This window comes from Hymenobacter lutimineralis (genome assembly GCF_008271285.1).
Taxonomy (GTDB): Bacteria; Bacteroidota; Bacteroidia; order Cytophagales; family Hymenobacteraceae; genus Hymenobacter; species Hymenobacter lutimineralis.
Map to the genome: position 1 here is coordinate 459,428 of NZ_VTHL01000001.1, position 55,022 is coordinate 514,449.

52 protein-coding genes (1 of these 52 cut by a window edge) are annotated in these 55,022 nt (G+C 61.2%); 18 read left to right on the forward strand and 34 right to left on the reverse strand.

Features of this window, described 5'->3' with window-relative positions; genetic code table 11:
- From FY528_RS01820 to FY528_RS01845, 6 genes are all read left to right on the forward strand, one after another.
- A protein-coding gene (locus tag FY528_RS01820) for a DUF2306 domain-containing protein (protein WP_149069271.1) crosses the window boundary here: on the forward strand, positions 1–575 show its 3' portion. The gene continues 130 nt to the left of window position 1, outside the view; the window shows 575 of its 705 coding nt (coding positions 131–705); the start codon falls outside the window, past its left edge; its stop codon occupies positions 573–575.
- 90 nt (positions 576–665) lie between these two features.
- Positions 666–1,433, forward strand: a complete 768-nt coding sequence (locus FY528_RS01825) for a hypothetical protein (RefSeq protein ID WP_149069272.1) — start codon at positions 666–668, stop codon at positions 1,431–1,433.
- Positions 1,434–1,464: 31 nt separating this feature from the next.
- Positions 1,465–2,379, forward strand: a complete 915-nt coding sequence (locus tag FY528_RS01830) for a hypothetical protein (protein ID WP_149069273.1) — start codon at positions 1,465–1,467, stop codon at positions 2,377–2,379.
- Between the two features lie 123 nt (positions 2,380–2,502).
- Complete coding sequence (locus FY528_RS01835) at positions 2,503–3,318, forward strand: helix-turn-helix domain-containing protein (protein WP_149069274.1); 816 nt, start codon at positions 2,503–2,505, stop codon at positions 3,316–3,318.
- A gap of 211 nt (positions 3,319–3,529) precedes the next feature.
- The gene (locus FY528_RS01840; RefSeq protein ID WP_232066340.1) at positions 3,530–4,276 is read left to right on the forward strand and encodes a pirin family protein; all 747 of its coding nucleotides are present in this window, start codon (positions 3,530–3,532) and stop codon (positions 4,274–4,276) included.
- A gap of 73 nt (positions 4,277–4,349) precedes the next feature.
- Positions 4,350–5,069, forward strand: a complete 720-nt coding sequence (locus FY528_RS01845) for a GAF domain-containing protein (protein WP_149069276.1) — start codon at positions 4,350–4,352, stop codon at positions 5,067–5,069.
- 95 nt (positions 5,070–5,164) lie between these two features.
- Here FY528_RS01845 and FY528_RS01850 read toward each other — a convergent pair whose 3' ends face one another.
- The 12 genes from FY528_RS01850 to FY528_RS01905 all read right to left on the reverse strand — a co-directional run bounded on the left by FY528_RS01850 (position 5,165) and on the right by FY528_RS01905 (position 18,275).
- Entirely contained in the window at positions 5,165–7,015 is a 1,851-nt protein-coding gene (locus tag FY528_RS01850; protein ID WP_149069277.1) for a M2 family metallopeptidase, read from the reverse strand.
- Between the two features lie 185 nt (positions 7,016–7,200).
- On the reverse strand, positions 7,201–8,142 hold the full coding sequence (locus tag FY528_RS01855) for a M90 family metallopeptidase (protein WP_149069278.1): 942 nt from the start codon (positions 8,140–8,142) through the stop codon (positions 7,201–7,203).
- A gap of 170 nt (positions 8,143–8,312) precedes the next feature.
- A complete protein-coding gene (locus FY528_RS01860) occupies positions 8,313–10,871 on the reverse strand; it encodes a DUF5916 domain-containing protein (protein WP_149069279.1) in 2,559 nt (852 codons plus the stop codon).
- A gap of 127 nt (positions 10,872–10,998) precedes the next feature.
- Positions 10,999–11,730 (reverse strand): DUF4097 family beta strand repeat-containing protein, encoded by a 732-nt coding sequence (locus FY528_RS01865; protein WP_149069280.1) that lies wholly within the window; start codon positions 11,728–11,730, stop codon positions 10,999–11,001.
- A 53-nt stretch (positions 11,731–11,783) separates the two neighbouring features.
- A complete protein-coding gene (locus FY528_RS01870; protein WP_149069281.1) occupies positions 11,784–12,551 on the reverse strand; it encodes a DUF4097 family beta strand repeat-containing protein in 768 nt (255 codons plus the stop codon).
- Between the two features lie 140 nt (positions 12,552–12,691).
- Complete coding sequence (locus tag FY528_RS01875) at positions 12,692–13,528, reverse strand: HEAT repeat domain-containing protein (RefSeq protein WP_149069282.1); 837 nt, start codon at positions 13,526–13,528, stop codon at positions 12,692–12,694.
- A gap of 16 nt (positions 13,529–13,544) precedes the next feature.
- On the reverse strand, positions 13,545–14,093 hold the full coding sequence (locus FY528_RS01880) for an RNA polymerase sigma factor (protein WP_149069283.1): 549 nt from the start codon (positions 14,091–14,093) through the stop codon (positions 13,545–13,547).
- Between the two features lie 386 nt (positions 14,094–14,479).
- A complete protein-coding gene (locus FY528_RS01885) occupies positions 14,480–15,307 on the reverse strand; it encodes a DUF4097 family beta strand repeat-containing protein (RefSeq protein WP_149069284.1) in 828 nt (275 codons plus the stop codon).
- Positions 15,304–16,173, reverse strand: coding sequence for a DUF4097 family beta strand repeat-containing protein (locus FY528_RS01890; RefSeq protein WP_149069285.1), 870 nt, complete (start codon positions 16,171–16,173; stop codon positions 15,304–15,306). The genes FY528_RS01885 and FY528_RS01890 overlap by 4 nt, the downstream gene beginning before the upstream one ends.
- Positions 16,121–17,053, reverse strand: a complete 933-nt coding sequence (locus FY528_RS01895; RefSeq protein WP_149069286.1) for a HEAT repeat domain-containing protein — start codon at positions 17,051–17,053, stop codon at positions 16,121–16,123. Before FY528_RS01895 ends, FY528_RS01890 begins: the two co-directional genes overlap by 53 nt.
- Complete coding sequence (locus FY528_RS01900) at positions 17,028–17,600, reverse strand: RNA polymerase sigma factor (protein WP_308418666.1); 573 nt, start codon at positions 17,598–17,600, stop codon at positions 17,028–17,030. The genes FY528_RS01895 and FY528_RS01900 overlap by 26 nt, the downstream gene beginning before the upstream one ends.
- 294 nt (positions 17,601–17,894) lie before the next feature.
- Positions 17,895–18,275 carry a low molecular weight protein tyrosine phosphatase family protein gene (locus FY528_RS01905; RefSeq protein WP_149069287.1) on the reverse strand — a complete coding sequence of 127 codons (381 nt, stop codon included), beginning with the start codon at positions 18,273–18,275 and terminating at the stop codon, positions 17,895–17,897.
- 63 nt (positions 18,276–18,338) lie between these two features.
- Between FY528_RS01905 and FY528_RS01910 the strand changes: the two genes are divergently transcribed.
- The 3 genes from FY528_RS01910 to treF all read left to right on the forward strand — a co-directional run bounded on the left by FY528_RS01910 (position 18,339) and on the right by treF (position 22,971).
- A complete protein-coding gene (locus FY528_RS01910; protein ID WP_149069288.1) occupies positions 18,339–20,582 on the forward strand; it encodes a glycoside hydrolase family 3 N-terminal domain-containing protein in 2,244 nt (747 codons plus the stop codon).
- Between the two features lie 151 nt (positions 20,583–20,733).
- Complete coding sequence (locus FY528_RS01915; RefSeq protein WP_149069289.1) at positions 20,734–21,243, forward strand: hypothetical protein; 510 nt, start codon at positions 20,734–20,736, stop codon at positions 21,241–21,243.
- A 126-nt stretch (positions 21,244–21,369) separates the two neighbouring features.
- Complete coding sequence (gene treF, locus FY528_RS01920) at positions 21,370–22,971, forward strand: alpha,alpha-trehalase TreF (RefSeq protein ID WP_149069290.1); 1,602 nt, start codon at positions 21,370–21,372, stop codon at positions 22,969–22,971.
- A 55-nt stretch (positions 22,972–23,026) separates the two neighbouring features.
- Here the strand turns inward: treF and FY528_RS01925 are convergent, their stop codons facing one another.
- The 3 genes from FY528_RS01925 to FY528_RS01935 all read right to left on the reverse strand — a co-directional run bounded on the left by FY528_RS01925 (position 23,027) and on the right by FY528_RS01935 (position 27,813).
- Positions 23,027–24,925 (reverse strand): chloride channel protein, encoded by a 1,899-nt coding sequence (locus tag FY528_RS01925; protein ID WP_149069291.1) that lies wholly within the window; start codon positions 24,923–24,925, stop codon positions 23,027–23,029.
- An 88-nt stretch (positions 24,926–25,013) separates the two neighbouring features.
- Entirely contained in the window at positions 25,014–25,472 is a 459-nt protein-coding gene (locus FY528_RS01930) for a molybdopterin oxidoreductase (RefSeq protein ID WP_149069292.1), read from the reverse strand.
- Between the two features lie 46 nt (positions 25,473–25,518).
- Positions 25,519–27,813, reverse strand: coding sequence for a molybdopterin oxidoreductase family protein (locus tag FY528_RS01935; RefSeq protein WP_149069293.1), 2,295 nt, complete (start codon positions 27,811–27,813; stop codon positions 25,519–25,521).
- Between the two features lie 335 nt (positions 27,814–28,148).
- On the opposite strand from FY528_RS01935, the gene FY528_RS01940 reads away from it, so the two are divergent.
- From FY528_RS01940 to FY528_RS01955, 4 genes are read left to right on the forward strand one after another with little or no spacing between them, the layout of a single operon-like run.
- A complete protein-coding gene (locus FY528_RS01940; protein ID WP_149069294.1) occupies positions 28,149–28,604 on the forward strand; it encodes a thioredoxin family protein in 456 nt (151 codons plus the stop codon).
- A 2-nt stretch (positions 28,605–28,606) separates the two neighbouring features.
- Positions 28,607–29,677, forward strand: coding sequence for an FAD:protein FMN transferase (locus tag FY528_RS01945; protein WP_149069295.1), 1,071 nt, complete (start codon positions 28,607–28,609; stop codon positions 29,675–29,677).
- A complete protein-coding gene (locus FY528_RS01950; protein ID WP_149069296.1) occupies positions 29,674–29,907 on the forward strand; it encodes a DUF4266 domain-containing protein in 234 nt (77 codons plus the stop codon). Before FY528_RS01945 ends, FY528_RS01950 begins: the two co-directional genes overlap by 4 nt.
- A gap of 30 nt (positions 29,908–29,937) precedes the next feature.
- The gene (locus tag FY528_RS01955; protein ID WP_187631953.1) at positions 29,938–31,212 is read left to right on the forward strand and encodes a DUF3570 domain-containing protein; all 1,275 of its coding nucleotides are present in this window, start codon (positions 29,938–29,940) and stop codon (positions 31,210–31,212) included.
- A gap of 78 nt (positions 31,213–31,290) precedes the next feature.
- Here the strand turns inward: FY528_RS01955 and FY528_RS01960 are convergent, their stop codons facing one another.
- From FY528_RS01960 to FY528_RS02000, 8 genes are all read right to left on the reverse strand, one after another.
- Positions 31,291–31,593: a hypothetical protein gene (locus tag FY528_RS01960; RefSeq protein ID WP_149069298.1), complete on the reverse strand. Its 303-nt coding sequence runs from the start codon at positions 31,591–31,593 to the stop codon at positions 31,291–31,293.
- A gap of 11 nt (positions 31,594–31,604) precedes the next feature.
- A complete protein-coding gene (locus FY528_RS01965) occupies positions 31,605–31,886 on the reverse strand; it encodes a hypothetical protein (RefSeq protein WP_149069299.1) in 282 nt (93 codons plus the stop codon).
- A 1-nt stretch (position 31,887) separates the two neighbouring features.
- Positions 31,888–33,288 (reverse strand): radical SAM protein, encoded by a 1,401-nt coding sequence (locus tag FY528_RS01970; RefSeq protein WP_149069300.1) that lies wholly within the window; start codon positions 33,286–33,288, stop codon positions 31,888–31,890.
- Positions 33,289–33,304: 16 nt separating this feature from the next.
- Positions 33,305–33,862, reverse strand: coding sequence for a hypothetical protein (locus FY528_RS01975; RefSeq protein WP_149069301.1), 558 nt, complete (start codon positions 33,860–33,862; stop codon positions 33,305–33,307).
- A gap of 584 nt (positions 33,863–34,446) precedes the next feature.
- Positions 34,447–35,214 carry a prolipoprotein diacylglyceryl transferase gene (locus tag FY528_RS01985; protein ID WP_149069303.1) on the reverse strand — a complete coding sequence of 256 codons (768 nt, stop codon included), beginning with the start codon at positions 35,212–35,214 and terminating at the stop codon, positions 34,447–34,449.
- Between the two features lie 109 nt (positions 35,215–35,323).
- Positions 35,324–35,989, reverse strand: coding sequence for a hypothetical protein (locus FY528_RS01990; RefSeq protein ID WP_149069304.1), 666 nt, complete (start codon positions 35,987–35,989; stop codon positions 35,324–35,326).
- Between the two features lie 526 nt (positions 35,990–36,515).
- Entirely contained in the window at positions 36,516–37,904 is a 1,389-nt protein-coding gene (locus tag FY528_RS01995) for a DEAD/DEAH box helicase (protein WP_149069305.1), read from the reverse strand.
- A gap of 89 nt (positions 37,905–37,993) precedes the next feature.
- On the reverse strand, positions 37,994–38,932 hold the full coding sequence (locus tag FY528_RS02000; protein ID WP_187631954.1) for a YihY/virulence factor BrkB family protein: 939 nt from the start codon (positions 38,930–38,932) through the stop codon (positions 37,994–37,996).
- A gap of 97 nt (positions 38,933–39,029) precedes the next feature.
- On the opposite strand from FY528_RS02000, the gene FY528_RS02005 reads away from it, so the two are divergent.
- A complete protein-coding gene (locus tag FY528_RS02005; RefSeq protein ID WP_187631955.1) occupies positions 39,030–39,593 on the forward strand; it encodes a DUF2062 domain-containing protein in 564 nt (187 codons plus the stop codon).
- 57 nt (positions 39,594–39,650) lie between these two features.
- Here the strand turns inward: FY528_RS02005 and FY528_RS02010 are convergent, their stop codons facing one another.
- The 3 genes from FY528_RS02010 to FY528_RS02020 form a co-directional block, all read right to left on the reverse strand.
- Positions 39,651–40,625, reverse strand: a complete 975-nt coding sequence (locus FY528_RS02010) for an enhanced serine sensitivity protein SseB C-terminal domain-containing protein (RefSeq protein WP_149069307.1) — start codon at positions 40,623–40,625, stop codon at positions 39,651–39,653.
- Positions 40,626–40,709: 84 nt separating this feature from the next.
- Entirely contained in the window at positions 40,710–41,432 is a 723-nt protein-coding gene (locus FY528_RS02015; protein ID WP_149069308.1) for a LytR/AlgR family response regulator transcription factor, read from the reverse strand.
- Positions 41,429–42,457: a sensor histidine kinase gene (locus FY528_RS02020; protein ID WP_187631956.1), complete on the reverse strand. Its 1,029-nt coding sequence runs from the start codon at positions 42,455–42,457 to the stop codon at positions 41,429–41,431. Before FY528_RS02020 ends, FY528_RS02015 begins: the two co-directional genes overlap by 4 nt.
- A 241-nt stretch (positions 42,458–42,698) precedes the next feature.
- Here FY528_RS02020 and FY528_RS02025 point away from each other — a divergent pair, with 241 nt between their 5' ends.
- Positions 42,699–44,108: an alpha/beta hydrolase family protein gene (locus tag FY528_RS02025; RefSeq protein ID WP_149069310.1), complete on the forward strand. Its 1,410-nt coding sequence runs from the start codon at positions 42,699–42,701 to the stop codon at positions 44,106–44,108.
- Positions 44,109–44,175: 67 nt separating this feature from the next.
- Here the strand turns inward: FY528_RS02025 and FY528_RS02030 are convergent, their stop codons facing one another.
- The 4 genes from FY528_RS02030 to FY528_RS02045 are packed head-to-tail and all read right to left on the reverse strand — an operon-like array spanning position 44,176 to position 46,286.
- A complete protein-coding gene (locus tag FY528_RS02030) occupies positions 44,176–44,598 on the reverse strand; it encodes a c-type cytochrome (RefSeq protein ID WP_149069311.1) in 423 nt (140 codons plus the stop codon).
- Positions 44,598–45,293 carry an SCO family protein gene (locus FY528_RS02035; RefSeq protein ID WP_262383881.1) on the reverse strand — a complete coding sequence of 232 codons (696 nt, stop codon included), beginning with the start codon at positions 45,291–45,293 and terminating at the stop codon, positions 44,598–44,600. Before FY528_RS02035 ends, FY528_RS02030 begins: the two co-directional genes overlap by 1 nt.
- A complete protein-coding gene (locus tag FY528_RS02040; protein WP_149069312.1) occupies positions 45,290–45,724 on the reverse strand; it encodes a hypothetical protein in 435 nt (144 codons plus the stop codon). The genes FY528_RS02035 and FY528_RS02040 overlap by 4 nt, the downstream gene beginning before the upstream one ends.
- A 49-nt stretch (positions 45,725–45,773) precedes the next feature.
- Entirely contained in the window at positions 45,774–46,286 is a 513-nt protein-coding gene (locus FY528_RS02045) for a DUF4112 domain-containing protein (protein WP_149069313.1), read from the reverse strand.
- Positions 46,287–46,407: 121 nt separating this feature from the next.
- Here FY528_RS02045 and FY528_RS02050 point away from each other — a divergent pair, with 121 nt between their 5' ends.
- Positions 46,408–47,391: an aldo/keto reductase gene (locus FY528_RS02050; protein WP_149069314.1), complete on the forward strand. Its 984-nt coding sequence runs from the start codon at positions 46,408–46,410 to the stop codon at positions 47,389–47,391.
- 129 nt (positions 47,392–47,520) lie between these two features.
- On the opposite strand, the gene FY528_RS02055 is transcribed toward FY528_RS02050, so the two are convergent.
- Complete coding sequence (locus FY528_RS02055) at positions 47,521–48,975, reverse strand: diadenylate cyclase (protein ID WP_149069315.1); 1,455 nt, start codon at positions 48,973–48,975, stop codon at positions 47,521–47,523.
- 208 nt (positions 48,976–49,183) lie between these two features.
- On the opposite strand from FY528_RS02055, the gene FY528_RS02060 reads away from it, so the two are divergent.
- The gene (locus FY528_RS02060; RefSeq protein ID WP_149069316.1) at positions 49,184–49,441 is read left to right on the forward strand and encodes a hypothetical protein; all 258 of its coding nucleotides are present in this window, start codon (positions 49,184–49,186) and stop codon (positions 49,439–49,441) included.
- Between the two features lie 145 nt (positions 49,442–49,586).
- On the opposite strand, the gene FY528_RS02065 is transcribed toward FY528_RS02060, so the two are convergent.
- Positions 49,587–50,837, reverse strand: a complete 1,251-nt coding sequence (locus tag FY528_RS02065; RefSeq protein ID WP_222931774.1) for a BaiN/RdsA family NAD(P)/FAD-dependent oxidoreductase — start codon at positions 50,835–50,837, stop codon at positions 49,587–49,589.
- 131 nt (positions 50,838–50,968) lie between these two features.
- Here FY528_RS02065 and FY528_RS02070 point away from each other — a divergent pair, with 131 nt between their 5' ends.
- The gene (locus FY528_RS02070; protein WP_149069317.1) at positions 50,969–52,156 is read left to right on the forward strand and encodes a cation:proton antiporter domain-containing protein; all 1,188 of its coding nucleotides are present in this window, start codon (positions 50,969–50,971) and stop codon (positions 52,154–52,156) included.
- Positions 52,157–52,200: 44 nt separating this feature from the next.
- Here the strand turns inward: FY528_RS02070 and FY528_RS02075 are convergent, their stop codons facing one another.
- The gene (locus FY528_RS02075; protein ID WP_222931775.1) at positions 52,201–54,081 is read right to left on the reverse strand and encodes a chloride channel protein; all 1,881 of its coding nucleotides are present in this window, start codon (positions 54,079–54,081) and stop codon (positions 52,201–52,203) included.
- An 82-nt stretch (positions 54,082–54,163) separates the two neighbouring features.
- Positions 54,164–55,003, reverse strand: coding sequence for a mechanosensitive ion channel family protein (locus FY528_RS02080; protein ID WP_232066338.1), 840 nt, complete (start codon positions 55,001–55,003; stop codon positions 54,164–54,166).
- Between the last annotated feature and the right edge of the window lie 19 nt (positions 55,004–55,022).

A 55,022-nucleotide genomic window follows, 5' to 3' on the forward strand; every position in this document is an offset into this window, starting at 1 on the left:
CCACTAAGTCCGACGCCACCAACGAAAGCATCCTGTTTCGGGTAGGTTTTTACGTGCACATCACCAGCAGCCTGTGGGTGCTGGCGGCCGGACTGATGCAGTTCTTTCCGCAGTGGTTTCGGGGGCGGGCCGCCTGGCACCGCCGGCTGGGCAAGCTATACGTGGCATCTATTCTGGCCCTGGCGGCGCCGTCGGGATTGGTGCTGGCGGGGTTTGCCAATGGCGGGCTGGTAGCCAAAGTGGGCTTCACGCTGCAGTGCGTGGTGTGGTGGCTCAGTACCTGGCAGGCCTACCGTCTGGCCCGGCAGCGCCGCTGGGAAGCCCACACGGAGTGGATGATTCGCTCCTTCGCCGTGACCTTGGCCGCCATGAGTTTGCGCCTGGAAAGCTACGGCCTCTTTTACCTGTTTGGCACCAAGCCCATCGAAACCTACCTCACCGTTACGTGGCTTTCCTGGACGGGCAACCTGGTGCTGGCCGAAGTGCTGGTGCAGGCTGGGCTGGCCCGTCGGCTGCTGCGAAAGGCGCGGTTTACGACTCCCGTAGGCCCGCGGGCTGAGGCCGTAGCTGTGTAGCCCGTAGGCGGCTGCTTTTGGTGCATACTGGTTGCTGACCAGGGTAAAAAGCAGCGCATCAGGTTAGCATCCACTTTTTCAAGTTATACCATGAAACTGCTTCTGATGCTGGTGGCCCTGGTGGCTGCCACGGCGGCTGCCCCGCCTGCCAAATCCCCGAAAGCCGCTCCGGTCCGCACCAAAACGGCCGCCAGCTCCCAGAGTCTGTTCCGCCAATTCAACCTGGCACCCTTGTGGCACCTGCACGCGAAAAAAGCTGAGGCCCAAACAATGCTGGGCTGCATGGGCCCGCAATACCGCCGCCTGGACATCGTGTATAAACAAGTGCGCCGCGACGGCAAGAACCCAACCGTCTACCACGTAGAAGGCAAAAGCCGGGAGCGGGAGCGGATTATGCCCTTTCGCGGCACCATCACCCTCACATCCATTCGCAAAGTCAAGCCGGAGGTCAGGGCGTCGGACTTCAAAGCGCTGGCGCACTACAAGGTTACGGGCCGGTTTCGGCTAACAGAAAGCCCGGCCGAAGAAGGCGCGGGCGTATTTACTGGCACGCTGGCTATGACCTTTTCGCACACTGCGGCGGGGCTGGCGTACATGCCGGCTCGGGGCGAAGAGTTTGGCTTCATGACGCCTGGTGAGGGAGCCACGTTCACCAGCCAGTGGGCCAGTGCCGCGCACCCGCAGCCCGTAAAGATTGTGTGGGCCAGCAACTTTATGGATATTGCCCATACCGTCATGGACCGGTTTTACATTGGCGACCGGGGCATGCACATCAACCCCAAATACGCCCGGGTAGGCTGGAACCGGTACTGGGAAAACGAGGAATGGTGGGCCGAGGCCGAAGAACCCGTTTTATAATTGCTCTACGTACGTTTTATCTAATCGACTTATGCCAAAGCGCATTCTGCCTTTCGCGCTGCTGGGCCTGCTTGCCTGCCAGCAGCAACCTGCCACTACACCAGTCGCTACCGCCTTACCGGCTACCACCGAAACTGTACAGACCGCGTCAGCGGCTCTGTCAGACGTTAGTAACAGCGCCGCTTCAGGTCTATCTACCAGTGAGCTGAAGTTTTTGAAGGAGTATAACGTTGCCAGCCTGATTGCCAAGGAGCCTGATGACCATGAAATTATGAATGGTTTCTACGGCCCTGACCACTACCGCATAGAGTTTGCCATGTTAAAGGTGCGACAGGATTCAGTTAATCCAGCCCACTACTTTGTGCAGGGCAAGAACCGGTACAAAAAGGTTGTTACGCCGTTTTCGGGTGAAATTATGCTCACGCAGCTAACCAACCAGCCGAAGATGACGGTGCCCAAAGGCGAGAAGGGAAAGGGCTGGCGCAAATACGTAGATGAACAGAATCAGCTAAATGCCTACGTGGCGCTTGGGAAGTTTACTTTCACGGAGGCTGCCGGCCACAAAGGGGCTGGTACTTTCTCCGGCGACGTGATAGTTGAGTTCTTAGTATCGGAGGAAGGAGAGCTAAGTGCCTTCTGCCGAAATCGGCAATTTAATTCTCGCGGCGGCGAAATATTGTTTGACGGGAAGTGGACGAACCCCGACACCCAGCAGCAAAAAGCAGTAGTGTGGGTTAGCAACATTATGAGCTTCCGACAGGACGTCTTCGCCAAATTCACGATAGGGGAGCGGGACCCGGATTTTAACCCGAAGTATGCCAAGCTGGGCTGGAACACGTACTGGCAGAACGACGAGTGGTGGGCCGAGCCCGGCGCACTAAAAGCGGAGGCCTCAGCAGAAGCAGGTATACAGGCAACAGAACTGGCCAGCACCGACAGTCTGTAGCTGCCATAAAATTTTTAGCAAAAATTTCAGCTAATTGAATTAGTATTCGCGTAGTGTGGTTCGTATCTTCGTGAGCCGGTACTTGCTTGTCTTTGCAGCGTTTTCCCGGCTCCTTTCTGCGCAATGATTAATACCAATCTAAAATTCTGGCGGCGTGAACTGAGCCTGACCCAGGCTCAAATGGCCGAAAAACTGGGTATCAAACGCTCCCTGGTGGGCGCCTACGAAGAAGGCCGCGCCGAGCCCAAGCTCACCACCCTGGTGAACATGGCCCGGCTGTTTGGCATTTCCCTCGATCAGCTGGTCACCACCGATTTTAGCAAGCGCAAGAACGCCAAGGCCGCGCAGCAACTGCAGCAAGCCCAGGCGACTACGCTGGCCGAAACAGCGGCCTCTGGCCGGCCCAATGGCAACCTGCGCATCCTGGCCCTCACCGTTGACAAGGAGCAGAACGAGAACATTGAGCTGGTGCCTCAGAAGGCTGCTGCTGGCTACCTCAATGGCTACGCCGACCCCGAGTACCTGGAGGAGCTGCCCAAGTTCCGCCTGCCCATGCTGGGCAATACCGGTACCTACCGCGCCTTTGAAATTGCCGGCGACTCTATGTTGCCCATTGCCAGTGGTACCGTCATTGTGGGCCGCTACGTGGACGACTGGCTGAGTCTGAAGGATGGCACGCCCTGCATCGTGGTCAGCTCCAAGGAGGGTATTGTGTTTAAGCGCGTGTTCAACCGTCTTAAGGATGGCGCCATGCTTTCCCTGCACTCCGACAACCCCCTATACTCGCCCTACGAAATCGACGTGGAGGACGTGGTGGAAATCTGGGAAGCCAAGGCTTACATCAGCAGCACTTTCCCCATTGCCGACCTTTCGCTCACCCGCCTGGCCAGCATCGTGCTCGATCTGCAGCAGCAGGTAAGCACCATGAAGAAAGCCTAAGCGGCGCGGCAAGGCGTAAGGTGATGATAAAATTGCGGATGGCGCACCTCCGCTGAAATGCTAAAAAGCCCTTACCCGTTGCGCAACGGGTAAGGGCTTTCTGTTTCCATAAATTTGCTTGATACAGAACGAGCCGGCTTGCTTCATGCTGCTGCAAGGGCGGGGCATACGAGGTCATGCTTAACCTCCCGCTGCTTACCCGCGTAAGCCTATGCATCACTATCAACTCCTGACTTCGATGCTTAAGCTTATTCCCGCAACCGACCGCCACCACGCCGCGCCCGTGCACTGGCTCAGCAGCCACTTTCTGTTTAGCTTCGCCGACTACTACGACCCCCAAAATATTCACTTTGGGCCCCTGCGCGTGTTCAACGACGACGTGATTCAGGGCAAATCGGGCTTTCCGCAGCACCCACACTCCGAAATGGAGATTGTAACGCTGGTGCTGGAAGGGGAGCTTTGCCACGCCGACACGATGGGCAACAAGTCGACCATCAAAAAAGGGGAGGTGCAGCGGATGACGGCCGGCACGGGGCTGGCGCATTCTGAGCAGAACGATAAGGACGACGCAGCCCACATCTACCAGCTGTGGTTTCTGCCCAACCAGAAGGGCTTGGCGCCCAGCTACGAGCAAAAGGATGTGGACTTCCTCGACTCCAAAAACGAGCTGGTGCCGCTGGTATCGGGGCAGAAGGTACTGGAAGACGTGGTATACATGAACTCCAACAGTACGGTGTACTGGTGTAATCTGGCGGCCGAAAAGACCGTCACGTTCAAGACGTTTCCCATTCGCAACACGTTTGTCTACGTGAAAGAAGGCACCCTGTACATCAACGGAGTGGATATGGGCACCAACGACCAGATCCGATCCACCGATGAAAACGTACTGGAAATCCGCGCTTCCAAGGATGCTCAGTTCATCCTCATCGACTTGCCGGCCAGCGAAGCCAACTACTAAGCTGCATAAGCTCAACCTTTCGGCGGGCTGACAGTAAGCATTTCTACTGTTAGCCCGCCGTTTCTTTTCCCATATGCTTACTGCATTCCCCAATCAACTAGTGCCCCAAGATGAGGCAGCGCGCCTGCGCACCCTGCATCTGTACCAAATAGTAAACACCGCCCCGGAAAAGATTTTTGATGACTATGTGGCCTGGGCCGCGCAGCTGTTTAACACGCCAATTTCACTCATCTCGTTTGTGGACGACGACTACGTGTCGTTCAAGGCCGTGGCGGGGGCCGAGGGAGTGCCCGGCTTGCCCCGCACGGAAAGCATGTGCTCGGCCGCCATTCTGCCCGACGTACCCGTCGTCACGACCGACTACAAAGCCGAAAGCTGCCAACTCATTAAGCCTGACGTGGCGCAAGCTATGGGACTGAACTTCTACGCGGGCTCAGCTCTGCGTATGCCCGACGGAGCCCGCATTGGCATGATGGCCGTAATTGGCCGGGAGTTCCGCACCCTTTCCGCCGACGAAGAAAGCGTGCTGGTACGCTTGGCCGACCTAGTGAGCCGCACCGTGGAGCTGCGCTTTCAATATCTGCAGGCCCAGATGCCCGCCGAGTGGGAAGCCGCGCAAGACGAGCTGTCTGAAACCCTCGACGACAACGCCGCCCTCACACGCTACCTCAGCTCCCGCAACCACGGCATCAACCTCGATGACGACGAAGTGCTGGACCTGGTAGTGCGCCGCCTCAACGGTATGGAGAAAGTGCTGACCCGCCGCCTGCGCGACGTGCCGCAAGCGGTGTAGCAACCTCGGCTGCGCCCATTAAGCCAGTGCAGTACTACAACAAAGCCTCCCCGTAACTGGAGAGGCTTTGTTGTAGTACTGCACTGGCCGCCGGATTACATCGTGTACTTGCGGCCTTTGTTCTGCTGTTTCAGGTAGGCCATCAGGGGCTGGAAGTATTCGACCATGGCGCGGGCCGAGAGGTCTTCGCCGGTTTTCTCCTTGAGCACGGTGCGCCAGTCCTTGCTGGCGCCGGGGCGCATAATATCGGCCAGGAAAGCGCCTACTTCCTTGCTGCCGTAGTAGTTGGTGGCGTGCGGGTCCTGCTTGAGGATTTTCTTGCTGATATGGTCGTGGAGCTGGAACAGGATGACGTAGCTCAGGGCGTAGTCGTAGTACTGGGCGGGGTCGTCGTTGATGTGGGTTTTGGTGGCGGGGTCGAGGTACTGCTCGCCGCGGCCCGCCGGCGGTACAATGCCCTGGTACTGCTTGGCCAGCTCCCACCAGCGGGCGTTGAGCTTGTCGGCGGGCAGCTTGTCGGCGTAGAAGGAGTTTTCCCACTCACTCATCACGCCCGAGGCAAACGGGATGAACACGGCGTAGTTGAGGGCTTCCTTCAGCAACGTCTGGGTCTGGTCGGTTTTGGCGTTGGGGTCTACCAGACCCAGTCCGGCCAGGAAGGGCTTTTGGGTGGCCGCGAGGCCCATCAGGCTGCCCATGGCCTCGTGATAGGCGCGGTTGGCGCCGCCGCGCAGGAGCACGGGCACATCGGGGTTGGTGTAGGTGAGGTAGTAGTAGATGTGGCCCAGCTCGTGGTGAGTGGTTTCGTACCACTCGGTGTTACCCTCTACGCTCATAAGGCTGCGCACGTCGTTTTGCAGGTCCATATGCCAGGCCGAGGCGTGGTTGTTCTTCTTGTACGTGGCGCCCTTAGGCAGCGGGTACAAACTCGACTTCTCGTAGAACACCGGTGGCAGTGCCGGGAAGCCCAGGCTCTGGTAGAACCGCTCGGCCTGCTGCACCTGCCACTCAGCGCCCTTCTTCGCCAGCACGGGGTCCAGGTTTAGGCCTTTCACATCGACCATGGCACTCCAGTCCTGACCCCAGCGGTTGGGCAGCCAGGAGGCAGGCAGGTAGTCCGGCACCTGCTTTTGCTTGTATTTCTTGGCTAACTCGTAGCGGGCGTAGGTGTGCAGCTCGCGGTAAAGGGGGCGCAGCTCCTCGTTGATGCGGCGCACCAGCGTCATCATCTCCTCCCGGCTCATGCCGTAGTCGGAGGCCTGGTAGCTGAAGTAGTCGGGGTAGCCCAGGGCCTGCACGGTTTGGTTGCGCAGGTCGCGCAGGTTCAGCAGACCGCCTTTGAGGGTGGGGCCGATGGCCTTGCTGGCCTCCCAGATCTGCTGGCGTTTGAGCGGGTTATTCTCCTTGCGCAGTAGTTCGTCCAGGTCGTTGGTGGTAACGGACTTGCCCTGGTACGTATAGTCGAAGCCGTAGAGCTTTTCGGTTTGCTGGGTTTCGGCCTTGATACGCGCCTTCACCACGTCGGCAATGGTCTGGGGCGAGTTGGCAGCGTTGTAGAGGGCCGTTTGCAGCTGCTTTACCTGCAGGTCGCTCAGCTCGGCTTTGTGTTCCAGCAGCTCGCGCAGGCGCTGAATGTTCTGCACCGAGCCCGTGAAGGCAGCCATTCGCTCGTTGGCGCGGGCCGTAGCGCCGGAGTTGGCCGTATCGCCGGCCACAATGTGCGTATTGGAGCGCCACTCCGCCTCCGCCGACTGCGTGTAGAGGCGCTGGTACTCGGCCGAGTAGGCTTTCAGGAATTCATCAGCTTGCTGGCTCCAGTTGGGCGCAGCCGGAGTGGCTACGGTTTCGGCGGGTGGGGCAGGAGTGGTGGCTACCGGGGCTTTGGCCGTGGGGGCGCAGGCAGCGAGCAGCGTAGCCGTGAGGATGGGAAGGAGGTTCTTGTTCATTCAGGAATAAGAAATGAATCGTAAATCGGGTGGACCGCTAAGATACATATCCGCCAGATGTTGCCTGGTTTTGGGTTCAAGTCGCTTCGCTCACCAAGGTACTGGGGCATAGCAGTGGCCCACATCGGCAAAGAAAACCCCTGGCTCACCGAAGAACCAGGGATTTTCAAGAGAAACGAAGTTACTCAGGCAGCTTGCTGCTCTAGTAAGTGGCACTCCTTGTATTTTTTGCCGCTGCCGCAGGGGCAGGGGTCGTTGCGGCCAAACTTCTTGCGGGAGCGGAGGCGCTTGAGCCACTCGCGCGGGTCGGTGGCCCACTGGCGGAAGCGGCTGCGCGGGTTCTGGCGGAAAGCCAGCAGCAGCAAGCCGTACAGCTCAGGATGCTCCTGCTGCAGCTTCTCGGGCTTCTCGAAGAAGTATTCCGTGACCACGGCAAAGAACTCGGCCTCGTTGGTGCCCGCGTAGTCGTTGATTTCGGAGTTTCCGGCCCGGATGGCGGCAATTTCCCGCGCCATCACAGCCTCCCACTCGGGGCGCAGGGCGGCCGGAAAGGTGAGGGCCGGCACCCCGTCAATCACTCCGTCGGCCTCATCCAGCAGGTGGGCAAACTCGTGTATGCCCACGTTCTGACGGTCCAAGGAGTCTTTGAAACCCTGCTCCAAAGAGGATTTGGAGAGGTGCATGTAGTGGGAGGTTTGGAAATTGCGCACCGAGCCCAGCAGGGTGCCCGCCAGGGGGGCGTGTTCCTTGTTCGGATCCTGCTTTTCCTGCCAGGTATCGGGTACCACCAGCACCTCGCTCAGGTTGCCGTACTCCCAGTCGGGGAAGCCAAACACCGGAATAATGGCCGAAGCTGCCACCAGCACCCGCGTCACATCGTCAATTTCGGTCTGGATGCCCGTTACGCGTGTCTGAGCCAGAAACACCTGGAGGCGCTTCTCAAAACGGGGCTTGTCTACGTCGGAAAGCGAAAGATAGAAGGCTACCCGCTCCAGCAGAATCTGGCGCCAGGCGTCGGGGAAAGCTTCGGCCAGGGCAGCTTCTTTGGTGCGGGCATCCCGGGTGGCATATCGGTAAAATAGAAAAACAACCAACGCCACGAAGGCCGCGAAAACAAGGTATTGCATGGGCCGCCTTAACGTAGGGAAGGAATGAAGGTTGGTGAAAGATTTTCTACTGAATAAACACTGTCATCCTGAGCGTAGCAAAGGACCTTATCACGCCTGCTGTTCGAGCGTGATAAGGTCCTTTGCTGCGCTCAGGATGACAGGTGAAAACGCGATGATGCTGTTTTCTCTTACCGCCGCCGGCGCAGGGCCAGGTAATCGAGGTAGTAGAGCACCTTCACCGAAAGGGAGTTGTTGTGCGGGGTGTTGATGGTATTGTTGAAGTTGTCGAAGTACTGAGGCGTGGCCTGTTCGGCCAGCAGATAGGTGTTGCCGGCATTTTTCCAGACAATGTTCACCTGCGAACCAGGGGCAAACCACCACGAGTACACCGCGTCCACGTTGAAGGCATTGTAGGTGTTGTCGCGGTTGCGGCGGTAGTCGGCCAGGAATTCCTGCCCTTTTTCCTGCAGCACGGCAAAATCCTGGTAGCGTACGTTGCTGGTGTAGTGGCGCAGGCGCAGCGTAAACGACATGCGGTTGGTGAAGGTATAGGCCACCTGGGCTACGTTCGTGACGGTGGCCACATTGCGGCGGCCCAGCAGAATCTGGCTCCGGAAGGGCAGATCCAGCGGTTCGTCGGCGCTGAGCCCCCCGTTCACGTAGCCAATCTGGTTGCGCTGTAAACTCCAGTCGAGGCTGTAGCGGAAGGTGAGGTGGTCGTTGACGCGGAAGCGTGGGTAGAACCCGGCGCGGTAGCGCAGGCGGCGGGGGCGCGGACCGGGCAGACGCTCATCCTGGCTGTAGTAAGTAGCCCCGGCATTCACACCCACCGAGAGGCGCTTGCGCGTGTCGGAGTTCAGGAAGCCAATCCAGTCGGTGTTGGCCGGCACCCGCACGTAGTAGTCGCCCAGCGGGAATGTGCGCGGCTCGAAGAAGTCGTGCGACACGGGCACGTGCATAAAATCGTAGCCTACCTGCAGGAAGTTCTTTGTGAACGTGGTGTTGAAGCCGTTGTAGAAGTACATGTTCTGGTAGCGGGTGGGCCGGTAGAGCAGCTGGTGGCCTACTTCCGAGTAGAAGTTCATGTTGTTTACCTTCCAGAAGGGCTTGAAGATGCGGTAGTTGGCGTAGGCGCTCTGGGTGATGTTGTTGTTGCCGAACAGGATGCCCAGGTCGTTGGGGTTGTAGTGGTCCGACTCGATGCGGTGGTTGAAGCCCCAGGTGAAGTTGCCGCTGATTTTGCCCACGCCTACGGTATATTTAAAACCGTTCTGGTCGTCAATGGGCTTATCAGAGCCGAACTGGGTGCCGCGCCGACGCGAGTACACGAGGCTGCCATCCACGGCGTAGGAGTTCTTCTTGTTGGCGAAGCGAAACAGGCCGCCCGTCACGTTGGCGTCGTAGGTGCTGCCCCAGCGCGTCACGTTGGTGTTGATCAGCGAGACGTAGGAGTTGTTTTTGAGGCTTTGGTCCAGCACCGCAATGTTGTAGTTCGAGAACGGCTGGGTCAGCACTTCCCGCTCCTCGCCGCTTTCGGTGTTGCGCACCGTGGCGTACACGTCGTTGCTGAGGGCATTGAACAGCCCGATGCCCAGGCCCTTGCTGGTGCGCCCCGAAATCTTGGTGGCGTTCAGCAGGCGGGTTTCGGCCGGGTTGCGCACGAGCTTCTCGTTGTCGGCCAGCCCCACGCCGTAGAACCCAATGGGCGTGGCACCCACGCGGCGGGAGTAGAACAGGTTGCCTTTATTGAACAGCTCCGTGCCTTCAGTGAAGAACTGGCGGTTTTCCTGAAACTGCACCTCGAAGGGGGAGAGGTTGAGCACCTGGTTGTCGCTCTGCACTTGCCCGAAGTCCGGCACCAGCGTGGCATCCAGCGTGAAGCTTTCGTTGATACCCCACTTTACATCCGCGCCTCCATTGAAGGAAGTCGTCGTGCGGCGGGTGCCCTCGGCGTTCAGCGGGTTGTGGTTCACGTAGCCCGATATATAGGGCGTGAGCGAGAGGCGCAGCGGGGGCTTCAGGCCCTTCAGCCCGGTCAGCTCACCCCACTGGTTTACGAAACCATCCACTTCCGGCTTCACCTCACTCCAGAAAAAGCCTTGGCGCAAGGCCTGGCGCTGGCGCATAAACTGCAGGCCCCATTCCTGCACCTCGGCTGTGCTGAAGCGAATGGCCGAATACGGAATCCGCATTTCGGCTACCCAGTCGGTGCCGCGCTGGGCGGTGCGGGCGTCCCACACGGCGTTCCAGGCAAAGTCCTCCCCACTGGCCGGGGAGTAACGCGCATCGGCCTGCACCCCGCCCGCCGTCACAATAAAGCCGTAGCCGTTGAGCTTGTCGTGGTAGGTGTCGAGGAAAATTCCGAAGAAGTCGGTGTTGGGCAGGTTGTCGCGGGCCGACAGCTCCCGCTTGATGGAGTCGGGGGCCACGTCGTGCATAATGGCGCCCACGTAGATGGCCGCGTCGTCGTAGAGAATGCGCACCTCGGTGGGGTGCTGCTCGCGGGGGCCGGGTTTGGGCCGGTTCTGGATGAAGTCGGTAGCCACCGGGGCCTGTTGCCACAGGGCTTCATCGAGCACCCCATCCAGCTTAATGGCTTCGCTGATGCGCACGGCCTGCAGCTGGCGCTTGGGGGCAGCTACCGGAGCCGCAGCTGCCGGGGCCGATGGAGAGGTTTGGGCCACGGCCCGGGGTGCCCCGAGCCCCAGCAGCGCCAGGGCAAGGAGAAGAATAGTACAGGTTTTCATAGCGCAGAAAGGTTGTGGAGGCAGCGGGTATTGACGAAGAAAGAGGGCGGAGGCTGCAGGCCTTGGCAAGCCAACAAATCAGTGTGTAAGTCTGATCGGGCGTGGAAACTCTTGCTTCGGGAAATGGTTACTTGTGCCGGCGAAAATAAATGTCGCTGCTGATGGATTCGAGCTGAACGAGGGGGCCGTTGCTGCCCAGATTGCCGCGTAACTGATAGCCTACTATGGGGTTGTCTTTGCGGTTGCTGAAGGCCACATCGTGGTCGGTATACACTTCGCCGGTAATTGTTTTCAGCGCCAGCTCCGCCGAGGAAGCGGCCCAGGTGACGTCCACGAAGCCGCTGATGGACTTGGCCTCGATAGCGCCGGAGAGGCCCTGGATATCAATGTTGCCGCTGATGGTCTTCACGCACAGCGTCACGCCGGGCGGCACGGTAATGTCATATTCCACATTCAGGCACACCCGGTAGCCGGTGTTTTCGTCGGAGCCATCGGCGCCTTTCTTGCGGCCCACGTAGTTGTTGCCCCACTGCGTGCCCCCATCCGGGCAGTCTCCGGCTGGGGCGTTGCGCAGCATGGTCATGTCCAGTTCGGAGTTGAAGCGCACTTCTTCCGCCGATTGGTCCTGGGTGAGCTGCAGAGCATCGTTCAGCCGGTTTTGGTTGATATCCACGGCAGCTTTCAGGGTCATTTTGCCGGCCGCCCCCGCCCGGATGCGGATGTTGGTGGCGTGCTTGAGGTTGAGGAATACCCGCTGCCCCGCGCTAAGGGCTACGGATTTCTCAATGATTTTCTGGGCCTGTGCGGGCTGGCAGAAACCGGCAATCAGGCAAAGCAGGAGGACTAGAATCCGGTACATGGTTTTCAGGAGTTGAGGTTGATGGGTTGGGAAGCAAGCAGACAGGTAGCGTCTTATTTGGCCTTGCGCACGTAGATGTTGCCGCTCACCGACTTGAGCGAAACCGGGTTGCCGCCGCCGTTCACGGTACCGTTCACCACCTGGCCGCCCACGTGGTTCAGGTCGCCCTGGCTTTTGGGCAGCGTGATGTCGAAGTCGGTGTAGATTTCGCCCGAGATGGAGCGCAGCTGCAGGGTGGCTTTGCTGGCGGCGGGCATGGTCACATCCACGTCGCCGCTCACGGCCGAAATCGAGCTGGGCCCGGACCGCATCGTGGCGTAGCGCACCGTAATGTCACCGCTCACGCTGTTGGCTACCACCGGGCCGGCTACGTTCAGCAGCTTCACGTCCCCGGTTTTCATGTTCACTTCCAGGTCGCCGTTCACGTCCCGGATTTGCAGGTCGCCACCGTTCCAGTTGGTTTGATTGTACTCCACGGCCGTAGCGCGCGGCACCCGAATGACGTAGGTAGCTTCTTTGCGGGACGCTCGGGCAATGCGCACGGTGTTGTCTTGCTCGGTCACCGCAAGGCCGAGGTTGGTATTGTCGACGGCCGTATTGTATACGGGCTTCAGGCCCTCGGCCCGCTTGGGTGCCGGCTCGAAGCCGTTGCCGCGAATCACCAGCTCGTTGCCGTCATAGCCTTCCACGGTTACGTCGGAGCCCTGCATGTCGATGATGACCTTGCGGTCTTTGCTGAGCTTGGTTTTGTACTCCTGGGCGTGCAGGGAAATAGTGGCGGCCAGCAGGCCGCAGAAGGTGAGAATCAGGGGCTTTTTCATAAGAGCTTGTTGGAAAATGAGGGCAAGGAGCAGCCCGCCGGACTCGCACGTTCCGATAGCCAGGGGCTGCCTAAGCAGTGAGAAAAGAAGGAAAAGGAAGCAGCAAGGGAGATGTCAACTGAACCGCCCCACCTGCTTGGTCAAATCAGTTTGCCAAGGCCGGCCTGAGCCTGGTCACGCACCACCGGTAGGGCGTCCTTGCGGCGGGCCAGGCGCTGCAGCGGCGGCACAGCCCGCGGGTCGCGCAGGGCTACCATATATTCGATGAGCGTAATCTGTACATTCGGATCCGTCTGGATGGGCAGGGAGTGCACAAAGGCTTCGGCTACGCGGGGGTCGGCGCGGAGGTGGAACAGGGCCTCGCAGGCGGCCACGCGCACGTTGGGGTTGGGGTCGAAGTTGAGGGTATTGATGAGCACCTGCACAGTTGGGTCGCCGGGAGCTAAATTCTGCCCTGAAGCCGTTACCAACTGAATCCGGTCGCTGGCGGAGGCGGGCTGGGAAGCCGTGCCAGCCAGGTTGGCGGCCAGTTGCTGGGCTGGGGCCGGGCTGTCAGTAGCGGTAGCGGCTAGGTCGGCATTTTGCCCGGAGGGACCAGGCAGGAAGCGGCCTAGCAGTACTCCGCCGGCTACCAGCAACACGGCTGCGGCCACGCGCAGCCACTGGCTAGCTACTGCTGCGGCCCAAATTGGTACTACCCGGGCAGGAGTTGGGGCTGCCGCTGCCGCTGGGGTCAGCAGGGCCTTTTGTTCTTCCAGCATGGCCAGAAAGTTGGTGCGCATGGCCGTGCGGGGCACTTCGGGCAGAGCCGCGTCCAGCTCGTTGCTCAGCGTCCGGAGCTGGCGAAGGTGAAGCTGACAGGTAGGACAAGCGGTAATATGAGCGGCTACTTGCTCGGTCTCAGCGGTCGGCAGGCTACCATCAGCGTAGGCCGGCAGCAGGGCTTCGTAGTCGTCGCAGGAAGTGAAGGTATGCATGGGTGGTGGAGAGTTACTAGTCGGAGAAATACACTTTGCGCAGGGCCTGCAGGGCGCGGTGGGCTTTCACGCGGGCAGCTTCGGCGGTGCAGCCCAGGAGCTGGCCTATTTCGTCGTAGCCAAAGCCCTGGAAGCGGTTGAGCAAGAGGATTTCACGCTGGTTGGTAGGCAATTGGGCCAGGGCTTCGTGGAGGTCGTCGTGGTGGTGGTTGACGCGCATCTGGGAAAAAGCTGCGCCGCGTAGGCCGCCGTGGCGCTCCACTTCTTCCACATCGGCGGTACGCAGCTTTTCCTGGCGGTGCCAGTGGTCGGCGTAGGCGTTGCGGGCCATCTGAAACACCCAGGCTTTGAAAGGCTGGCCGGGTTGGTAGCTGGCCCGGTATTTCAGCACCCGCTCAAACACGCTTTGGGCCAGGTCTTCGCTGGTTTCCCGGTCGTTGCAGAGGCGGTAGAGGTAGTTGAACAAGGGCCCGTGGTAGCGCTCAAACAAGGGCACGAGCTGGTCGAGGTCGTCGGCCTTTACAGCAGCCATCAGGTCTTCGTCGCTCGGGCGGGCGGTAGTCACGGAGAAAGGGTGTAGGAGGGTTGTGCAAGGAGTACCGGCCGAAGTTGTATTCGTTACAGCGGTAGTGAAATATTTTTTCGATGACCAGCAAAAGCAGTGTCATGCTGAGCGAAGCCGAAGCATCTCTACCGCTTCGCCTGCATCATTCAACGAAGCGGTAGAGATGCTTCGGCTTCGCTCAGCATGACGTTCTGGAATTTTCAGACAGGCCGATGCCGCGCCGAAAACGAGAAAAGCCAGCGGCTCTCCCGGGAAGGAAAACCGCTGGCTTGTTTAGGTGCTATCATCAAGCGCCCTTCTGCTGCGCCCAGCCCGGCCGGCAGGAGTCACTCACCACAGCAAACCACCAAGGGCACGGCCGGGGCTGAGCGCAGAGAAAGACAAGGCTACTTGGCCCGGCGGATGTAGATGTCGCCGTTCAGGGTTTTCATCATGAACTCGGGGCCGCCGCTGTTGATCTTGCCGTAGGTCCAGGTGTCCTGGGCTACGCGGTAGGTGCCGTCCTTGGCCGTGCGCGTCACCTTCGAGGGGCTGCTGTCCACGCTCAGGTCGAAGTCGCTGTAGATGTCGCCGTGGTCGGATTTGAGCTTCACCGACACGTTGGCCCGCGCCGGCAGCGTCACGTCTACCTTGCCATTGATGGTGGAAAAGGCCATGGGCGCGCCCGCCGTTATCTGCTTGAAGTCGGCAATGACCTCGCCGTTCACCGTGTTCAGCACCGCCGAGCCAGCCACGTCATTCAGGCGGATGGAACCGTTCACGTTGGATATTTCCAGCTCACCCTCCACGTTATCCACCACAATGTCGCCATTCTGCACGGTAGCCAGCTTCAGGGAAAACTGACGGGGCACTTTGATGACGAAGTCCACCGGGTTTTGCCAGGACTGGGTCTTTACGTACACCTGGTTGTCGCGCTCCTGGGCCGTTACGTCAAGGCCTTGGGCCTGCGAAATGCGGCGCATGCCCGAGGAATTTTCGTTGCTGCCCGACTCGCGCCGTCCGCCCCGCGTGGCTACTTCGATAACCACTTCCTTGCCGGCGTAGCCCATTACTTTGATGCCGCCGCCCACCAGCTTGAGGTGGAGGGTGCCGGGCTTACCCGGGGAGCTCAGGGCCACCGTCATCTGCTCCTTGCCGGCCTGCTGAGCCTGGGCCGGACTTAGCCAAAAGAGAGCGGTTAGAGCGAAAAGAATGCGAAATATGTGCTGGTTCATCGGGTTTGCTGTTTGATGGTCACGTCGCCGTTCAGGGTTTCCAGGCGAATGTTGGGGCCGCCTTTGCCCAGCCGCACGGCCGTTTCCTTGCGAAGTTTGTACTTGGTGCCGGCGCCTTCACGCTCGGTGTTCTGGGTGATTTGGGCAGGCAGGTTTTCCGTCTGCGGGAAGTCGGTGTACATTTCCCCGTGCATGCTCTTGAAGTAGAGGTCAGCCGAGGCCGTGGGCGGGTAGCTTACCGTAATATCACCGTTGATGGTCTTGTAGGACGCGGCTGCCGTGGGCGCTGCCGTGAGGCCAACTTCCACTGGGCCGTTCACGGTGTGGGCTTTCGATACCTCGCGGGCGTTCTTGATACTGATGCCGCCGTTTACATTGCTGGCTTGCAGCAGCCCGTTCACGTTTTCCACCCGCACCTCGCCGCCGTTCACCGTCGACACCGTTACTTTCATGTCGCGGGGCACTTTCACGGTGAAGTCGAGGCTGAACTGGTAGTGCCGCTCGTCGCTGCTCCAGTGCTGGTTGCGGCGGGGGCGCGAGTCGAAGGGGCCCTGTTGGTACACCACCACGCTGTCGTTGCGCTGCAGAAAGCCTATCTGCACATCTTTTTTGGCTTCGGCCAGGGCCGTGGCGTCGTCGCCTTTCAGGGTTTTGGTGACTTCCACTACCACCTTGTTGCCGCTGGTGCCTTCCACTCGCACCGAACCGAAGATGTTGTACAGGGCCAGGGTGCTGCGGCCGGCATCGGCGGTGAGGGTGAATTCGCGGCTTACTTTTTCCGTGACTTCACGGTCCTGGGCTTGGAGCGAGCAGCTAGGCAGCCACAGAAGTGTCCAGAGTAGCAGAGTTATAATGTGTGGTTTCATTGGAGTTCGAGGGGGTTGAGGGGGCCGCGGGGGCGCGGTCGTGGGACAAAGACTGAATGCTTTGCTCGATTTTGGTTTTCACTTGCTCGTTGAGGTTGTCCTGCTGGAGCAGCTTGCGCAGGGGGCGCACCGAGCGCCGCTCCTGGAGCTGCACCATCAAATCGGCCAGCGCCGACTGCACTAAGGGGGACTCCTGGTAGGTGAGGGAGCGAACCAGCCCCTGGCGCACGGTGGGGTCGTCGGCCATGCTGCCCAGGGCGTCCAGGGTTGCGAGGCGCACGTTCACGTTGGGGTCCTGGTTGAGGGTACTGAGCAGGGCCGCCAGGACCCGCTCGTTGGTAGGCGCTACGGCTTCGGCCTCACTCACGGCCTGCAGGCGCTGCACAGCCGAGGGGTTGTTGAGACGCGAAATCAGCCCCACCTGCCGGGCCGTGGAAGCCGGGCTTTCCGTTGAAACCTGGGCCAGGGGCTCTTCAGCTCCTGCGCTGGTTTCGTGGCCTCTTAGCCCGTAGCCGATGCCCAGGCCCGCCAGCACGAGTACCAGGCTGTAGGCCAGGCGCTGGGCAAAAGCCGGCTGCCACCACTGGCGCAGCCGCTCCAGCAGCCCCGCCACCGACCAGCGCTGCCGTTGCTGCTCCTCAGCCTTGAACTCGGCCAGCATGGCGTAGAAGTTGGGCCGCAGCTCTTCGCTGGGTGCCGGTACGGGCAGGTTGCCCATGGCCGTCCAGAGCTGCTGCACCCCTTCCAGCTCGTGCTGGCAGTCGGGGCACTGGGCCAGGTGAGCGGCCAGGATTTGCTTGTCCGTTTCGGGCAATTCGCCCGCCAGCCAGCTCATCAGCTCCTGCTGCACTTCCTCACAGTTTCTGAATCTTGCTTCCATTATCCATTTGCAAATAGATGTCCTTCAATTGGCAGAGGGCCCGGTGCGCGCGCACCTTTACGGCCCCCTCCGTGATGTTGAGCAGCTGCGCTATCTGCTCGTATTTCAACTCCTGAAAGCGGCTCAGCACCAGTACCTCGCGCTGGTCGGGGCTGAGGCGGGCCAGGGCCCGGTGGAGCTGCGCTTCTTCCTGGGTGCGCTGCAAGTGGGCGTCGGCCGACGTGCCTCCCGCAATTTTCTCGGCCCAGTCGGCAATGTCCTGGTGGTGGGCCGAGGGCTTGTTTTTCTTGGCGGCATCAGCCAGCACGTTGCGCGCCAGGTGGTACATCCAGGTCCGGAACTCGCCCTCCCCAGTGAAGGTGTGCCGGTACTTGAGCATGCGGTAAAACACGTTCTGCACCAGGTCTTCGCTGGCCGTGGCATTGCCGTTGGAGTGGTAGAAGAACGCCAGCAACGGCCGGTGGTAGCGTTCAAACAACAGGCCCATCTTCTCCACTTGGCCAGCCTTCACCTGGAGCATAAGCGAGTTGTCGGTAAGCGAGTTCAAGGCGTTGGCTGGTAGGTTGGTGGCGAATTCGGACGTGGAAACTGCGCCTTTTCGGGAAGGTTACCACCGAATGAGAAAATATTTTTCGGGGAGGGCTATCAGTTAGTGTAATCGAATGTCATTCCGAGCGAAGCCGAGGAATCTTGCGTGCTGACGTTGTAATGCTATTGTCCTGCTGAGCGGAGTCGAAGCATCTCTACCGCTTCGTTGCAGTAGTAATCCAACGAAGCGGTAGAGATGCTTCGACTCCGCTCAGCAGGACGGTCTATTTCCGGTTATAGAGGAAGCATCCTCTTAAGGCACCTCCTCGCCCAGATGCTCGCGCAGCCGCTCGCGCAGTAAATCCTGCAGGATGTGGTCCATAAATTGGAACTTGTCGGGAATGCGGAGGGTAACGATGCGCTTGCCGGTTAGCGCCTCGGCGAATTTCTGGCGGAGGATATCGGCGTGCTTGCGCTCCATCACCAGCACCACATCGGCCCAGCCCAGGTGGCCGGCCGTCACGCGCACCCGGGCGCCAGGCTCGGTGCCGGCCGAGCGGGCCTCGTAGTGGGGGTGCTGGTCGAAGAGACGCTCGGCGGTGAGGCTGCGCCAGCGGTTCTGACTGCAGATGAACAGCAATTTTTGGGGCTGAAAGTCAGCGGAGTTGGCGGCGGCAGGAGGGGAAGTCGGCATAAGTCTCGCAAAGATGCCGTAAGTTCGTGTTGCTCCCCTGCACCATTTCCTACACGCCGTATCATGCGCCGTCCATTTTGCAAAGCCGTGGCCACTGCCACGGTGGGAGCCTGCCTTGTAGTGGGCAGCACCACGCCGCTGCTTGCCCAGCGCAAAACCCTCGAACAAAAGGTTGATTCCGTACTCCAGCTGATGACGCTGGAGGAAAAAGCCGGCCAGCTCAACCAATACACCGGCGACGCCGTCACGGGCCCCGCCGTCAACGACCCCACCAAGCTGGAGCAGATTCGTTCGGGCCGGGTGGGCTCCATGCTCAACATCCGCGGGGCCCAGCGCACCCGCGAGCTGCAGGCCGAAGCCCTCAAGTCGCGCCTGAAAATCCCGCTGCTTTTCGGCCTCGACGTCATCCACGGCTACCAGACTACCTTTCCTATTCCCTTGGGCGAGGCCGCCAGCTGGGACATGACGGCCATCCGGCAGTCAGCGCACATTGCGGCCGTGGAGGCGGCCGCCGCCGGTCAGCACTGGACGTTTGCGCCCATGGTCGATATTGCCCGCGACCCGCGCTGGGGCCGGGTGATGGAAGGGGCTGGCGAAGACCCCTACCTGGGCTCCCAGATTGCGCGGGCCCGGGTACTGGGCTTTCAGGGTGAAAAAATAGGCGCCACTGATGCCGTGCTGGCCTGCGCCAAGCACTTTGCGGGCTACGGCGCCGCCCAGGCCGGCCGCGACTACCACACCGTGGACCTGAGCCGCCGCCTGCTCTGGGAAGTGTATCTGCCCCCGTTCAAGGCGGCCCTTGATGCCGGCGCGGCTACCTTCATGAATGCCTTTAATGAGCTGGACGGCATTCCTTCCACGGGCAACCGCTACCTGCAGCGCGACATCCTCAAAGGCCAGTGGAAGTTCCAGGGCTTTGTGGTGAGCGACTGGGGCTCGATAGGGGAGATGGTCAATCACGGCTTCGCCAAGGACAACGCCGACGCCGGCCGCCTGGCCCTGCTGGCCGGCTCCGATATGGACATGGAAAGCCGCTCGTACGTGAACAGCCTGCCTGCCTTGGTGAAGAGCGGCCAGGTGCCCGAGGAGCTGGTAAACGACGCCGTGCGCCGCATCCTGCGCAAGAAGTTTGAGCTGGGTTTGTTCCAGAATCCCAACCGCTTCAGCGACGTGGCCCGCGAGAAAAAGCTGGTGGGCGCGCCCGAGCACCGGCAGATTGCCCGCGACGTGGCCCGCAAATCCATTGTGCTGCTCAAGAACGAAGGCAACGTGCTGCCGCTGGATAAAAAGACCAAGCGCATTGCCCTCATTGGCCCCCTGGGCAGCAGCAAGCTCAACCACGCCGGCTTCTGGGCCGTGAACTACGACTCCACCGGCTACGTGAGCGTGCTGGAGGGCCTGCAGAACAAGTTCGGCAAGCAAGCCAATATCCAGTACGCTCGCGGATGCGGCATCAAAGGCGAGTCGCAGGCGGGCTTTGCCGAAGCCGTGAAAACCGCCCAGGATGCCGACGTGGTAGTAATGGCCGTGGGTGAGGCCTACGACATGAGCGGCGAGGCCAAGTCGCGCACGGATATCGGTCTGCCCGGTCAGCAGGAAGCCCTCATCAAAGCCGTGGTAGCCACCGGCAAGCCCGTAGTGGTGCTGATGATGGCCGGCCGCCCGCTCACCTTCAACTGGACGGCCGAGCACGCCCCGGCCATTCTCTACACCTGGTGGCTGGGCTCCGAGGCCGGCAACGCCATTGCCGACGTGCTGACCGGAGACTATAACCCCGCCGGCAAGCTGCCCATGACGTTTCCGCGCAGCCTGGGTCAGGTACCCATTTTCTACGCCGCCAAAAACACCGGCCGCCCCTCCAGCGGGGATAAGGACGTGCTGTACAAATCGGCCTACATCGACCAGACCAACCGGCCGCAGTACGCCTTCGGGCACGGCCTGAGCTACACCAAGTTCACCTACGGCAACCTTAAGCTCAGCACTACGCAGCTGGGCGCGGGCCAGTCGCTCACGGTTTCCTGCACGCTTACCAACGCGGGCAAAACGGCCGGGGAGGAAGTGGTGCAGCTCTACCTGCGCGACCTGGTGGCCAGCGTGACGCGCCCCATCATGGAGCTCAAGGACTTCCAGAAAGTGCAACTCAAGCCCGGCGAAACCAAGACCCTCACCTTCACCATCACCTCCGACAAGCTTTCCTTCTACAACCAGGACATGCAGTGGACCACCGAGCCCGGCGAGTTCCGCCTCATGCTTGGCAGCGCCTCCGACGACATTCGGCTGGATAGCAAGTTTGAGCTGCTGAAGTAAGCTGGCTTCCCAGGTAGGTCACGCCATCTGCCATGCCCGAAACTGCCCGTTTGCGGCTGGTTTCGGGCATAATTGCGTAGGGGCGTAACATTCCGCTAGATTGTATCTTGGAAGGGAAAGCTATCCACATGCCCTTCCTTCGTTGCCGACTATGCATAAAGCGTTACTCATCCTTCTCCTGGCCGTTGGGGGCCCCGGTTCGGCGCTTGCTCAAACCTACTACGCCCAGAATGCCGACCCCGCCCGCAAAGTGAAGATTCCGCCTTACGTGGTGAAAAAGTTCAGCCAGGCCTTTCCGGGGGCGCCCGTCGATTCGTGTTACGTGTTCGGCAACGCCGACAAGGGCGAGGAGTCCTACAGCTTTTTTACCCACCGAGTAAACCGCGTCCTGGAAGCCAACTTCAACGAGCGGGGCGAACTGACAGAGTCTGCCACGGAGGTGGCGGTAGAAACCTTGCCCGAGGCGTTGCAGGCCGCCCTCGCGCCCCAGCGCCTTGGGGCTGCCCGTCTTGGCCGCGTAACGAAAACCGTCTACCATCAGGAAGCAAATCGGGTGGAATACCGGGTGGAATGCCTCAGCGACGAGGCCGGCAAAAGCACCACACACCTTCAGTATTTCGCGGAGGACGGTCAGCCCATTTCCGCCGAAGGCCGGGAGTAAGCCTGGCTGCTTCCATCGGCATAGCCCCGGTACCGGCGGCGTGGGCTTCTGCTGGTTGCTGGTGCACCCGCTGTGGCCGGATGCCTGTAAGGTAGTCTTTGCGCCTTGACTTACGTACTTTGGGGCATGACGATTTTCTCTTTAAGACGCGTTGTTCTGAGTATCTGCCTGTGGTTGATGCTGGTGCCTGCGGGGTGGGCCCAGCCTTCACCCCGCCAGCTGTTTCCTGTCGTCTTCGAAGCCGTGCAGCTCGGCGGCGTGTTTCCCGACAGCAAAACCTTCGTGGATGCCCGCCCCAAAGCCGACCCAGCAGTTATTGAGGCGGCCTATCAGCAGCAGAAAAATCAACCCGGCTTTTCGCTGAAGCAGTTTGTGAGGCAATACTTCGAGTTGCCCGCCGTGCCCACGGACGCCTACCAAAGCCGCGTAGCCGCCGGCCTACGCCACCACCTCGATACCCTCTGGACGGTGCTGCAGCGCCAGCCCCAAGACTCGGTGGGGCGCTACGGTTCTCTGCTGCCGCTGCCCAAGCCTTACGTGGTGCCGGGTGGGCGTTTCCGGGAAGTGTACTACTGGGACTCCTACTTCACCATGCTGGGCTTGCGCGAAAGTGGGCGCACGGCTTTGCTGCGCGGCATGGTGGATAATTTCGCCAGCCTGATAAACCGCCAGGGCTTCATCCCCAACGGCAACCGCACCTACTACCTCACCCGCTCCCAGCCCCCGTTTTTTGCTTTGATGGTAGAATTGCTGGCCCAGACCCAGAGCGACACCGTGCGCCCACGCTACCAGCCCCAGCTGCTACGCGAGTACCAGTACTGGATGGCCGGCGCCGACTCCCTTCAGCCCGGTACCGCCACCCGCCGCGCCGTGCGCCTGCCCGCGGGCGAAATCCTCAACCGCTACTACGACGCCGGTGATTATGCCCGCGAGGAATCCTACGCCGAGGACGTCGCCACCGCCCGCCAAACCACCCAGCCCCAGCCTGAGTTCTACCGGCACGTGCGCGCCGCCGCGGCTTCGGGCTGGGACTTCAGCACCCGCTGGTTTCGCGACGAGAAGACCCTGGCTTCCATCCGCACCCTGGAGCTGGTGCCCGTGGATCTGAACTGCCTGCTCTACGGGCTGGAGCAAACTATTGCCAGCGGCTACCGCCAGCAGGGCCAAGCTACCTTAGCCCGTGCCTTCGAGCAGAAAGCCCGGGCCCGACGCAACGCCATCCGCCGCTACTGCTGGGATAATTCGGCGGGCTGGTTTGTCGATTATGATTTCGTGGCCCGGCAACCAATGCGCCTGCGTACCCTGGCCGGCGCATTCCCGCTGTTCTTTCAAGTAGCATCGACCGGCGAAGCCCGCCAGGTGGCCGCTGGTTTGCAGCGCGACTTCCTGAAAGATGGCGGCCTGGTAACCACGCTCAACCACAGCGGCCAGCAGTGGGACGCGCCCAATGGCTGGGCACCCCTGCAGTACGTGGCCATCGAAGGCCTGAACCACTACAAGCAGCAGGAACTGGCCCGCACCATTGCCACCCGCTGGGTGGGGCTGAATGTGCGCGTGTTTCAGCAGACCGGGAAGCTGCTGGAGAAATACAACGTTGAGAACACCCAGCTCACGGCCGGGGGCGGGGAGTACCCCACCCAGGACGGCTTCGGCTGGACCAACGGCGTGCTGCTAAGGTTGCTCAACCAGTACCAGTTGTGGCCCAAGGAGCCAGCCGCTGGAAAGTAACGGGTCTATCTAATTTCGCCTACCATCCTGCGCGCTGCTCAGGAGGGCAACGAGGCTAAGAGTTAGCCTGGCCAGACGATTGAAACAGTGTTTTACCCCGGAGCAGCACGCGTAAGCCTTTGCGCTTGAGCAGGATGTTTGGGGCTGTGTTGCCGTGGTCCTGCAGGCGGGTGTTATAGGCCGCCAGGATGTCGCGGTAGGAAACCACGCCCGTAACCCGGGCATCCTTACCGGGTAGGAGCACCGGTAGTACGTCCACATTTTCGCGGGCCATGCGTTCCACCACCGTGCGCAGGGTGTCGGTAGTTAGTACCGTTGCCCTAGCCGATTGGGGCTGCAGCAAGGTGCTGATGGGCACATGCTCATCGGCCTGCCAGCTGGTGAGGGCCACGGTGCTGAGCAGGCCGGCAAAGGTGCCTTCCACGTCCACTACAATCAGGTGCGAGCCTACGCGCGCGGGCTCCCGGCCAGTCCAGGCACGCACTTCCCCGATGCTGTTGTTGGTGCTGATGGTGACCAGTTCGTTCTGCAAAATCTGGCTTACCGGCACCTTGTCCAGCAAATCCGGCTCATAGTCGACGGGAGTTTTGACGCCGCGGCGGGCTATTTTCTCGGTCATGATGGTGTTGCCCATCAGCAAGAACGACACCAAATAGGCCCCGGTGCAGGCGCCCAGCAGAGGCAGAAGGGCCTGGGCCTGCCCGGTAGATTCCACCGCAAACACGATGGACGTGAGCAGCGCCCGTGAGGCCCCGGCAAACATAGCCGCCATGCCCACTAGCGCCGCCAAGGGCAAGGCAATGTCCGAAGCCGGTAAGAAATGTTGAATGGCCACCCCAAGCAACGCCCCCATAGCGCCGCCAATGGTAAGCAACGGGGCCAGTGTGCCCCCCGAGGTACCGCTCCCCAGGGAAATAGCCCAGGAGGCAAACTTAAGGAAGCAAAGCGTCAGCAGCAGCGCCAGCGGAGCGGTGCCCGATAGCACTGCCGAAATGTTTTCGTAGCCCACGCCCAGGGTGCGCGGCGCGAAATAGCCAATGCCGCCTACGGCCAGCCCGCCCAAGGCCGGCCACCAGGCCCAGTGAATGGGCAGCTTCTCGAAGGCATCCTCAATCCAGTACACCAGCTTGGTGATGCCCACCGAAGCCAGGCCCACCACCAAGCCAATGGCACTGTACGTGGCCAGCGCCACATTGCTCGGAGCTGCCAACGCTGGCATTTCGAACACGGGCCTCTGCTCAAACAGCAAGTGGTGGCCCGCTGCCCCGGTAATGCAGGCCAAGGCTACGGGCACCAGGGAGCGGGGCGAAAACTCAAACAGCAGCAGCTCAATAGCCAGAAACACCGCCGCAATGGGGGTGCCAAAGATGGCCGACATACCCGCCGTGGCCCCCGCCGCCAATAGCACTTTCCGCTCGTGGTGGGTGATGTGAATAAGCTGGCCCAGCGTGGAGCCCAGGGCCCCGCCGGTAGCAATAATCGGTCCCTCAGCCCCGAATGGCCCGCCCGTGCCAATGGAAATAGCCGCCGAAACCGGCTTCAGGTACATGATGGAGGGCTTGATGCGGCTCTGGTTGGTGAGAACCTGCTCCATGGCCTCCGGAATGCCGTGCCCTCGAATGGCTTTGGACCCATAAATAGCCATCAGGCTGACCACCAGCCCACCCAGGGCTGGCATGAGGATTACCCACAAACCCAGGTGGTTGTCGGCAGGAGAGTGGTAGGCCACGGACACGTTGCCGAAGAAAACCAGGTTGGTCACCAAGTTGATCAACGATACCAGCAAGCGGGCCACCCCGCTAATGGTAACGGCCACAAGCACGGCCAGCAGCGAAATCCGAAGCAGGCGGCGCTTATCCGGCGCCACGCGGGGTGGCGCCCCTTCGTTGGCGAGGGTGGGCTCCAGCGACGGGGAGATAGGAATACCGGCGTGAGCAGGGGACGAATGTTTCATTCAGTGCAAGTAAGATGACCGGGCAGCAAGCTGCTTACCCGGGTAACAAAGAAAAACAGGAGAATTGAGCAGCAGCTGAGGCAGGACATTAGCCAGCCACTACCAGAGCCTGGGGAGCCGCCTGCTTGATGCGGCCCAGCAGCCAGTCAGTCTGGCGCTTGGTGCGTGCGCTGCAAAATGCACAGGTAGCTTTCATCTCCTCGTCGCGCAGGGCCAGAGCTGCTTGCTGAATGACGGTCCAGCTAAGCTGCACTTCCTGGGTTAGCAGCCACAAGTCGTGCAGGTCGCGGATGAGGCCCAGGCTGCCGCTCCGCGGCGCGCTGAACAGCTCGTGCTTTAGCCGGGCCGGCTCGGTGCTCTGCTGCGTGGAGTAGCGCTGCAGGTAAGGCACCAGCTTGCCGCGGTGCTCCCGCGACCAGGCCGACAGCTTCTGGCACATCTGCTCGATGTCGGGCTCGTCCTTGTGGTGCCGGCTTACTTGCGCAAAAGCTTTTGTGATTTGCTTTTCGCTGTTGTCGAGCAGGCCGAGGTAGTTGCCGAGGTGCATAGTAGAAGAAGCCGTTAAGTAAGGAAACAGGATGGGCGTGGGGCAGCTACGCTTTGCGGATGCGCACGGCCGCATACTTGAAGTGGGGCTGCTTGCTGATCGGGTCCCATTCGGTCAGGGTTAGCTCGTTGGCGGCGCGCTTGTCGTGTTCGTCGTGGTCCCAGTAGCCGTAGTGGAAGGGCATGAACACCAGCCCCGGCTCAATATCGCCGATGCGGGCTGGCTCAGTTACTTTGCCCCGCCGGGATTCTACGGTCACTAGGTCGCCTTCCGCTATGCCGTGGCGGGCCGCATCCTCGGCCGAGAGCTGCACAAAGCCTGCCGGTGCCGCTTCCTGCAGGGCGCGGGCCCGGCCGGTTTTGGTGCGGGTATGAAAGTGGTAAACAACGCGGCCCGTTGTAAACCAGAGCGGATACTCCGCATCGGGTTCTTCGTGGGGCGGCTCGTAGTCGGCGGCCAGGATGATGGCCTTGCCCTTGGGGTCATTGGCCTTGTATTCTTCGGGCTGCTTTTCGGCGCCCGTTACTAGGTCGTAGCCGTAGGTTTCGCAGTAGTCGGCGTGGGTGTTGAACTGGTGGTCGGTGTAGAGGTGCTCGGCCCCGTCGGGGTGCTGCTCGTTGCAGGGCCACTGGATGCCGGAGCCCCCGGTGAGCTTCTCGTAGCTCAGGCCTGAGTAGTCGCAGGGGCGGCCTTTGCTGCAGGCTTTCCAGGCTTCAAAGGCCTCTTCCGGCGTGCTCCACTTGATGAGCGGCTGCCCGTCTTTATCCCGGAAGTCCATGCGCCGGGCATAATCCAGGAAAATGTCGAAGTCGGCCCGGGCCTCCCCGGGCGGATTGATGGCCTGGTAGGAAATATGGACGGTGCGGTCGGTGTTGGTAAAAGTGCCGGTTTTCTCGCCCCAGATAGCCGTAGGCAGCACCACGTCGGCCAGCTTCGCGGTTTCCGTCAGAAAGGCGTCCTGCACGACCACCAGCAAGTCTTTTTGCTGCAGAATGCGCCGGATACGGGCCAGCTCCGGCATGCTCACGGCCGGGTTGGTAGCCTGAATCCAGAGCAGCTTGATGGAGCCCGTTTCGCAGTAGCGCCAGATTTGCATGGCGTGCGTGGGCGGCGCCCAGTGCGGAATCTTGTCGGGGTGCACGTTCCAGAGCCGGGCCAGCTCCTCCATGTGGTCAGGATTGTCCCAGTTGCGGAAGCCCGGCAGGTCGCCGTCGGCTCCGCACTCGCGGGTGTTCTGGGAGGTGGGCTGCCCGTTCATTTGCAGAATGGCGTTACCGGGCGTGCCAATAAGCCCGCGAATAAGGTGAATATTGTTGATCTGCACCGCGGCGGCCGTAGCCTGCATCGACTGGTACACGCCCTGCAGGGCCGTAGAAACCAAGGTTTTGCTGGTGCCCAGGATGCGCGCCGCCGCCAGCAGCTTGTCGGCCGGTACGCCCGTGAGGTGCTCTACCCGCTCCGGCGTCCATTTCTCCACCGTCTGGCGCAGCTCCGCAAAGCCTACCGTGTGCGCCTTAATGAATTCATGGTCTATCTGGTCGGCTTCGATAAGTAGGTTGATTAGCCCGTTGAGCACCGCCAGGTTGGTGCCTGCGCGCGGAGCCAGGTGCAGGGTGGCTTTTTCGGCGGTGTAGGTGCGGCGTGGGTCAATAACGACTAGCTGCGGTGGGTTGGGCCCGGCCAGCCGGTCGAGAATGCGTGTCCAAAGCACTGTTTGCTGGGAAGCCATGTTGTGGCCCACCAGCAGCACGGCCTCGGTGGTGTTGAGGTCGTTGTAGGAACCGGGCTGCCCGTCGGTGCCAAAGGAAATCTTCAGGGCCGCGCCGGCCGTGGCGGTGCACAGGCGGGTGTTGCCGTCCATGTGCGGGGTGCCCAGGCCGGCTTTGCCCAGCACGCCCAAGGTGTAATACTCCTCGATAAAAAGCTGCCCGGAGGTGTAGAAGCCAATGGCGCTGGCCGTGTGCTGACGGATCAGCTCTTGGGAGCGTTCCACAATCAGGCGCATGGCCTCCTCCCAGCTAACTTCTTCCAGTTGCCCGTTGCGTCGGATCAGGGGTTTGGTGAGGCGGTCGGGACTATGATTGGCCTCCCAGCCGTGCAGCCCTTTGGGCCCCAGCCGGCCGTGGTTTACCCGGTCATTGGCGCGGCCCCGCACGCCCACGATGCGGCCATGTTTCACGCCAATATCGAGGCCGCAGCCATTGGAGCACAGCACGCAGGCCGACTGCACCCAGTGGTCGGGCGTTGCGGTTACCCGTTCATCTTCGCGCAGGGGCCACGTTCCGTGATACGGCGTGCGGGGCCCCCAAATATCCTGAATAGCATTGCGGGTTTCCGACATAAGCAGGGCAGGTAAGTGAACTGAAAAGGGCGTATTTCTCCCTCCGATACGAAGCTAGGTCCGTTAGGATTGCGGAAATCAGCTGATATTTTAATTTTATTTTAATCTTTTATTGGGGTTTTCTGGTTGAGTTGAGTACCAGCATGACGCGGTTGCAATACCCACCTAACAAGCACACAGCGCTTTCCGGAAGGAGAAGGCCATCAGAAGGAGAGGGGCAAGCATGGAACCTGCTGTCAAAAGCAGTTCGCGAATAGACCTTCCTGGCAGCTGCTGCGTAGAGTAGCACGGTTTATGTTTTAATCTGTTTTTAATCTAACCCAGGGTTTCTTCTTATGCGTTTTCTGAACATTCTCCTGCTGTTGCTGCTGCCCTGTGTGGGCGTGCAAGCCCAGGCACCAGCCGAGGGCTGGAATACCGACCTCGCGCAGGCCCTGCAACAGGCTAAGGCCAGTAATAAGCCTGTGTTGGTTGTTTTCTCGGGCTCCGACTGGTGCAAGCCCTGCATTATGCTGAAGCAGGAGGTGTTCGACCAACCCGAGTTTCAGCAGTTTGCCAAAGACAAGTTGGTATTAGCCCGCTTCGACTTTCCGCGCAGCAAGAAAAACAAGCTGCCGGCCGCCCAAACCAAGATAAACGAGCAGGCCGCGGCCCAACTCAATAAGGAAGGCTCCTTCCCGCTGGTAGTCTTGCTTTCGCCCGAGGGAAAGGTGCTGGCCAAAACGGGCTACCGGCCCGGCGGCCCCGCTGCCTACGATGCCTACCTGAATCAGCTGCTGGCCAAGCGCTAAGGATGATGCTCCGCACAATTCGTCAACCGCTGGGCCTGCTGCTGGGCCTGCTGCTGAGCATGAGCACTGCGGGGGCCCAAACCCCGTCGGCTAGGTCCCGCAACTTCACCCGCTCGGCCCACCTGATGGGTTCCCATTTCACATTCACGGCCGTTGCAGCTGATGATACGCTGGCGTGGCGCGCCATTCGGGCCGGCATCCGCGAAGCCCGGCGCATCGACCGGCTGTTCTCCTATTGGGACTCAACTTCCCAGATAACGCAGGTGAACCGCCAGGCGGGCATCCGGCCAGTGAAAGTTGACCGCGAAGTGTACGACCTGATTCAGCGGACGCTCAAGCTGTCGGAGCTGAGCGGCGGTGCCTTCGACATCACCTTCGCCGGGGGGGAGAAAATCTACCAGTTCGACCGGCAGGCGCATGCCGCTTTGCCTGCTCCCGAGGTGGTAAAAGCCTCGGTGGCCCGCATCGACTACCACAAAGTCCTGCTGGACCCGGCGACGCACTCCGTGATGCTGCAAGACAAAGGCATGCGCCTGAACTTGGCGGGCATTCTGCAGGGCTACGGGGTGCGGCGCGCCCAGGCGTTGATGAAACAGATGGGTATTCAGGGTGGCTTAATCAACGGCTCGGGCGACGTTTCGTGCTGGGGCCGGCAGGCCGATGGCTCCCTCTGGCGCATTGCCATCGGTGACCCGGCCTACCCGCAGTCGGTGTCGTCGTGGCTGACGGTAACGGATGTGGCCGTGGTGACGGCCGGCAACTACGAACAGTATTTTACGGTGGACGGCCAGTACTACGGGCACATCATTAATCCGCACACGGGCTACCCGGCCACGGGACTTCGCTCCGTCACTATTATCTGCCCCGATGTGGAGCTGGCCGACGGCCTCGACGAAGTGGTGTTCGTGAAAGGCCCGGAAGAAGGGCTGGCCTTCATCAACCAGCTGAAGGGTGTGGACTGCACCCTCATCACCAACGACGGGCGTACCCTGGCCTCCAAAGGCATGCAGGTAAACTACTATCACAGTGCGGCCACGCTACCAGCGGCCACCTCCACCCCTGTTACACCATGACTTATTTTTCCACGCTTCGGCTCTTGCTGGGAGGGTTGCTGCTGCTGGTCGGCAGCGGCTTCACCAGCTGTGTATCGGTAGCCGCCTACCAGAAAATGTACCTCAACGATGAGGATATGAAACTGGCCAACAAGCGCATCGAAGTATACGAAACCAACTTTGAAAGCTACCGGGAAGGCGCCGGCGGCGCTAACGGCGGCAAAGTAGGCGGGGGCTGCGGCTGCAACTAACCGATGACACATCCGCGCTTTTCTTCTGCCATGCTCCGCTCTGCACTTACCACAGTTTTTCAGGTTCTGACGTTGCTGGCCGCGCCTACGCTGGCCTGCGCCCAGGCCACGCCCACCCCCAACCGGGTAGACGGCTACGGCACCCCGGCTACCACGGCTCCGAGTCCGCCCAACCCCAGCAACCACGGCGAAACGGAAATCAACATTCTGTCCAGCTACTATGCCCAGGAGGGGGACCACGGGGCGGTAGAAGGCGGCCGCGGCACCCAGCAGCTCACCGACTTCACCCCGACCATTATCCTGAACGTGCCGCTGGACTCCGCCACGCGGGTATCAGCCAACCTGGGGGTGGATTATTACGCCTCCGCTTCCACCGACCGGATTGACCAGGTGCTGTCCACGCCTTCGTCATCGGATACGCGCTACCACCTGGACCTGGGCTACTCGCGGCAGCTGGCCGATAAGCGCACGATTGTGGGCGTGGGTGGGGGCTTTTCCAAGGAATACGACTACCTCTCGGGGAATATCACCGCCTCCTGGGCGCGTGCCTCCGCCGATGGCAACCGCGAGCTGAGCGCAGCCGCGCAGGTGTTCTTTGACCGGGCTACGCTGATCCTGCCCGCGGAACTGCGCCAGGGGCGGGGCGGCGACCATGGCTCCGGCTTCGATACGCGCCAGAGCTACAACCTGAACCTGGTGTACTCGCAGGTACTCACCCAGCGCCTGCAGGCGGCCGTGAGCACCGAGCTGGTAGCCCAGAACGGACTGCTGAGCACGCCTTTTCACCGCGTATACTTCCGGGAAACCGGCGGGGCGCTGGGTACGGCCAAAACCGAGCTGCTGCCCCGGCAGCGCCTGAAGTATCCGGTGGGTTTGCGCCTGAACTACTACGCCACCGACCTAGTGCAGCTGCGCGGCTACTACCGGTTCTACAACGACAACTTTGGCATCAGGGCGCACACCCTGGAGCTGGAAACGCCGCTGAAGGTGACGCCCTTTTTTGTGCTGTACCCTTTCTACCGCTACCACACCCAAACCGCCGCCACATACTTCGCGCCCTATCTGGAGCACAGCGTCACGGATGAATACTATACCTCCGATTACGATCTGGCTAACTTCTCCGCTAACAAGCTGGGGCTGGGGCTGCGCTACTCTCCGGTGTATGGCATTGGACGCTTCAAAACGCCGTTTGGGGGCCAGGTGGCCAAGTTCAAAGCCCTGGATTTGCGCTACGCGCATTATCGGCAGAGCACCGGCCTCACGGCCAACCTAATCAGCGCCGACCTTTCCTTTACCCTGCCCTAGGCTAAGGGGTAGATTCTCGGTAAGTTCACCCAGGAAGTCAGCTTAGAGTCTGCATCAGAAAGTGCTGGCTTTGGGCTATTAATTCATGGTGTCCAGGCCGGCCAGCACCATGACGCTGCAGGCCCCGAAGCCGATGATGAGCACCAGCAGGGCACTCAGGAAGTAGGGGGCGGCGCTTCGACCCGGCTCGGCCTTCACCAGCCGCACCACACCCAGCACCACATTCACCAGCACTTGTACCAGGTAGCCGCCCGCAAACAGAAAAGCGGCGCCCACCGCTACAAACCGCCCCAGCAAGCCCAGCACTACGGCCGCTACCAGCACGAGCAGCAGGTTGTTGCGCAACACATGGTTAGGGCGGGGTGTTGGGGTTGGTTCCATAGCGGTTGAGGTTAGTGCATGTTGCCAAGATTGAGGTGGGTGGCGCAGTCGCCGAAGCCAATGATGAAAACCAGCAGGGCCGCCAGGAAGAAACCCAGGCTGGTTTTCCGCTTCCCCGTCACGAGCATCAGCAAAAACAGCATGCTGTTGAGAAAGGACATACCAAACAGAATCAAGAAGATACTCTCGTTGCTGTCGAGCAGTTGCCGCCCCACGTGCAAAACCACAATAATGCCCAGATTGATGAGCAGGACTAGGCCCACACGGCCTTTCTCAGGGGGCGGCGTTTCCATACTATAAAACGGAGGCTTCGCGCAGCTCGGCCAGGCGGGCCAGCTTTTCCGGGTCGCGGTAGAAGATATTCATGGTTTCGAAGGGAATGATTTTCAGGTCCTTGCTCACGATGTGGACGCAGGACTTTTTCACGGCCCGCACGTCGAAGTTCCAAGCGTCCATGAACTGCAGGATGATGACCCGGAACAGGTTTTCGTAGCTCAGGTTGGGTGCCGATACCTGGGGCAGGCAGCAGAGCAACTGGTTGAGCTCGGGCACCACGGTATCCACGGTGTTGGCGGTGCTGAACAGGCGCAGCATGTGCTGGCGCAGGCGCGGGTCCCGCTCGTACACGATGGTGTTGCTACTGTTGGTGAGCAGCTCGGCCGGGTCGATGTAGCGGGTAAGCGGGTAGACTTCGCCTTCGAGCTTGAGGGCGTAGGCCATGGCCAGCGCATCGGGGTTGCAGGGCACGGGCAGCAGGTCCTGAACCGTAAATACGGGGCTCTGGTCGATGATGCCCTGGCGCACTTCCGTCAGGGAAAACGCGTCGGTTTCGGGGTTGAAGTTTTCTAGCCGCCCGGCCGCCTGGGTGGGCTGAAACGTGACCCCGCGCACGCACCGCTGCTTTAGCGCAAAGTCAATGATTTCGCCCATCTCGTCGTCGTTGAGGCCCTTTTGTAGGGTCACGACGAGGGTGGTGCTCAGATTGTACTTGTTCAGGTGCTCCAGGGCTTTCATCCTGACTTCGCGCAGGTCGCGGCCGCGCATGGTGAGCAGCACGTTTTCGCGGAAGGAGTCGAACTGCAGGTACACCTCGAAAGCCCCGGCGTAGGTAGCCAGCCGGGCCACAAACTCCTCATCCTTGGCCAGACGCACGCCGTTGGTGTTCACCATCAGGTGCTTGATGGGCTTGCGCTTGCACATGTCCAGTATTTCCCAGAACTGCGGGTGCAGGGTGGGCTCCCCGCCCGAAATCTGCACTACGTCGGGCTCCCCTTCGTTGAGAACAAGCACGTCAATCATGGCCTCCACTTCCTCCAGGGTGCGGTGCCGACCGTGGTGGGGGCTGCTTTCGGCGTAGCAGGTGGGGCAGGTCAGGTTGCAGCGGTCCGTTATTTCAATGACGGTCAGGCAGCTGTGCTGCTCGTGGTCGGTGCACAGGCCACAGTCGTAGGGGCAGCCGTAGTGGGTGGCGGTGTTGAAGCGGCGTGGGGTTTCGCTGGGCTTCACGTAGTTGCGGATGCTCTTGTAGTACTCCACGTCGGTGGCGATGCGCACTTTTTGCCGGCCGTGGGTGGGGCAGCGCTTGAGCATGAACACCTGCCCGTCCTCGAAGACAATTTTGGCCTCCACGCGCCGCAAGCAGTGCGGGCACAAACTCAGGGTGAAGTCGTAGTAAGTATAGGGACGTTCGGGCATGGGCAGACAGAGATGCTTAGGGAAGGTTGACGATAGAGTGAATAGTCCGCAGAAACTCGGGTTCACACTGTGCAAACACGTCCGAAGTAGAGTCAAATATTGCCTGCACGCCCACATCATTGTGCACGAGGTAAACAACGTAAACAGTGTGACTGAGCGACGCTTTATCCAAATAAGTCAGCTGGTAGCCAAGCATGTTTTTCAGCCGGATTACCCCGTTCTTTTCGTCGGGTTTATACATATTCACGACCCTGGCATCATGAACACCGTCTGGCTGCTCCTCAGTTAGACCGCGCTGCAACTCCGCGCTGAACGTTTGTAAGTCGACTGTACTAGGTATTTCTTCCAGCAGAAATGCCATGTTCGGGATAATGCTCCGGCCCGCCTTATCAACGATGGGAAGACGCTTTGAACTGTATAGCAGCCGCTCTCCAAGCTCCTGACGGCTCAAGGCCGACCAAGATGAATTCGGCAGTGTGACTTTTAGCTTAGCTTCCGGAATCACAATTTGACACTGTCCGACTCGCCCAATCAATAGCAGCAGGAAGCATAGACAAACGCAGAACTTCTCCATTAAAAATGTAGGATTACTCTATTCAGATAGAAGAGGCCGCAGGCAAAGGCGCAAGGTGAAGTCGCAGTAGGTGTAGAGACGTTCGGGTATGGTAATTTATTAGTGTAAGTAAACGATTATTTGATTTTAACCATCTTTGAAGTGAATACAAGTTCTGAGAAATTTGAAGTAGAAGTTTGCGTATAAGAACTGTCGGTGGTGCTGCTTATTCTTACCGTCAGCATTGCATCTTTTGGCATGTTGGGGTATTTATCGAATACATCTTGATTTGGTATTAGTACATAGGTGCAGTCATCGAGCCATTTAACCTTGTATGACGTTGGTTTAGTCGAGTTATTATGAACCTCAGTTTGTTCGCCACCTGAGCGAGTAATAATTGTTGTGTTACCTCTATCAGTGAGCTTGAATTTGCCGTTTCTGAAATTGTGACAATCTGTTCTTTGTCCTAATGCGCTGTTAGAACAAAAGCAGATAAAAAAGAATGAGAGTATTAAAACTCCTTTCATGGTGTTTTATTAATTGATTTTAAGAAGAAATGTAATAGTGGTACTGACTAGGATTGTAACCTCAAGCGCATTAATATCTTAAGATGCGTTACTAGGTAAGTTGGTAGCTGCCTGTTGGCTTATCCACAGCCACCCATAATACCCCAGCCCCGCCACGCAGGCCCACTGAATAGCCGTGAGGCCCCATCCGCTCGGGGCGGGCGTGGGCTTGATAAACTCGACCAGCAGGCGGAACAGCAGGTAACCTACCATAAAAAACCGGAACCGCCAGCCCGCGGGCAGCGGCCGGCACCGCTCCGCCAGCCAGATGCCCGCGCCCAGCAAGGCCAGCCACCCGATTTCGTAGAGGTTGGTAGGGTGGCGCGCGGTTCCGTCGCCGAAGTCGATGCCCCAGGGTAGGGCAGTGGCGGTGCCGAAGGTGCCGTCGGTGAGGCCGGCGAAGTGGCAGCCCAGGCGACCCAGGCACATGCCTAGCAAAATGGGGTACACCATCAGGTCGCCGCTAGAGGCCGTTACGCCGAGGAGCTTCTTGGTCAGCTCCACGCCGATGAGCCCGCCGAGCAGGCCCCCCACAATGGTTTTGTTGGTGAAGTAGTACAGCCAGCCGCCGGGCGGGTGGGCCAGCAGCGCCGGGTGCTCCAGCAGCCCCAGCACCCGGGAGCCCAGCAGGGCGCCGGCCGCGCAGCCCACAAAAATCCAGAGGCGGTGCTCATCGGAAATGGGGTCGAGGGTGCGGGCGCGCTGGCGCTGGTAGAACCGGTAGCCCACGGAGTAGGCCAGCACCTCAAACAAGAGGTGAACCGGCAGCACCAGCGGACCGAGGGTAAGTTGGACGGGGTACGTCACGGCAGGGAGTTGTTGGGGGCCGTAACTTACAATATCCCCGTGTTCCGGTAGTGCTACCTCCACATAATGCCTACTTGGTAAACTACGAAGCCAGGCTGGACAGAGTAGCTTACTCCGGCTGGGCCAGATATTTCTGCACCTTTTCCTGGTCGTACTTCGTCAGGTGCAGCTGCTCCTGCAAGGGCTGCCATTGTGGGCTGGGGTACCGGAGCAGGGCGGCTTGTAGTGGCACCTGTAACTGCTGCCGCCGCCACGTATCGGTGCTGAAAATCTGCTGGAACAGCTGTACGGTTTCGGCGCGAGGGTACCGGGCCAGCGCCAGGCAAAGCCAGCGCCAGGTATCTTCGTTGTAGTATTTCCAGGTCAGGTTACGGCTGAACAAGCGCCGCAGCTTCGGGTAGTAGTAGTCTTGGTGTGGAAAAGCTTGCACAGCTTCGAGGGCAAGCCGACCCCGGCGGCCCCGGCTGTTGTGATGCCCGGCCCGATAGCCCAAGCTACGCCGGATTAGCGGCCGGTCTGCGGCGCGCTGATAGCGGGCCAATGGCAGCAGGGCTGTGGGCGTACCCCAAGGCCGGTGGGCCAAGTGCCGCACCCGCCGGTAGTAGCGCGGGTTTGCTGGCAGCGTTGAAAGCAGTTGGGCCTGGGCTTCCAAGCGTACGCCCGGCTGAAATAGCAGCAAGCTGTCGATAATGACTTGCTGCGCCGGGGTAAGCGTAAAATCTCCTGGATCGGATTCGTTGGGGTCAACAAGCGCCAGCCAAAAGTCGCCGACCATTACGCTGGAACGGCCATGTGGTGACCATCTTGCCCACGTCTTCTGCTGGTCGCGCAGGTGAGTCAAGAGAAGCGGGAAAACTTCAGGCGCCCTTCTTCGCACCAATATCGAGAAAGCATAGGTCCGCAGGCTGGGTTTCAGATGGTTGGCCAGATACGTCAGCTCGGCGTTGGTTGCCTGGCATAAACCATGACGACCAAGGCTGTCTGCCGGACAGGAACTGCCCATACCGAAGCTAACGATGTTGTCGCGCCCCGGACGTGAGTGGCGTAGCTTTATCACCGCTTTGCGCGTGGCCGCAGACAGTCGTTGCGCCTGGCCAGCGGTTTGGCCCAGCACAAGCAGCATTATAAACAACGAAAGAACCCGGCCCACTTTGATAATTCGTAATGGAGCCCAAGATAAGCAGAGAGCTGTGGCTACGTTCTCTGTCGCACTTTATTCCTTCATAGCCAGCCTTCGCATAGCATTATGAGCGAGAGGCCGGGGCAACATAGCGCCGCTTTCGTGCAAGAACGAGGAAAAGCTACTCCACCACCGACACGCGCACTTTCTTGCCTTTCACCTTGGCACCCAGCAGGCGCTCCACCACTTCCGGGGCCAGCTGGCGGGGCACGGCCACGTAGCTGTAGTAGTCGAATACTTCGATGTGGCCCACCTGGTCACGGCCCACGCCGCCCACGTTCACGAAGGCCCCCACCAAATCGTGGGCGCTTACTTTGTCCTTCTTGCCGGCCGACACGTGCAGGGTCACGTTTTCGGGGCGGGGCGCTTTGGGGGCGGCGGGCGGCAGCTTGGGCGCGTGCATGGGCGTCCACTTGATGCCTTCGGCAATGGGCCACTTCTGCACGTGGGCTTGCTCCTTGGGCGTGGCCAGCAGGTGAGCCGTGCCGGCGGCACCGGCGCGGGCCGTGCGGCCGGCGCGGTGCTGGAACCCATCGGCTTTGTCGGGGGCGTCGTACTGCACCACCGTGTCGAGCAGGGTCACGTCGAGGCCGCGGGCGGCTACGTCGGTGGCTACCAGCACCTGGGCCGAGTTGTTGCGCAGCTTCATCAGGGCTTTGTCGCGCTCAGGCTGGGGCATTTTGCCGTGCAGCATTTCGGCGGCCACCCCGCGCCCGTGCAGGAAGCGCGCCAGCTCGGCGCACCGCTCACGGGTGTTGCAAAAGATGAGGGCGCGGCCGGTTTCGGGCTGGTTAAGCAGGTGCAGCAGGGCCGCGGGCTTTTGCTCCAGCGTCCCCACGTGGCCCAGGAGCGTAAGGTTTTCGGGCAGCTCGTCGGTGTCTTCACCAGCATTCACCACGCGGGGCCGCGTCAGGTTCTTGCGAATCAGCTCCAGTACTTTGTCCGACATCGTAGCCGAGAACAGCAGGGTCTGGCGACGGCGCGGCAGGCGCTTGATTATCTCCACCAGCTCGTCCTGGAAGCCCAGCTCCAACAGCTTATCGGCCTCATCCAGCACCAGCACCTTCAGCTGGTTGGGAATGATGCTGCGCCGCTCGAAGTGGTCGAGCAGACGGCCGGGCGTGGCCACTACCACGTGCGGAGCCTGCTTGAGCGAGGCTGTTTCCTCGCGGAACGCGTGGCCTCCGTAGAAGGCCGCTACGCGCAGGTTGGGCAGGTACTTACCGAGTTTCTTGAGGGCGTCGCGCACCTGCAAGGCCAGCTCCCGGGCGGGTACCAGCACAATCACCTGCACGGCGTCCACCTTCACATCCAGCTGCTGCAGCACCGACAGGCCGTAGGCGGCGGTTTTGCCGGAGCCAGTAGGCGCCTGCCCTACCACGTCCTGCCCGGCCAGCGCCATCGGAATAACTTGTTCTTGGACGGGGGTGGGGGCCGCGAAAGTCAGCTCTTCGAGAGCTTGCAGCAAGGTGGGCGCGAGGCCGAGGTCGGCGAAGGTAAGGGTACTCATGGGGCAAAGGTAACTATTGTTGACTGCCTGGGTGGTGAAGCAGCAGACTTAGCTGGCCTGAGTTTGCCGCTAGCTGGCCATTCAGCCCTTTACTCCTCCGTCACATCCACCAGGCGGTAACGCACGGCGGATTTCTTCGGGCGGATATCAATGCCGATATAGTGAGCATAGACCTTGGTGAAGCAGGCGCCGAAGTAGAAAATCATGGCGGAGTAGAACACGAACAGCAGCACCAACACCAGGCTGGACGCCGGCCCGTAAATGGGCCCCAGGTTGCGCTGCACCAGCAAGTGCCCCAGAATAAACTCGCCGATATCGATGAACACGGCGGTGAGCACGGCCCCGCGCAGCACAGCCCGCCAGGGTACTTTGGCCAAACTCAGGTTGCGAAACGTGGCCGCAAACCAGGCCGCCAGTATCAGCAGAGAAACTACCTGGTTGAGTATCTGCACCAGATAATAGCCGAAGGTGGCATCAAAGTCCTTGATATAGTCGGCAAACAAAGCCAGAATAGTATCGGAGGTGAAGGCCAGCACCGAAAGCAGGGCCGTGGCCAGCAGGGCGCCCAGGGAGCGGGCCCGCTCCTTCAGCATCTTCGCCAGCTGCTTCGTGGTGCGCCGGGGCCGCATGTTCCAGAGCTGGTTGAGCGAGTTCTGGATGACTACGAACAGCGTGGTGGCAATAAAGAGCAGAAACCCAAACCCCAGCCACGACACCAGTCGGCTGCGCTCCACGTTGGTCACGTTCTTCAGGATCTGCTGCACCAGCTCGGCCGCCGAGGAGCCCAGCAGATTGGCCAGCTTGGTAAGCAGCAGCCCCCGCACCAGGCTGGTAGAGTACAAGGAGCCCAGCAGCTGCACCAGAATGATGAGAATAGGGGGCAGGGCAAACGACGTGAAAAACGCGGTGGCGGCGCCCAGGCGCAACGGGTCGTTGGCGGCCAGCTCCTGGGCTGCTTTGCGGAGCAGCCAAAAGAAATCCGTCCAGACTTTGGGCCGGGGCTGGCCGGGGGCTCGTACTTTTGCCATTGGTCGCTCACCCACCCTGTGGGCGAACGGCCGCGGGTGCATTGCGCGAAGATACGCAGCGCCCCTGCATCTTCCGTATCTACTTTCGCCCGATTTCGTGCCCCAGCCGCTTCCTCCTCCCGATGCCTCCGCGCCGTCCGCTTCGCCGGATGGCTGGCTGCGGCGTAAAGTCATTCAGCCCGCGCTGGCCATCCTGCGGCAGGGCCTTTCCCCCAACCAACTGGCCCTTACCGTGGCCTTGGGCGTGTCATTTGGGCTGGTGCCTTTGCTGGGCGTTACTACCCTGCTGTCCTCCTTCGTGGCCCTGCGGTTGCGCCTGAACGTGGCGGCCATGCTGCTCGTCAGCCACTTAATGAGCCCCCTGCAGCTGCTGGTGATGATTCCGCTGCTGCAATGGGGTGGGCGCCTGCTCAGCGGAGGCCACGCCCCCCAACTCACGCTGAGTCGACTGCAGTACTACTTCGCCCACGACTGGGCCGGCGGGCTGCAGCTGCTTTGGCGGGCCGAGCTGGGGGCGCTGCTGCTGTGGGCCGGGCTTTCGGTACCTCTGGGCCTCTTCCTTTACCTGGGGCTGCAGCCGGTATTCAAGCGCCTGGCTGCCCGGCAGCCGGCGGCCGTAAGCAACGCGCAGCAGGCAGAAGAAGAAATTAGGCCAGAATAAAAAAGATGGCTCCCGCGGCGCGCCGCGGGAGCCATCAACATAAGAAAGGTCGGTGGCTTAGGCCTTCTGGTAAACCGGCTCGGTCTGGCGGAAGTAGCCCGCCAGCGGGTCGTTGGGGTCGGGGTTGAGGACCATCATGTCTACCAGCTGGCCTTCCTGCAGGTAGGGCTGCACGAAGGGGCCCATTTCCTGGAGGAAGCTGGCATCTTCGCCCTCAATCTGAAAGCCCAGCAGCAGGCGCGAAGGCTCCGGGGTGCCTTCTACCTGCATTTGCGCCAGATATACGGCCTGCACCAGGGGCTGGGCCGCACTGAACTTCCGGATCGACTCGGCCAGGGCCGTGGGGTATTCGGCAGGCTGGCTGAGCTGCACGCGCGTATCGGGAGCCAGACCCTGCGGGCCTTCCTCGTTCAGGGTACCCGACAGCAGATCTTCCAGCTCCTGGTTGGTGAGCAGCTTGCCCACCGGGGAGAAGGGGTTGAGCACGCACTCGGCCCCGCGCACCATGTTGAAGAAGTCGAACCCACGCATGCGCAGGTAGGGCACGCCCTCGGGCACGATGCCGCCCTCAAACACCCGCTCCAGGGAGCTAAACACGGGCAGCTTGTTGTCGTTGAGCATTTGCAGCTTCACTTCCGAGCCGGGCTCAATGGTGATTTCGCCGGAGTCGCGGCCTTCGGAGGGCAAAGGCAGGATAATCAGCTCGTGGCCCAGCAGCTCCTGGTAGAAGATAGGGCGGAACTGCGGCTCGTTGGCCGCGCGCATCAGGGCTTCTTCCAGGGCATTCTGCGGCTCAAAGGCAGGCTGCGGTGGCATGGGAGGCACGGGCGAAACCGGCATGGGCGGCATTACCGGGGCGGGCGTAGCAGTAGGCGAAGTGTATTGGGGGCGCGAGTAGCGCGGGCCTTTGCGCTCAGCCGCTGCCGGTGTCTCAGGCGTACCAGCTTCAGGCTTGCCGGGTGCGGCCGGCGGGGTAGTCGGCGCGGGGGTAGCTTCGTCGTTTTTCTTTTTCAGGAAATCAAATAGTCCCATTGCAGAGTCAGATTCGGGGTGAAGCTGCAAGCTAAGGAGGTTTTGGGGAAGATGCACCCCGTTGCCGCCGCTAAAACCGCGCGCCTACTGGGCCGTTTGCTGCCAGCGCCGCAAGAAATCCTGGCGGAAGGCGGCGCCCAGGGGCAGCACCTGGCCGGCCACCGTCAGCTGCTGGCTTTCCAGCCGCTCCACTCGCCGCAGCGGCACCACGTATGACTTATGCACCCGCACAAACTCCGCTTCCGGCAGCTCCGTGAGCAGGCGACGCAATGTATCCGTCACTACCAGGCGGCCGGCCACGGTGTGCACCTTCACGTAGTTGCCGTAGGCTTCCAGCAGCTGAATATCGGCCAGAGCCACCCGGTGGGTGGTGGCCCCATCGCGCAGGAGCAGGGCGGCCGGGGGCTCGGCAGCGGAAGCCGGCGTGGGAGCTGACGGGGCCATCGTTCCGGCACCCAGGCGACCTATGGCTTTCAGAAACCGGGGAAAGGGCACGGGCTTCACCAGGTAGTCAATCACGCCGTGCTCGTAGCTTTCGAGGGCAAACTCGCTGTGGGCCGTGGTGAGGATGACGGGGGGGCGCTGGGGCAGGGCCTGCAGCAGCTCCAGGCCGCTCATTTCGGGCATCTGAATATCGAGCAGCACGGCATCTACCGGGTGCTGGTGCAGAAACGCCAGGGCCTCGGCGGCGGTGTAGCAGTGGCCGGCCACGGCGAGGTGGGCCACCCGCCCAATGTAGGTGCGCAGCACCTCGTGGGCCAGGGGCTCATCGTCCACAATCAGCACGCGCAGGGGAGCAGGGTTCATAGGGCAAGGTAGAGGTCGGTGCAGAACTCGGTGGCCGAGGCTTCGGCGTGCAAGGTATGCCGGTCGGGGTATAGAAGGGCCAGGCGCTGGCGGGTATTGGCGAGGCCAGTGCCTGCTCCACCGCCGGCATCGGTGGCCGGGGGCAGGGCGTTGCGCAAGCTCAGGTGCAGCTTTCCGGCTTCCAGCGTCAGTTTTATCGTCACAAAAGAGCCCTGGGCGCGGCGCGTACCGTAGGTGAAGGCATTTTCGATGAGGGCCAGAAACAGCAGGGGTGGCACCGTGAAGCCCGCCGCCTGTTCGGGCTCTGGCAGCTCTACCACCAGCGGGCAGCGTGCACCCAGGCGCAGGGCCTGCAGGGCCGTGTAGCTGCGCAGGTAGTCCAGCTCTTCCTGTAAGGGCACGCGGGGACGCTGGGTGCTGTCGAGCTGGTAGCGCATCAGCCCGGAAAGCGCCAGGAGCATGTCAGGCGTTTGGGGGCTTTGGGTGAGGCTGAGGGCGTAGAGGCTGTTGAGCGTATTAAAGAGAAAGTGGGGGTTTACCTGGGCTTCTAAAAGGCGCAGCTGCTGGTCGCGCTCCAGCAGCTGGGTGCGCAGGCGGGTGCGACGCTGCGTGATAGAGCGCCACACCATGAGCACCCCCATGGCCAGCAGCTGCACAAACAGCACGTTAAAGCTGCTGTGCCCCCACGAATCCTGGGCGTAGAACCGAGTAAATACGAGCTTGAGTATCCCGCCCAGCAGCAGCGACCAGATCAGGAGCGCGGCCAGGTACTGAAAGTAGCGGCCCTGGTCCAGCAGGCGGGGCACCAGCACCAAGTGGTTCACGTACACGGCGCCCACAGTAGGCAGCAGCAGGTACACCAGAAACTCGTGAAAGACCGCCCAGGGAAAATCACCCGTCAGAAAGCGGCGGTCGGCCACCACCGACAGCGCGAGCATGGACGACCACACCAGCGCGTCGCGGAGCGTAAGCCGAAGCCAGGAAGGCAGCCCCACGCGGGGAGTCGGAAAAGCAGAAGTAGCCATACGTAGTCGAGGCCTTACCAACCCGGCCAGGCTCAGAACGAAAGTAGGCGATAGGGCTGCGGCCACCAACTGCGCATGATGAACGCGGGTTATCCGGGCCGGTAAGGTGTTGGTCCCTTTTTCGGGCGGGTTGGTCCGGCCGGTTTTTATTCCCGCCATCGGCCCGGCAGTTTTGGGCATCGAAAGGGCGCGGCTTTTCGCGGACTTCGTGCAACGTGTCTTACTTTTCCAACCTTACCCTATGAAAACTACCTCTCTACTTGCCCTCACCTTCGGTGGTCTGCTCACGGCTACTGCCGCGCTGGCGCAAACGCCCAGCGGTCCGGCCGGCACCTGGCAGGGTAGCTTAAAGCTGCCTTCCGGAGACCTGCAAACGGTGTTCACCCTGGCCGGCACCCCAGCCGCGCTCAGCGGAACCCTGTCGGTACCTCAACAAGGGCTGAAAGACATGGCCATCACGCGTGTCCAGCTGCGCGCCGATAGTTTATACCTGACGCTCACGCCCCTGGAAGCCCGGTTTATTGGTCGGTTCTCGCCCGATCAACAGCAGGTGTCAGGCTTGTGGCAGCAGGGCGGCGCCGAAATGCCCCTGACCCTGACGCGCGGCGCGGCCCCGGCCAAGGCAGCCCTGCGCCGCCCGCAAACACCCCAGGCACCGTTTCCTTACCAAAGCCAGGAGGTCAGCTTCACGAATGCAAAGGCTAAGCTAAACCTGGCAGGTACGCTCACCCTGCCCAAGGGCAAAGGCCGCTTCCCGGCGGTGGTGCTGGTGAGCGGCTCCGGCCCCCAGGACCGCAACGAGTCCATTCTCGGCCACCAGCCCTTCCTCGTGCTGGCCGACTACCTTACCCGCCAGGGCTTTGCCGTGCTGCGCTACGACGACCGGGGTACGGCTCAGTCCGGGGGTACGTTTGCCGGTGCCACCACTGCTGACTTCACCACCGATGCGCAGGCGGCCCTGGCTTACCTGCGTACCCGCCCCGACATCAAGCCCGACCAGGTAGCCCTGATTGGGCACAGCGAAGGCGGCCTGATAGCCTGGCAAACGGCCGCCCAACCCGGCGGGCCCAACCTGGTGGTGACCCTAGCCGGCCCCGGCCTGGCCGGCGACGCCGTGCTGCTACGTCAGCAGCAAGACATTGGGCGGGCCCAAGGTATGGATACGGCCTCGCTGGGCGAGATGCGGCGCGTAAATGGGGCATTGTTCGCGGAGCTACGCCGCCAGCCGGCCAGCACCAGCACCGAGGCGCTAACTAAGCTATTGGCGTCACGCGTACAGCAGCTGCAGCCGCAGGTAAGCGCGGAGGAAGCCCTGAAGGGAGTAGCCCCGCTCACGGGACCGTGGATGCGCTATTTCCTCACCACGGACGTGGCCACTTATCTGCAGAAAGTAAAAGTGCCCGTGCTGGCGCTCAACGGCGCCAAAGATACCCAGGTGGCCGCCGCAGAGAATCTGCAAGCCATTGAGCAGGGGCTAAAAGCGGCCCACAACCGCGACGTTACAGTTCGGACTTTACCGGGCCTCAACCACCTCTTCCAAACAGCCAATACAGGCGCCCCGCAGGAGTACGTGGGCCTGGAGGAAACCTTTGCTCCGGCAGCCTTGGAGGCCGTAGGGTCCTGGTTAAAAACTCACACAAGCGGCAAGTAGCTAAAATAGAGGAAGTGAGAGCTGTGAAGTAGGTGTCATACAACCCCTACTTCACAGCTCTCACTTTTCATTGACCGTCAGAGCCATTGCAGCGGCCCAGCAATTCCGACACTTCCCGGATGGTATAGGGCTCGTTCTTATTGCCCCAGTTCTGCTGCACGAAGTTCAGCAGGTTGGCAATCTGCGAGTCAGTCAGGTCAGTGTGGCCGGGCATCACCTGGTTGTACTCCACGCCGTTGACGACTACCGGCCCGCGCTGGCCCTTACGGATCAGGCAGGGCAGACTAGCCCGGTTGCGGGTGACGTAGTCGGAGGCGGCCACGGGCGGAATCAGGCGGCGCAGGCCTTCGCCCTGCTCGCCGTGGCAGCTGGCGCAGTGGGTCTGGTAGAGCTTGGCGCCTTCGTTCTGGCGGTTGGAAAAACAGCCGCCTATGCTCAGAGCTGCCGCCAGTACCGCGGCCGCCTGCAGGCAAGTGCGCAGCCAGCGCATCAGTTGGCTGCGGTGGCCGCGGTTTGCTCTTCCTCTTTCAGCAGCACGGGCAGCTCGCGGATAAGGCGGTCTACCTCGGCTTTCACCAGGCCATCGTAAAGGCCGCGCACATGGCCTTTGCTGTCAACCAACGCAAAGGTGCCGTTGTGGGCTACGCCGCCCGGGGCTTCCTTGTCGGGCTGGGCCGCGGTGAAGTAGGCATGTGCCAATCCAAAAATGGTGTCGCGCGGGGCCGTGGCGAAGTGCCACTGGCTGGCGTCTTTCACACCCAGCCGCTCGGCGTAGTCGCGCAGCACCGGAATAGAGTCGTGGTCCGGGTCGATGGTATGGGAGAGAAAGGCTACGCGCGGGTTGCCTTTGTACTGCTCATACACCCGCAGCAGCTCACTCTGCATTTTGGGGCAGATGCTGGGGCAGGTGGCAAAAAAGAAATCCGTGACATACACCTTGCCAGCAAACGTAGCCTTGGTAACCGGCTGACCTTGCTGGTTGGTCAGGTGGAACGTCGGCACCACGGCAAACACCGTATCGGCCGGGCCACCATCGGCGCGGGGCTTTACTTCCCGCTCCCCAATGTAAGGTAGGGTAGCCGCTTTATTGGGGTTAGAATCGAGCGAGCAGGAAGCCAGAAGCAGGCCGGCCGACCAGGCCAGTGCGCTGCTGCGCAAAGCCTGGCGGAGGAGAAAACGCATCATAGAGAAGAAGGAGTAGCGGCCGCCGGGGCCGCGGGCAATAGCGCCTGCGCGGAGTCGAGGCTGCTGTTCATGAGAAGGCCCACGGAATCGATGCGCTGCTGCTGCCGGGCAAAGTAAGCCAGCTGCCGGGCCGGCGCTACCGTGTCGGCGGGCTTGCGGTACTGGTGCATCCAGCCCATCATGGCGCTTTCGGCGGCCAGCAGGGCGCGCCTACGGGCAGCCGCGCCCGCGGAGTCGGCGGCGGGCAGGGCCTGGAGCTGCTGGCGGCGGGAGTAGAGCTGGTCCATCCGCGCCATCAGTGAGTCGTGGGAGGCCAGCACGCGCTGCTCGGCGGCCGCTACCTGCTCGGCAGGGTTGGGCGAGGAAGTGCAGGCGGGGAGCAGACCGCTCAGGCCAATCAGGAGGGCAACAACAATCGAAAACGTACGCACGCGGCAAAGGTACAGCACGATTGGCAACCATGCTCAACCATTGGCCGGTCTACCAGTTGGAATGCAGCTCGGCGTAGTGCCAGAGCCAGGAAGCCAGCGTCCAGGTGCCCCAGAGCAGGAGCCCAAAGCCCAGCAGCAACACAATGGCTACCACGGCCATCAGTCCTTTCCCGCTGCCCTGGTAGCGCCCTTCCTGGTAGTGGCGGCGCAGCAGCTGCACGTTTCGGTCGTTGGCCTTGTAGGCGAAGTCAAAGATGTTGCCCAGGATGGGAATGGAGCCAATCAAAGAATCCAGTATCACGTTGATAACCATGCGAATAATGAGGCTGCCGCTGGCTCCGTGGCGGAACATGGTCATAATCAGCACCCCGGAAATGGCCATCGACGGCAGATTGCCCACTACCGGAATTAGGCCCATGATGGGGTCGAGGCCGAAGCGCCAGGTGGTGCCGGGTACGCGGAACTGGCTGTCCATGAGCCGGGAAATGTGCGACACCCAGCGCAGGCGCTCATCCTGGTCGAAGGAAGTGGGAGAAGCCGGGGAAACAGGAGAGGAGGCCATAAGGGAGAGGTTATGCGCCTTCTAACGCAACTCCGCGTAAAATGATAAACTAACCTATTGCGCCGACCGGCAGTTATAGCTTAGCACCCTACGCATTCTACTCACTTACCAACTCACCACGATGGAACAACGCACACTGGGCCGGCAAGGCCTCACGGTATCGGCCCTGGGCCTGGGCTGCATGGGCATGTCGGATTTCTACGCCGGCCGCGACGATGCCGAAAGTACCCGCACCCTGCACCGCGCCCTGGAACTGGGCATCACATTCTTCGACACAGCCGATATGTACGGCCCCTACACCAATGAAGAACTGGTAGGTCGCGCCTTGCGTGAGCAGCGCCAAAACGTGGTGCTGGCTACCAAATTCGGTATTCAGCGCGACCCCAACGACCCCACCCGACGTGGCATCAGCGGGCGGCCGGAATACGTGCGCGAGGCCTGTGAGGGTAGCCTACGCCGCCTCGGCACCGACTACATCGACCTGTACTACCAGCACCGCGTTGACCCCAATACGCCCATTGAAGAAACCGTGGGCGCCATGGCCGAGCTGGTGCAGGCGGGCAAAGTGCGCTACCTGGGTCTTTCCGAAGCCTCGGCCGAAACCATCCGCCGGGCCCACGCCGTGCACCCCATCACGGCCCTGCAAAGTGAATACTCCCTCTGGAGCCGCGACCCGGAAGACGGTGTGTTGCAGACCTGCCGCGAGCTGGGCATTGGGTTTGTGCCCTACTCGCCCCTGGGCCGGGGCTTCCTCACGGGGCAGATTCAGCGGTTCGAAGATCTGGCCGCCGACGACTACCGCCGCTTCACGCCGCGCTTCCAGGGAGAGAATTTTCAGAAGAATCTGGATCTGGTAGCCCGCATCCGCGAAATGGCCGAGCAGAAGAACTGTACGCCCGGTCAGTTGGCGTTGGCCTGGGTGCTGGCCCAAGGCACAGATGTGGCCCCCATTCCCGGCACCAAGCGCGTGAAGTACCTGGAAGAAAATGTGGGCGCCCTGGGCGTGTCACTCACTGCCGAAGAGCTGCAGCGGCTCGACGAACTCGCGCCTCAGGCAGCCGGCTTGCGCTACCCCGCCGAAATGATGAAATCGGTGAACGGGTAACTATTCCGGATTACGGCAGGAAAATCAACGTCATGCTGAGCTTGTCGAAGCATCTCTACCGCTTCCTTGGACCGTTCGATAGAGATGCTTCGACAAGCTCAGCATGACGTATTGCCGGAAACCGGCGCCTTATTTCCCCAGGGGCGGGAGCAGATCAATCCACCCATCTTCGCTTACCACGATGGCCAGGCAGGGGTAGCGGCTGGTTTCCACGTAACGCACGGCGGAGTTGAAGCGCGACCCGCGCGAGGAGTCACCTTTGGCCGTAGCCAGCCCGTCGAGGATGGCGCCAATGCCGAAGCAGGTACCCTGCGGGTCGATGAGCACGGCCCCGTCGATGTTGGTGACCAGGCGCACCATGGCCGGGGTAATGCGCGTGGGCGTGACGCGGTAGCACTGCGTAGCCAGGCGGCGAGCCTCTTGGGCGGCCCCATCCGAAATAAGCAGGATGGTGCCCGTCGGCTGGGAAGTAGCACTGAGCGCCAACGACCACAGGTACTCCACGCCTGCTGCATCCATGTCGGGCCAGTTGCGGCGGATGGCCCGCTCAAAGTTGCGCTCATCTACCCGGGAGCGGGGCAGGCGCGGCGTGTTCGATACGACGCGCATCATCACTTCCCCGGCGTGGCTGAGGTCCCAGCTGTAGTGCTTGGTGAAATGCACCATAAACAGGGGCTCATAGTTAGGGTCGTCGAGTGCTACGACCTCGCCCAGGCCAAACAGATTGGCCGCGTCGCTCATCAGGGCCACGTTTTCCTCGCTGAGCTCCAGGAGCTTGCGCATCGACCGATGGTCGCGCAGGGCAATGGGCGTTTCCAGCAGTAGCACGGGGCGCACGGCCGGGTGGTGGCGGCGCGAAAGAGCCATCAGGCCCACGCCCTCGTCGCCCTCGTGGCGCAGGGCCGCAATGCCGTTACAGGCGTCGTAAAGGCCGTGGTTGCCGTTGCCAACGGCCAGCATAAAGCGGCGGCCGGCGGCGCGCAGCAGCTCGTTGTAGTCGCGGTCGAGAATGGGGCGGTCCTCATCCAGGTCCGACTCGCGCAGGGCCCGCAGGCAGTCGTGCAGAAACTCCTGCACCGTGGCCTGCAGCAGGGAGCCGGCGCGGCCATTGGGGGCGGCCGGCAGGGCGTAGTGGCTGTGGTAAGCCTCGGCACTCATTTGCAGCACCACCAGGATCTGGTAGTTGCTCACGCTCACCGGCTGCGAGCAGAACGATACCCGCGCCTCGGTTGGGGAAGCCGCCTCCAGGTCGGCAATGGTGGCTTCGGTGGCCCGCCGCAGCAGGTTGTACCAGCGCATCTTTTCAAACCGGTCGTGGTCGGTAGGGTGCAGGTGGTACACCACTTCGCGCGGACCTTCGGGCTCCAGCTGGGAGGCCCGGTTTTTCACTTCCTGAAACTGCGAAGGCCGGTAGCGGTGAGTAGGCGGCTCGATGACTACCGCGGCGGGCTCGTTGGGTTCCTTGGCGGAGGCCAAGCCTAGCAGGAATACCTCCGGGCGCAGGTTGCGGTCGAGCAGGTTAAAAATTCCTTCGGCAAAGAGTTGGGCGGAGACGCGGAAGAGGCTTTTCTGGGAATCCCACATGGGCAACAAGGAGCAGCCGCCGGGCGGCACTTAGGGGGCAGGTGGGTCGTGTACGCAGAAATGGGGGCAAAAGGTGGCCCCCGCTGCGTATTTGCCTTAACAAGTAGGGCCCCTGCCGGTTTGCAGTCTGCAAAGTAGTCATTGCTCGCCTTGCGGTTTTCTCAGCGTACTCCCGTATCTTAGAATACGAGCCAGCCCCCCTTGCCTTATGTTCGTCGATCTACTGCTAGCTATGCTGTTTTCGGTGGTAATTCTACCGCTGACGACGGGCTATTGCGCCTATAGCCACGGGCGGTCTTTCTGGCTGTGGTTTTTCCTGGGCTGCTTTCTCCCGATTGTCTCGTTTTTCGTGCTGTGTGCTTTGGTTTACCGCCAGCACGCCGACCCGGGCCAGCGCCTGGTAGAAGAAGCCAGGGCCATTCTGGCCGAAGCGGTGGAGAAGGAGTTAATGAAGAATGAGGAGTGAAGAAAGGATTTGGGTAGTGGCGCGAAGCCATTCGTCCTGAACAAAGCCAGACGCTCTTCTACCAGAAAGCCCCTGACGCCACCACGGCCCGCAGGGGCTTTTACGTTGCAGTACCCTAAGGACTGCCCGGAATATTCGGCTCCACTCACCACCCCGCCTTCTCATTCTTCATTTCCAGGTACCTCCGTATGGCCTGGGCGGCCCAGGCGCCGGTGCTGAAGCAGCCCTGCAGCAGATAGCCGCCGGTAGGCGCTTCCCAGTCCAGCATTTCGCCCGCTACGAAGGTGCCCGGCCGCTGGCGCAGCATCAGTCCTTCCGTTACCTCCGACCACGCCACGCCTCCCGCCGAGCTGATGGCCTCTTCCAGTGGGCGGAGTCCGGCTACGGGGATGGGCAGCTGGGTCAGCAGCCGGGCCAGAGTGTCGGGGTCGACCGGCAGCTCGGGCACCAGCTCCCGCAGCAGCGTGGGCACCGGCGGCTTCAGGCGCAGGACCTCGGCCAGAAACTTCGGCCACGACTGACTTGCCCGCCGCTGCCGCAGCTTCTCCGCCAGCTGGGGCAGCGGCACATCGGGTTTGAGGTTGAGGTGTAGGTACGCCGGGGTGCCGGCAGCTAGGGCCGCGCGCAGCTGCGGGGTCAGGGCGTACACGGGCGTACCCTCCAGGCCGTAATCGGTGAGCAGGATTTCCCCGCGCACAAGGCGGCCCTGGCAGCTCAGGGCCACGTTCTTGAGCGGAGTCCTGCCTACTTTTTCCCGGAAGAAGGCCGACCAGGCCACCTCAGCCCCGCAGTTGCTGGGGGCAAACGGTACGCATTGCACGCCCAACTGCTCCAGCAGGGGCACCCAGCGGCCGTCGGAGCCAGTTTTAGACCAGCTCGCGCCGCCCAAAGCCAGCAGGGTAGCGGTGGGGTGCCACTCGGTTTCCTCGCCGGTCACTTCGTTCAGCAGGCGTAGCCCGGTTGCGCCGGCAAAGCCCAGCCAGCGGTGACGCGTGTGGAGCTGCACGCCCAGCTCGTGCAGGCGCCGCAGCCAAGCGCGCAGCAGGTCGGCGGGTTTGTGCTCGGGCCGCGGAAACACCCGCCCACTGGTACCTACGAAGGTGTCGATGCCCAGGTCCAGGGCCCAGGCACGCAGGTCGGTGGGGGAGAAGTGCGCCAGAAACCGGCGGAATTCGGCTGCGTGAGGCCCGTAGCGGTCCGCAAATGCTTCAGCTGGTTCGGCATTGGTCAGGTTGAAGCCCCCGTGCCCGGCAACCAGAAACTTGCGGCCCACGGTATTCTGCGCCTCAACGACGGCCACGCGCCGGCCCGCCTCGGCCAGGCGCTGAGCCGCCAGCAACGCCGCCGGGCCACCGCCAATAATGGCTATTTCGGGAAATGAAAACGCAGGCTGCACTCGGCAAAAGTACGCAGCCGCGCGGCAGTTGCGGATAAGTGAACAAGCAGATGGCCGCAGGAGGGAGCCGCCAAAAATCGACCATGCGCCGTTTTCCTGCGTATCCGGAGCTCCTCTTTGCTGACTTGCGTATGGGTCCTTACTCTATCCTGATCGGGCTGAGCCTGGCCATTATTCTCTCATATCTGTTTGATCTGGCGGCCCGTGCCACCCGCATTCCCTCCGTACTGATGCTGCTGGCCACGGGTATTGCCCTGCGCCAAACGGCCGATTACTTCGACGTGGCCGTGCGCGTACCCCAACTCATGCTGGAGCTGTTCGGCATCATCGGGCTGATCATGATTGTGCTGGAAGGGGCCCTGGACCTGGAGCTGCGCCGCGAAAAGGCTCCGCTCATCCGGCGCTCCTTCGTGGCGGCCCTGCTGATTCTGGTGGTGCAGGCGGGGGCCATTGCCTGGCTGCTGCACCTGTACGTGGGGGCTTCGTTTCAAAGCTGCCTGATCAATGCCGTGCCGCTGGCCGTCATCAGCTCGGCCATTGCCATTCCCAGCGTGGCCAATCTGGGCGGCGAAAAACAGGAGTTTATCGTGTACGAAAGCACGTTTTCCGACATTCTGGGCATCATGCTCTTCAACTTCGCGGTGCAGGACAACTTTGCCCAAGGCGTATCGGTGGTCACCTTTGCACGCGACGTGGTGGCCGTGCTGGTGGTGGCCGTACTCAGTACCGCCGCGCTGGCGTTTCTGCTCGACCGGATCCGGCTGCACGTCAAGTTTTTCCTCATCATTGCCTTTCTGGTGCTCGTGTATTCGCTGTCCAAGAAGCTGCACCTGTCCTCGCTGATTGTGGTGCTGGTGTTTGGGCTGGTGGTGAACAACGCCAAGCTGTTTCTACAGGGGCCACTGGCGCGCTGGTTCCGGCCCGAGCGCCTTAGCGAGGAGCTGCACCAGCTCAAGAGCATCACCGCCGAGTCGGCCTTTCTGATTCGCACGTTTTTCTTTTTGCTGTTCGGCTTTTCCATCACTATCGGCAACGTGCTCAATGGCGGCCTGCTGCTACAGGGCGTGCTGATTGTGGCTGTACTCACGCTCATTCGGTTTTTCTATCTGCGCTACGTGGCCCGCACCGACCTGGTGCCCGAGCTGTTTATTGCGCCCAAAGGCCTGATCAGCGTGCTGCTGTTCTACAGCATCCCGCGGGAGCACCTCATCGGCGAAATCAGCGAAAACATCTTGTTCGTCGTCATCCTGCTCACCGGCATCATGATGATGGTCGGCCTGATGCTGGCCCCGAAACAACCCCAGCTAGGCGAGTATTAGCAATGGGTTAATAGGTGAATGCTCAATTCGTGCGTCATCCACCGCTAGTCTGATTCCTTGAGGAGCTGGCGGCGGTAGGCCGCCAGAATGGCGGACTTGAGCAGGAAGCCGGCATAGCGGCCGTTTTCGACCACGGGCAGGGCCCAGGCGCCTACCTGCTCCATGCAGCGCAGCGTATCCAGCATCATGTCGTCGGGGTTGACGATGGCGGGGGGCTGGGTCATCAGGTCAGCCACGAGGGTGGTGGTGTAGTGGTCGTCGTCGAAGAGGGCGTCGCGCACGGTGTCCAGGCTCACGATGCCCAGCAGCTCCCCCTGCTCATTCACCACCGGAAACAGGTTGCGGGTAGCGTGGCGGAAAATGTCGACCAGCTCACCCAGGGTGTTTTCGGGCCGCACCGGCACAAAGTCGTTCTGAATCAGGTGGTGCAAATCCAGCTGGGAGAGCAGGCCCCGGTCGCGGTCCTGGTGCATGTAGATGCCTTGCTTGGCCAGCTTGCGGGTGTACACCGAATACGGCTCGAAGTATTTGGTCACCAGGTAGGAGCAGGACGTAACGGCCATCAGCGGCACAAACAGGGCATAGCCGCCCGTAATTTCGGCAATCAGGAAGATGGCCGTGAGCGGGGCGTGCACCACGCCGGCCAGCATGCCGGCCATGCCCAGCACAATGAAGTGCACTTCCGGTACCGGGGCCATGCCACTTAGGTTGATGACGCGCGCATACACAAACCCCGCCAGCGCCCCCACAAACAAGGACGAGCCGAACATGCCCCCGTTGCCGCCCGAGCCCACGGTGATGGTGGTAGCCACCACTTTCAGCAGCATACTGCCAATGGCTACCAGCAGCACCAGCAGCACGCTGTCGTCGCGGTACACGGCAAACAAAGAGCCATCCACCAGCCGCTCCGACTGCCCGCTGAGCAGCAGCTGCACGATGTTGTACCCTTCACCGTAGAGGGGTGGAAAGATGAACACCAGCAGCCCCAGCGCTACGCCGCCCACCACAATCTTGCGAAAGGGGTTAGGCCACCGCTCATACAGGCGCTCCGCCAGGAAGTATACGCGAATCATGTATACCGACAGCAGGGCCGTGAACAAGGCCAGCATGAGGTAGAACGGTATAGCTTCTACGGGCCAGGCCGTGGTGATGAGCACGAAGGGCTGCCCGGCGTACAGCAGCTTGGATACCACCGTAGCCGTGGCCGAAGAAATAAGCAGGGGAATGAAAAACGGGGCCGACAGCTCGGAAAGAATGGCCTCTACCGCGAACAGCACGCCTGCAATGGGCGAGTTGAAGATGGCCGCCACGCCCGCCGCCGCCCCGCAGCCCACCAGCAGGCGCCGCTCCCGCCGCCCCACCCGCAGGATGCGGCCCACGTTGGAGCCAATGGCCGAGCCCGTCACGGAAATAGGGGCCTCCAGACCTGCTGACCCCCCAAAAGTGACGGTCAGAAATGAGGTAACCATCTGCGAGTACAGCTTGCTGCGTGGCACAATACTGCCCTGGCGGGCAATGTTGTAGACAATAGGCCCGACGCCGCGGCTGAGCTTGCCCCCCAGCACGTAGCGCGTAAACAGCACCGAGAGGGAAATGCCAATGATGGGATAAAGCGACAGGGCAAACACCCGGTACTGCTCGGGCACCCAGGCAAAGATCAGCTCCTGGCTGATGTGCACGGAGTTCTTGAGCAGTACTGCCGCCAAGCCCGCCAGCAGCCCCACCACAATGCTGAGCACAATCAGGTACACCCGGTCGTTGACGTAGCGCAGCCGCCACAGCAATAAGGGGCCCAGCAGCCGGTGGATAACGTTTTTGGGCATAGTAACGGGAAAAGCCAGCAGTGGGTGGGCGCTGCCGGCAGCAAGGTAGGAACGGGTACTCAGGCGGCACAGCCACGGAAACAGGGCCGCGGAAAAGTCCACACTCTGCCTCGGAGCTGGCCGCGCATCTGCACTAACGGGTAAGATGGGAAAGTTGGGCTGCTTTCCACAGAAAAAAGTGGAATTACTGCACTGTTGCCGGGTGGGGGTAGCCCTGCTCGGCCAGCAATTCCCGGATTCCCTGCATCAGCTCACTTTTCAGGCGCTGGGTGCCGCGTCGGTAATCTTCGGAGTACGTCCAGAAGTACACGTGCAGGGTGGCAACGTTGCCCTCGGTTTTTTCCAGAATCAGGTAGGGGGTGTGGGGTTCTTCATTTTCCACATCCCGGTACTGGCGCACAAAGTCCAGCACAAGCTGCTGCACCCGGCCCGGTCCTTTATCCTGCTCAATGTCAATGGCTACCAGAAAATCCTGCCGAATATGCCCGTCGCGGGTGTAGTTGATGAGCGGCTCGCGCAGCACCAGGGCATTGGGCAGGTAGATGTGCTTGCCGTCGAAGGTCTTGATGAGGGTGGTGCGCAGGTTGAGGGCCTCCACGCGGCCCATCAGGGCTTGGTTGTCGCGAATCTGAATGGTGTCGTGGATGCGGAAGGGACGGTTGAAGGCCAGCACCACGCCGGCCAGGAAGTTCTCAGCAATGTCCTTGAGGGCAAAGCCCACCACAAACGCCGTAAGCCCCGCTGCGCCCAGCACGCCCGTCACCACGCCGGCTGCGCCTATCACCTGCATGGCCAGCAGCAGCCCCAGGCCAATAAACGCCCACTTGCTCAGCCGGGTCAGAAACTCGGCCAGGAGCGGGTCGTGGGAGCGGGCCTGCAGGCGCCCGCCCAGCAGGCGGCTCAGCCGCCCGGCCACAAACACAGCAATAACCAGCAACACCAGGGCTACGGCCAGCTTGGGCAGCAAAAACAGAAAGTGGGCCCAGTAGGTCGTGAGCACCTCGTAGAGGTCGTGAAGCAGCATAGCAGAAGTACAAAGGAGA

What these genes read in the sequence shown, in the direction of transcription:
- FY528_RS01890 (WP_149069285.1), bottom strand. Translation starts at nt 16,173, where the DNA reads ATGAAACCACACATTATAACTCTGCTACTCTGGACACTTCTGTGGCTG.
- FY528_RS02045 (WP_149069313.1), bottom strand. Translation starts at nt 46,286, where the DNA reads ATGGCCTCCTCTCCTGTTTCCCCGGCTTCTCCCACTTCCTTCGACCAG.
- FY528_RS01840 (WP_232066340.1), top strand. Translation starts at nt 3,530, where the DNA reads ATGCATCACTATCAACTCCTGACTTCGATGCTTAAGCTTATTCCCGCA.
- FY528_RS02025 (WP_149069310.1), top strand. Translation starts at nt 42,699, where the DNA reads ATGAAAACTACCTCTCTACTTGCCCTCACCTTCGGTGGTCTGCTCACG.
- FY528_RS01845 (WP_149069276.1), top strand. Translation starts at nt 4,350, where the DNA reads ATGCTTACTGCATTCCCCAATCAACTAGTGCCCCAAGATGAGGCAGCG.
- FY528_RS01990 (WP_149069304.1), bottom strand. Translation starts at nt 35,989, where the DNA reads ATGGTCGGCGACTTTTGGCTGGCGCTTGTTGACCCCAACGAATCCGAT.
- FY528_RS01910 (WP_149069288.1), top strand. Translation starts at nt 18,339, where the DNA reads ATGCGCCGTCCATTTTGCAAAGCCGTGGCCACTGCCACGGTGGGAGCC.
- FY528_RS01950 (WP_149069296.1), top strand. Translation starts at nt 29,674, where the DNA reads ATGACTTATTTTTCCACGCTTCGGCTCTTGCTGGGAGGGTTGCTGCTG.
- FY528_RS01825 (WP_149069272.1), top strand. Translation starts at nt 666, where the DNA reads ATGAAACTGCTTCTGATGCTGGTGGCCCTGGTGGCTGCCACGGCGGCT.
- FY528_RS02030 (WP_149069311.1), bottom strand. Translation starts at nt 44,598, where the DNA reads ATGCGCTGGCTGCGCACTTGCCTGCAGGCGGCCGCGGTACTGGCGGCA.
- FY528_RS01875 (WP_149069282.1), bottom strand. Translation starts at nt 13,528, where the DNA reads ATGCATACCTTCACTTCCTGCGACGACTACGAAGCCCTGCTGCCGGCC.
- FY528_RS01885 (WP_149069284.1), bottom strand. Translation starts at nt 15,307, where the DNA reads ATGAACCAGCACATATTTCGCATTCTTTTCGCTCTAACCGCTCTCTTT.
- FY528_RS01915 (WP_149069289.1), top strand. Translation starts at nt 20,734, where the DNA reads ATGCATAAAGCGTTACTCATCCTTCTCCTGGCCGTTGGGGGCCCCGGT.
- FY528_RS01965 (WP_149069299.1), bottom strand. Translation starts at nt 31,886, where the DNA reads ATGGAAACGCCGCCCCCTGAGAAAGGCCGTGTGGGCCTAGTCCTGCTC.
- FY528_RS02055 (WP_149069315.1), bottom strand. Translation starts at nt 48,975, where the DNA reads ATGTGGGATTCCCAGAAAAGCCTCTTCCGCGTCTCCGCCCAACTCTTT.
- FY528_RS01830 (WP_149069273.1), top strand. Translation starts at nt 1,465, where the DNA reads ATGCCAAAGCGCATTCTGCCTTTCGCGCTGCTGGGCCTGCTTGCCTGC.
- FY528_RS01835 (WP_149069274.1), top strand. Translation starts at nt 2,503, where the DNA reads ATGATTAATACCAATCTAAAATTCTGGCGGCGTGAACTGAGCCTGACC.
- FY528_RS01955 (WP_187631953.1), top strand. Translation starts at nt 29,938, where the DNA reads ATGCTCCGCTCTGCACTTACCACAGTTTTTCAGGTTCTGACGTTGCTG.
- FY528_RS01865 (WP_149069280.1), bottom strand. Translation starts at nt 11,730, where the DNA reads ATGTACCGGATTCTAGTCCTCCTGCTTTGCCTGATTGCCGGTTTCTGC.
- FY528_RS02050 (WP_149069314.1), top strand. Translation starts at nt 46,408, where the DNA reads ATGGAACAACGCACACTGGGCCGGCAAGGCCTCACGGTATCGGCCCTG.
- FY528_RS01940 (WP_149069294.1), top strand. Translation starts at nt 28,149, where the DNA reads ATGCGTTTTCTGAACATTCTCCTGCTGTTGCTGCTGCCCTGTGTGGGC.
- FY528_RS01850 (WP_149069277.1), bottom strand. Translation starts at nt 7,015, where the DNA reads ATGAACAAGAACCTCCTTCCCATCCTCACGGCTACGCTGCTCGCTGCC.
- FY528_RS02020 (WP_187631956.1), bottom strand. Translation starts at nt 42,457, where the DNA reads ATGGCTACTTCTGCTTTTCCGACTCCCCGCGTGGGGCTGCCTTCCTGG.
- FY528_RS02015 (WP_149069308.1), bottom strand. Translation starts at nt 41,432, where the DNA reads ATGAACCCTGCTCCCCTGCGCGTGCTGATTGTGGACGATGAGCCCCTG.
- FY528_RS02010 (WP_149069307.1), bottom strand. Translation starts at nt 40,625, where the DNA reads ATGGGACTATTTGATTTCCTGAAAAAGAAAAACGACGAAGCTACCCCC.
- FY528_RS02080 (WP_232066338.1), bottom strand. Translation starts at nt 55,003, where the DNA reads ATGCTGCTTCACGACCTCTACGAGGTGCTCACGACCTACTGGGCCCAC.
- treF (WP_149069290.1), top strand. Translation starts at nt 21,370, where the DNA reads ATGACGATTTTCTCTTTAAGACGCGTTGTTCTGAGTATCTGCCTGTGG.
- FY528_RS02035 (WP_262383881.1), bottom strand. Translation starts at nt 45,293, where the DNA reads ATGATGCGTTTTCTCCTCCGCCAGGCTTTGCGCAGCAGCGCACTGGCC.
- FY528_RS01975 (WP_149069301.1), bottom strand. Translation starts at nt 33,862, where the DNA reads ATGGAGAAGTTCTGCGTTTGTCTATGCTTCCTGCTGCTATTGATTGGG.
- FY528_RS01895 (WP_149069286.1), bottom strand. Translation starts at nt 17,053, where the DNA reads ATGGAAGCAAGATTCAGAAACTGTGAGGAAGTGCAGCAGGAGCTGATG.
- FY528_RS01855 (WP_149069278.1), bottom strand. Translation starts at nt 8,142, where the DNA reads ATGCAATACCTTGTTTTCGCGGCCTTCGTGGCGTTGGTTGTTTTTCTA.
- FY528_RS01970 (WP_149069300.1), bottom strand. Translation starts at nt 33,288, where the DNA reads ATGCCCGAACGTCCCTATACTTACTACGACTTCACCCTGAGTTTGTGC.
- FY528_RS01960 (WP_149069298.1), bottom strand. Translation starts at nt 31,593, where the DNA reads ATGGAACCAACCCCAACACCCCGCCCTAACCATGTGTTGCGCAACAAC.
- FY528_RS01930 (WP_149069292.1), bottom strand. Translation starts at nt 25,472, where the DNA reads ATGCACCTCGGCAACTACCTCGGCCTGCTCGACAACAGCGAAAAGCAA.
- FY528_RS01905 (WP_149069287.1), bottom strand. Translation starts at nt 18,275, where the DNA reads ATGCCGACTTCCCCTCCTGCCGCCGCCAACTCCGCTGACTTTCAGCCC.
- FY528_RS01945 (WP_149069295.1), top strand. Translation starts at nt 28,607, where the DNA reads ATGATGCTCCGCACAATTCGTCAACCGCTGGGCCTGCTGCTGGGCCTG.
- FY528_RS02060 (WP_149069316.1), top strand. Translation starts at nt 49,184, where the DNA reads ATGTTCGTCGATCTACTGCTAGCTATGCTGTTTTCGGTGGTAATTCTA.
- FY528_RS01925 (WP_149069291.1), bottom strand. Translation starts at nt 24,925, where the DNA reads ATGAAACATTCGTCCCCTGCTCACGCCGGTATTCCTATCTCCCCGTCG.
- FY528_RS02070 (WP_149069317.1), top strand. Translation starts at nt 50,969, where the DNA reads ATGGGTCCTTACTCTATCCTGATCGGGCTGAGCCTGGCCATTATTCTC.
- FY528_RS01860 (WP_149069279.1), bottom strand. Translation starts at nt 10,871, where the DNA reads ATGAAAACCTGTACTATTCTTCTCCTTGCCCTGGCGCTGCTGGGGCTC.
- FY528_RS01935 (WP_149069293.1), bottom strand. Translation starts at nt 27,813, where the DNA reads ATGTCGGAAACCCGCAATGCTATTCAGGATATTTGGGGGCCCCGCACG.
- FY528_RS01995 (WP_149069305.1), bottom strand. Translation starts at nt 37,904, where the DNA reads ATGAGTACCCTTACCTTCGCCGACCTCGGCCTCGCGCCCACCTTGCTG.
- FY528_RS01870 (WP_149069281.1), bottom strand. Translation starts at nt 12,551, where the DNA reads ATGAAAAAGCCCCTGATTCTCACCTTCTGCGGCCTGCTGGCCGCCACT.
- FY528_RS02000 (WP_187631954.1), bottom strand. Translation starts at nt 38,932, where the DNA reads ATGGCAAAAGTACGAGCCCCCGGCCAGCCCCGGCCCAAAGTCTGGACG.